This is a genomic window from Thiomicrorhabdus chilensis DSM 12352 (assembly GCF_000483485.1).
GTDB lineage: Bacteria > Pseudomonadota > Gammaproteobacteria > Thiomicrospirales > Thiomicrospiraceae > Thiomicrorhabdus > Thiomicrorhabdus chilensis.
Map to the genome: position 1 here is coordinate 2,392,588 of NZ_KI519609.1, position 49,410 is coordinate 2,441,997.

The following is a 49,410-nucleotide window of genomic DNA, read 5'->3' on the forward strand; positions in this document are numbered from 1 at the left end:
CGCACAGCCCGCCATACCGAACATCGATGTGAGCACTTGCACCGCAGATATTGGAACCGTCCCTTATGAAATGCTCGGCCTTAACGAAGCATCGGTTGAAGATAGCTGGGGGAACCTGATTGTTTATGCAATCGACCAAGGCGCTACCAACGCAGATTTAATGCTTGAGTGCCCTTTTGACAGTTCATGCTTTTTCAACCGTGATCCCATTCCTAGCCTTCCTGCTAATCGCACCTTTCCAGGCAGTGCACTGCCGGCATTTGATGCATCGACTTTACCGACAAAAACCCAACTTGGCGCCAATAATTTACGAATTTGTTCCGACAGCGCTTGCTCGGAAGTGGTTGCGAATGGCCAAGTCGTGATTCTCTTGGCAAAAAACAAGAACGGAAATCTGAACACCAATTTGGATGCAGACGAATCCGAAAATATTAATGGCGACAAAAACTATGTGGTGAGAAACTATTCACACTCCCCAAACTATGATGATTTGATTTTAGGGATTGGGGCCTACGAACTAAAACTGCAAAACGACATGGAAACCTATGAAGCCGTAAACACTGTCAATAATAACAATAACGTTACCTTGATAAGTGGGCAAAATGTTATAGGCGGAGGCGCGAACAAAAGTATCGGAAATGTGGGGGACAATAACTCCTATAGCGACAATGTCTTAACCGACATTTCCACAGAAACCATTCAGTTTGGTTCGGAAAATGCAGGTAAAACGGTTGTCATGAACTTGGACACACAAGCTCAAGGTTCATGGGACCAGCCAACGGCCAGTCACGACTATACCAGTGATCAGGCATTCATTGCGGCCAATGGTGATATCCAGAAAACCTTGGCTTACGATTATCGCGCCGATGGGACAACAAGCTGGAACGAGTCCCATGAAGTGACGTTTCAATTGGATGAAAACGGGGATGCCAATATTGAATTTGCCGTTGCCACCACCGGAACCGATGAAACGGTTGATTTCACAAACATTCAATTGATTCTTTACGACACCCCTCCTTTGATACCTAACTTCCCCGGCGTACAAGCAATTGCAGGCATCGATCAAACACAGGGCTTAGAGTGATGCGTAGATATCAAAACAAACAGGCCTGCTTTCATAAAGAATTTGGCTTCTCACTGGTAGAGCTCATGATCGTCACCGCCATTATTGGCATTGTCTTGATTGGCTTCTCAAACCAATCCGGTTCTCTGCGTCATGTCCAGAAAATTAAGGAATCGCAAAGTTCATTGCAGAAAATCAAACAAGAAATCCTAAATTACGGCCGGGTACACAAATACCTGCCTTGTCCGGATTCCGACAATGACGGCTTTGAAAACCGCAACGGTTCTGCTTGTTCAGCGAGTGTGGGGACGGTACCTTATTTAGATCTGGGGCTACAAAAACAAGAAACTCTGGATAATTGGAACAATGCGTTTCGATATGCGGTCAATACCGACTCCACCAATGGAGGTTTGATTTGCGACAAGCGCAGTTCAGCAAGCATCTTTTGTAACCAAGGTGCCAATGTAACCCCCTGGTTCACACTGACGGACACGCCACCAACTTCCACGGACAGAGGCAACGGCAACTACTATGTTTGCAATCAAAGCACAGCTACCTGTAATGCAACAGCGGTTGCCAACAATGCAAATGTCTCACTAAACACGGCCACCGTTGTTTTAGTGGCTTATAACCAAGATGGTGACGCCGCTTTAAACAATTGCGCAAACCAAAACACTGCCTCAAAAGAAAATTGTGATGTCGACATCTACTATCATCAGGCTGCAGGTTCCAATGACGACAACCAATTCTTCGATGACAGTATCTTGGCCATCAGCGGCTATGAAATAAAATCCCATATACTTTCACAAATGGTCACATGGGACAGCTTTGCCTCCAGCAGCTCATCATCAGGATTAACCCCCACCTATGAAGACTTTGACATTACCGCTGATGATACTGTGCCCGTCTCAAACAGCCCGGATACACCGGATGTAATTTTGGTTAACAGAAATGCAGATACCGATTTAAACCTCGGCGGTGGGGATGACTATTTAGCGATTGGTAACGATGTCAAAACGGGTGCCGAGATTGATACAGGACATGGCGATGACCGTCTCTATATAGTAGGCCAGGCACAGGCTAATATAGATTTGGGCAGAGGTGACGACACCTTTGTACTGGGTACAGATTTACGAGAAAACCTCAATGCAGATCGCGGCAACGATAAAGTATGGATTCAGGGCAATGTCCTTTCCGGATCAAACCTCGATATGGACCAAGATGACGATGTCTTGTGGATAGGGACTTCTGGGAATGACTCGACCGGGCAAATTGATGATGATATCAATGGAGGTTCCGGTTATGACATCCTGGTTCTGGAAAACACCAGCAAAGCTGAGTGGGACAGCAACTCCACTCTTCAAAACCACGTAGATAATTTTGAATTGGTGATTTTTGAAGCTGATGAATCCGGCGCCAGGGAATATGTCGCGCTATGACAACCAGCCAGATAACGACAAACGTCTTAAAAGACTAAATTGACGTCTTAGTGCTTTTATACTGCAACACCAAAACCTCTTTGTTTGACTTAGAGAGCTGCTTGATCGCATATTCCCGTTTGAGGGCTAATTGACGATTTTCAACCATCTCTTTATAGACTAATTCACAAGGACGTCGGGCTTGAGTATAACGAGCCCCGCCCTTAGTGTCGCCATTGTGCTGGCGCAGACGACTCTCAAGACGGTTGGTGATGCCACAATACAAACTGTTGTCTGCACAACGCAACAGATAAACCCACCAGGCCTGTCCATTTTGAGCTTGCTTGTCACTCATCGGCAAGCAGGGCTTAGACTTCGTTGCCTTGACGTTGCCAATGCCCGGATTTTCCACCTTTTTTCTCGAGCAACTGCACCTGATCGATGATCATGCCCTTGTCCACCGCTTTGCACATGTCATACAAAGTAAGAGCGGCAGCACTGGCGGCCGTCAAGGCTTCCATCTCAACTCCTGTCTGACCGACCAATTTGCATATAGCCGTAATTTCCACGCAACTTTGTTCGATATTGGGTGTCAGTTCGACCTTAACGGAAGTGAGCATCAAAGGATGACACATCGGAATGATATCCGGCGTTTTTTTAGCGGCCATAATGCCGGCAATGCGAGCGGTCGCCATGACATCACCCTTTTTATGCTTGCCTTCCACTATCATCGCCAGTGTTTCGGGCAGCATGCGTATGACGGCCATGGCACGCGCCTCTCTCTCGGTATGCTGCTTTTCACTGACATCGACCATGCGCGCCTGCCCTTTTGCATCAAGATGGGTTAACGTCTGTTCTGTCATAATCAATCGCCTATTCATTAATTGGGTTGAAAGGATAAAACGCGACCTTATCGCCACGTTTAACCACACTGTCTTCCGGAATGACCACAAACCCTTCCGCCCAGACGGCTGAAGTCAAGACACCGGAATTTTGGTTCGGAAAAATCTCGACATAGGTTTTCTGGTTCTTATTGACCAATTTGGCACGGGCAAATTCGCGTCTGAATCCAGCTTTAGGCCATTCAAACAGGGCTTCCAACCACAAAGGTTTGGCCTTAAGAACGGCCGCACCCTGCTTTTTAAGCAGGTAAGGACGTGCGAATAAGTTAAAGGTCGCAAAAGCGGACACGGGATTGCCCGGCAAACCGATAAACGGTGTGCCCTCAATGTCTCCGTAGGCAAGCGGCTTGCCGGGTTTCATCTTTACTTTCCACATATTCAAGGCTCCGAGCTGCTCGATGGCCGGCTTGATATGGTCCTCCTCACCCACAGAAACTCCACCGGTGGTGATGACCACGTCGCTTATTTGCGCCGCCTGCTTCATCGCGTCCACTGTCGCTTCCAAGGTATCTTCTACGTGCCCCAAATCAATCAACTCAAATCCAAGTGCCGGTACCAGGCCTGCCAGAACATAACGGTTTGCGTTATAGATCTTGCCGGGCTCTGCATTTTGCCCTGGCTCAAGCAATTCGTCTCCCGTAGTAAAGGTGGCGATTTTCAAAGGCTGGTACACCTCAACCTCAGCGATACCAATAGAGGTAATCAACCCCAAATCCTGCGGGCGAAGTTTGTGCCCCTGTCCCAGAATTTCATCCCCTTGAGCAATATCCTGCCCTAGGCGACGAATGTTTTGTCCCCGCTGGGTGGACTGCGCGGTGATTCTGACCTGATTTTCATCAACCGCTTGTGTTTCCTCCTGCATGATCACCATATTGGCACCCTCAGGGATTGGCGCTCCTGTGAAAATTCTAGCAGCGGTACCAGCTTTAAGTGCTTTTGGAACACTACCAGCAGTAATCCTCTGGCTGACTTCCAACACAGAATTGTGCTGAAGATCATAACTGTGCAGGGCATAACCATCCATCTGGCTATTGTCATGCGGAGGCACACTCACCTCGGATACTATGGCCTTCGCCAAAATTCGGCCAAGTGCATTGCAAACAGGAATTCTCTCAACCTGTTGTGTCGGGGTCACTTGGTTCAATAAATAATGTAGCGCTTCATCAAAGGTTTTCATATTCGTCCTCAAAAAAATCCCCGCGATTGCGGGGAAATGACAGAATTCAGTTTAATAAAAATAATTAGGATTGTTGGATTATTTCCAGCGCTTCTCGGCATCTTTATCACTTAGACGTGCATCTACCCAACGCTCTTCGCCGTTGGGCAGGGTTTCCTTTTTCCAGAAAGGCGCATTGGTTTTTAAATAATCCATAATAAAATGAGAGGCGTAAAACGCATTTTCACGGTGGCGACTGCTGACCGCCACCAATACAATCTGGTCGGTTGGGTACATTTTACCAATCCGATGAATGATCACACTGGACTCTAAAGCCCAACGCTCATGAGCTTCTAAGCGGATTTTCTCAAGAGCCTTCTCAGTCATACCGGGGTAATGCTCCAATTCAAGCACCGCCACATCGTCACCTTCATTGATATCACGCACCGTACCCACAAACGAGACCACCGCACCGATATCAGCATGCCCCTCTCTTAACCGAGCAATCTCGGTACTCAGATCAAAATCTTCCTGCTGGATTTTAATATGGGGGAAATGCGCCACCTCATCAACCTCCCGTCACGGGCGGAAAAAATGCCACTTCATCACCCGCCTGGATTCGGGTATCGCGACTGGCAACATCATGATTGACCGCGATTTGTAAATTTTGGTTGTCCAGCAAAGCCTGTTTCCAATTGTCACCGCGTGTCGCCAGTTCTGCAATCAAAGACTGAACATCACCATGAGTGGCTGGTAATTGTTCATCTGCCTTACCAAGCATCTCTCTAAAGCTTGCGAAATAAAGTACATTCACCATCATCGATTCCTCAAATACACTAACGATTCATTCGTTTAATTAAATAACCTTTACCCGCCCAGTTGGACCATTTGTCTAAATTCAATGTTATGCACATTCTCATTGAAGAAGTGTCTTTCCGGTTTCTTAAGCATGGCATCTGTAATCAATTGTTCAAGCTCTACATCCGTAATGCCTTCACGCAGTGGCGTTCTTAAGTCTACAGAATCTTCCTGCCCCAAACACAAGGCCAGAACCCCCCGTGCGGTTAATCGAACCCGGTTGCAGCTTTCGCAAAAATGTTGCGAAACGGCGGAAATCACCCCAACCCGAGTTTGCGTACCGGCAATCAAAAAATTCCGTGAAGGGCCGTCATGGGTCTTACCAGATGACGGCAACAGGTCAGAACCAACGTGCTTTTTGATACGCGCAAGAATCTTATCCGCGGGATAGTGCTGATCCATCATACTGACACCAGCCGGACCGATCGGCATGGTTTCGATGAAACGCACCTCTACCCCTTTTTCCAATCCGTAATCCACCATGGCTTCAATTTCGTCATCATTTGTGCCCTTCATGACCACCATATTGAACTTTACGGGAGTCATCCCCACTTCCAGCGCCTTATCCACACCCTGCAGGACTTTTTCCAAATCTCCGCCCCGCGTGATGTTATTGAATCGTTGCGGTCTTAGAGAATCGATACTGATATTACAGCGGTTAACACCCGCCTCTTTCAATGCCAAAGCTTCACGCCCAAGATGATGCGCATTGGTTGATAGGGCGATGTCTTCCAAACCCTCAAAGGCACTGATTTGCTTGACCAATGAAGCCAGGTTTTTACGCACCAAAGGTTCGCCCCCCGTGAGGCGAATTTTTGCCACACCCAGATTCACAAACGCTTTAATGATTCTGGCCAGCTCATCGTACGACAGGTACTCTTTGTGATTGCCTTCCGGGTGAACACCCTGCTCCGGCATACAGTAGCCACAGCGATAGTTACACAGGTCTGTAACGGATACGCGTACATACTCTATTTTTCGGTTAAATGGATCAATCAGCTCATTTCTCATCGTTCGATCTATCTCTCTCGTCGCTGCCAGCGTTATAGCCGGATGGGAATAACGAATTCTACACGAACAAAGCATTAGAATTCAATAATATATTGCAAATAAATGGCAAAAAACTGGTGGGATGAGTCAGTTCTATTAATAGAGCTTAAAAACAAAAAAAGCCCGCTAAAAAGCGGGCTTTTTCAGATCAAATGTAATCAGAGATTACATACCAGCGTGACCAACACCTGGTGGATCTTCGTGCATACGCTGAGGAACGTTGTACTGAGGAGTTCCATCAGGTAGTTTGCGTGCTTGACGGTAGTTATGGATGTCACCTTTACCATCACCCACTTGCGTGTCAGGACAGTTTGTCATGCAACGCTCGTTGTGAATAACCGGACGGTGATCACAGAAGAAGTTTCCTTGGTTCTTCATGTACTTATTCATTTTCATAAGTACTTCAGAGTTGAAGAAAGTATCATCTTCCAATTCCGTTCCTTCGTCATCCATCGGTACATAGTTAGACTGAAGGATATAACCAGTCATCCCCATGTAACCTGCGTCACCGATATGCGGAGCATTAGGTGTCCAGAAAGGCATTGTACGACGGATGTAATCGAACAAGGTCGTCGCATATGGCCAGTAGTTACCCACTGCTTTCATCGGAGCCGGAGCGTAGAAATCAGAAGTAACCAAGTTCTCTTCAACTGCAAGAGGAAGATATCCTTTAGCCCCTTCACCGAATTCACCGTGACACATACCACAGAACTGGACGTAAACTTTTGCCCCTTCTTCAACCGTCATACCGACTGAAGGATCAGGAAGACCTTTACCGTCACCGTCGACAGTGATGTTCCACTTAGCCATTGAAGCTTCGGAGATTGGCGTACCAAAACCACGTGCAACAAAGTCACCGTCGTTGTAGAAGTTTGCATTTACGCTGTCGTGAACTTCAACGAAAGCTGCAGGAACTTTACACTGAGCGTTACCGTGGTTACCACCATCGATACTGTCGTCCACTTCGAAAGAGTATGGGTTAGCAGGGTCTAACTTACCTTCCAAACCATCACGTCCGTGGGCGGCGTCTTTACCAAGAATGGCTTCGATTACCGCTTTGTCCAGGTATTTACCATCCGCTTCACGAATGATCTCTGCGTAGTTAGCAGCGTATTTACCATCGATTTTATCACCAGCGGCGCCATCAGAGCTTCCGCTCATTGCGCTTGCAGAGCCAGCAAATAGAGTTGCAACCGCAGCTACAACGAATGTTTTTTTAGTATTGAACATTTTCAATCATGCCTCCATTTTTGCCGTCTTCCCATGCATGTACGCGCCATGTAACCATCGCTGTACGGTGGTAAACGTTGTTTGTACCTTCTAAGCTACGCATTTGCGGCATAGGCGGCTGAACATAACCGGTTTCATCTGTAACACGGCTCATTAGGAAGGCTTCAGAACCGTCCCAATCCCATTCAACTTCGAAACGAGTCCAAGCTTTATCAAGAACCGGTGAAGTGAAGTGTGCTTCTTTCCAGTTTTTACCACCGTCAAAAGAAACATCAACGTGTGCAACCTTACCGCGACCAGACCAAGCCAAACCACGGATGTAGTATTTACCTGGACCTTGCATTTTAAAGTCCGGAGATGGATAGGTGATTACAGAGTTTGGTTCCATGTACCAAGAGAAACGCTGTGCCGTTCCATCAGGCATCAACTCAGTGTACTTAGAAGTCTCTTCACGGTGCTGTGCTGGCACATCATGAACTTGGATACGACGTAGGTACTTGACCCACATGTTCGCTTCACAACCAGGTACAACCAAACGGATTGGGTAACCCTGTTCGCGACGTAAAGCTTCACCGTTCTGCGCGTAAGCAACAAAACAGTCATCCATTGCGATTTCAAGAGGAATTGAACGAGTCAGACCAGCGGCGTCAGCACCTTCTGGAATGATCCATTTACCTTCAGGTTTGATACCCGCTTCTTTCAACAGGTCAGATAGACGTACACCGGTGTATTCCACACAAGACATCATACCGTGAGTCCACTGAACAGAGTTCAACTGAACCCCTTTCCACTCCATCGCACCGTTAGCAGGACACTCTACGAAGTGAATACGTGATACAGAAGGGAAACGTTTTAGATCATCCATAGTGAAAATCAATGGACGCTCAACCAAACCATGGATAACCAAACGGTGGTCATCAGGGTTGATAGTTGGTACACCACCGTGGAAACGCTCAAAGTGAAGACCGTTAGGGGTGATAATTCCGTGCAAGCTTTGCAGCGGAGTCATGGTGATAGAAGCCATTGAATCTGGAGTCAACCACTCTAATGTACGACGCTGAACTTCTTTTTCAAATGGCGAAGGCATACCGTATGGATACTTACGCACACCGAAACCTAAAGATTTACGAGCGGCACCATCCTGTAGCACATCAGTAATTTCTTTCTTACCTGCGTAAGGTGCTACCGCTTTTTTAGCGTCATAACCCGCACCGTCTGCAGCTGAAGCGGCCTTAGTGAAAAGCACACCCCCAGCTACGGCCGCACTACCTTTTAAAAAGGTACGACGACTCTGGCTACGGCTTTCTTCTGTTTGAACCGCAACCTTTTCTACGTTTTGATCTGTCATTTAATGCTCCTTGATTGATCTTGCTGCGAGGCAACAACATCCCAGATTCAAGAGTTTAATTTATTTTTATTTAGCTAAGCACAGCGATAACATGCACCGCCAATACCAAATTTGCTGACCCGTAATGATATGTTTTATAAATTAATACTTCAAGCGATTACCCAACAAAAATTAGAATTCACTTATATAATTTTTTTATGAGCGGTACGCCCTTTTTCTATCAGCCCTAAATACATATCCATTGTTTATTTTATTTTGAAACAATCCTACCCGTGAAAACGTCCGCGCCGGTCAAAGCTGAGGAAGGTCTTCTCGGCGGCAAATCGGGCCGTTTTTCGGGTTTTCGATGTCCTCTGCAACCTGACTCAAAAAACTCTGCAATTCATCCACCGTCAAAACGGACAATATTTTATTCATGATTTGAGGGTGAATCGCCACCGTCGTGAATTCACCGGATTGCAATTGAACCTGCACTCCACAGGCATCGGCCAAAGCACCATCGCCGTCATTTCCCTCAATCTGTGCGGCCTGCTCGCCAAAAAACAGGTCGTTGTAAGTCTCTTCGATGGACTCTACCACTTCTGCAGCCAGTCCCTCCTCTATCAACCGAACCGAATAGGAAACTTCACCCGGGTGCAGCTCTTCATTGACGATTGACCCATTGACCCCGTGCTTTTGACAAAAATCGGCAAACCGCTTAGCCAAGTCTTCATCAAAAAAAACATATTCCAACTGCTCCGTCACCGCCTTACTCCTTTCTTTTTTAAAGTTTGAATAGTATCATTCAAGTCGCTCTCGTTTAGCGTAATTCCGTTACTCCACAAAGGTTCTCACTATGATTGATCGTCAATTTCCCATCACTCGAATGCGTCGAATGCGTAAAGACACCTTTTCGCGTCGCTTAATGTGCGAAAACGTACTGACAACCAATGACCTGATCTTGCCGATGTTTGTCATTGAAGGCCATAACAGCCGCGAACCGGTGAAATCGATGCCTGGCGTAGAACGCCTGAGTATAGATCTTTTAGTGGAAGAAGCCAAAGAGATTTCCGCACTGGGCATTCCCATGGTCGCGCTGTTTCCAGTCACCCCCCTTGAAGCTAAATCCTTGGATGCGGCCGAAGCATATAATCCGCAGGGCTTGGCGCAAAGAGCGGTACGCGCGGTCAAACAGGCCTGTCCGGAATTGGGTGTTATGACAGATGTTGCACTGGATCCATTCACCACTCACGGCCAGGATGGAATCATTGATGAAAACGGTTATGTGCTCAATGACGACACCATTGATGTACTGATGAAACAGGCATTGTCGCATGCCGAAGCCGGAGCGGATGTGATTGGGCCTTCGGATATGATGGATGGCCGCATCATCGAAATTCGCGAACTGCTTGAGGACCATGGTTATATCAATACACGCATCATGGCCTATTCCGCCAAATATGCGTCGGCCTTTTACGGCCCGTTCCGAGACGCGGTGGGCTCTGCCGAAAACCTTGGCAAAGGCAACAAACACACCTACCAAATGGATCCAGCCAACAGCAACGAAGCTCTGCATGAAGTCTCGCTTGACCTGAATGAAGGTGCCGACATGGTCATGATCAAACCCGGCCTGCCCTATTTGGATATCGTGCGCCGCATTAAAGACGAATTCAAAGCGCCGACCTACGTTTATCATGTCAGTGGAGAATATGCGATGCTCAAAGCCGCCGCTCAAAACGAGTGGATTGATGAGAAACCAGTGGTACTGGAAACCCTTCTCAGCTGTAAACGCGCCGGTGCAGACGGCATTTTGACCTATTACGCCAAACTCGCGGCCATTTGGCTGAACGAGCAAAACAACTAAACAGGCTGCATTAATAATGACGGACTTCAAGAGACGCACACCCCCATTGTTTCGTCTCTTGCTAAACCCAATGTCACTCTATAAATTTCACAAAGCTTCAGGATGACTCATCCCATGACCGATCTTTACGCCGTTGTTGGCTACCCCATAGCCCACTCCAAATCTCCCACCATCCATCGCCTATTTGCCGAACAAACCGGACAAGACATGACGTATGAGGCGATTTTGATTGATGCTGAAGAGACCGACTTTTCATGGGCCATGGCCGACTTGAAAAATCGCGGCTACAAAGGCATTAACATTACTGTGCCTTATAAGCTCGACGCTTTTGAATATGCCGACAGCTTAAGTCAGCGCGCACAGACGGCGCACGCCGTCAACACCTTTATATTCAACGAGGATGGTTCCACACTGGGCGACAATACCGATGGAATCGGATTGGTAAACGACATTGAAGAAAACGGCAAACGTCCGCTAGCCAAGCAGAAGATATTGATTCTAGGCGCAGGTGGTGCGGTACAAGGCATTCTTGAACCGATTATTGACAAACAACCGGCGGCGATTCATATTGCCAACCGTACGGAAAAACGTGCACAGATTCTGGGAGAACGCTTTAAGGATAACTTTAGCATCAGTGCCAGTGGCTGGGAAAACATACCCGAAGGCTCTTATGACATCGTCATCAACGGCACCTCCGCCAGCCTGGATAACAAACTCCCACCCATTGCCGAAAGCACCATTGGAGCGAACACGCTGGTCTATGACATGATGTACGGCCAAAAACCGACGGTGTTCATGGAGTGGGCCAAACAGATTCAACCCCAGTGCCAAACCATGGATGGTCTGGGCATGCTGGTTGGACAAGCCGCCGAAGCATTTTACCTCTGGCGCGGTGTACGCCCACAAACGGCAGAAGTCATTGAAACCGTCAGAAAACTGATGGCAAATACTTAAGGCATCCAACAGAAAGCTGGGCAAAAATTGGCCCAAAAACCGACAGGCCTGCTCATTTCATGAAACCGAATTAGCATCGATCACTCTTCCTCGTCGATGCAGAACTCGTTCTGATAATCGTTTTTGAGCTTAACGTAATGCTCTGCTGAATACTTGAAGAAAGCGATCTCCTGCTCGGTTAAGGCGCGTGCTTTCTTGACTGGAGAGCCCACGTAAAGATATCCGCTCTCCAGCACTTTTCCAGGAGGCACCAAACTGTTTGCTCCTACCAGCACATGCTTCTGGACAACGGCATTGTCCAATATAACGGCTCCCATACCAATCAAACACTCATCCTCAATCACACAGCCGTGCAAAACCGCATTATGCCCTACGGTGACATCCTGACCGACAATGCATTTCGACCCTTTGGAAATCGCACTTTCATGTGTTGTATGAACCACTGAGCCATCTTGAATATTAGACCGATCACCAATGACAATATCATTCACGTCTCCGCGCAGGGTCGCATTTGGCCAGACACTGACATCGGCCCCAAAATGACACCTGCCGATCACCACGGCAGAGGCATCCACCCAACCGCTCGAATCCATAACCGGTACTGTTCCCTTATAGCTGCGAATCGCCATAACCTATCCTCTTATCCATTGAATTTTGACCTTATTATATCGTCCAGACAGACCGAAAGCGAACCCTAACAGAGACAGTAAGTAAGCAGAAATCCAATCTTAATAACCTTACTTTATGGCCGTGAAAAAACATTCTTTTCAATCAGCATGATTTCACTTAAGCGCTTTCACTATAATGAAGTCTACTTATATAACCCTATAAAAATCGAGCGAACTCATGAGCCAATCAGTCCAACAGGCAGTCGAACAGCGTTTAGCCAAACGCCTGCCCTCGAGCCGGCCGGTCACGATCATTTCAGGTAAACAAAGTCTGTATGCCATCATGACGGATTTCTCAAAGCATGGAATTGGCCTGATTGCCGACGTACCTTTGGATGTCAACCAACGCATCGAAATCCATTTTGACATTCCAGCCAATAAAACGCTGCAATGCTTTCAGTTCAAAGCCGAAGTCAAACACTGCATTGAACTGCATGAACAAAGACATATCGGACTGAAGCTGGACTTTCCAACCCAGGCTTACCTTTCTCTTTATGAATCGCTTGCAGCGGCATAAACCCGAAGTAAGAAACCCATGAGTACGTTTCTAACTCCATATTATTCAATCGGTTTTTTTGTTATAGTTAATCAATAATATATAGAAATAATATATAAAAACTTTTAATTTAAATGGTCCCACTATGATGCCAAGCCCTATCTTCACACCCTCAGACAAACGCCAGGCTGAACGCTACCCTTCACATAAGGCGTCAATTCTGATGATTGACGGTAGACAAATCTACACCACCATCATCAACTTTTCCGCGAGCGGGGTCGGCATCCTCAGCGCGGCTACGATTGAACCCGGAACACAGGTCGAACTGCAATTTGAGGTGGAGCTGGACTCCAGGATCACATCCATACAAATTCCTATTGAAATTGTGCGTTGCAGCGATGATGACGATGAACACCTAATTGGGGCAAAACTGCAGACCGTCACTTTTGAATATCGGGCTTTGCTTAAAAAGCTTGCGACCCTACACGCCCGAATTCCAACGCAATAAACGCGACCAGACCTTATAAAACATAACAAGTCTATAAATTACATACAAAAAAACCCGGCTAAGGCCGGGTTCATCCATTTGATTCAAAAGCATCAAAATCAGCGCATCGTAACCAGTTCTTCAGAGCTGGATGGGTGAATGGCAATGGTGGCATCCAAGTCAGCTTTAGTCGCGCCCATTTGCACGGCAACCGCAAACCCTTGCAACATCTCATCGGCGCCGTCACCAATGATGTGAATCCCCACCACTTTCTCCTCTTCACCAACCACAACCAGCTTCAATGCAGTCTTGATTTGGTGCTGGGTAAACGCATAGCGCATAGGGGTGAACTCTGACGTGTAGACTTTAACATTATCATGACCATACTGACTGCGTGCATCATGCTCGGCCAGACCTACCGTGCCAACCGGAGGATGGGAGAAAATCACCGTCGGCACCGAACTCAAATCCAACTTAAGGTTCGGTTTGTTATTGTAGAGTCTTTCCGCCAGATAGCGCCCGGCTCGGATCGCCACCGGGGTCAATTGTGGCTGTCCTGTCACATCGCCAATCGCAAAGACATTATCCACCGCAGTACGGTGCTCGTCATCGACTTCGATAAAGCCATAACCGTTGGTCTTCAGGCCGACGTTTTCGAGTTTAAGCGGCTCAACCAAAGTCTGTCGACCCACGGCCCAGACAACCTGATCAAATCCAGAGATTACCTGTCCATCGGTACTGTAGACAGTCAGAGTCCCATCAGCCTCACGTTCAAGTTTTTTCACCGCAAAGTGATACTCTTTCTTACAGCCGCTTTCAAGCATGGCATCAGTTAAGGTTTCACGAATCAGATCATCAAAGCCTCTCAACACTAAATCTTTGCGACTCACCAATGTCGTATCCGTGCCTAACGCTTGAAACACTCCGGCCAATTCAACCGCGATATAGCCACTACCGATCACCGCTACTTTCTTGGGCTGTTCGGTTAACTCAAAAAAACCGTCTGAGGAGATTCCTAAATTAGCATTTTCGGTTTCCTGTGGAATCAGCGGGGTTCCACCAGGGGCGATGACAATCGTCTCGGCGGTATAGTGCTTGCCATCGACTTCAACGGTATGTTCATCCACAAAACTTCCCCAGCCCTGCAGAACATCTACACCCTTATCGGCCATATATCCACCGTACCAGGTATTGATATTACTGATGTACTGTTCACGCTTTTCAACCAGCGTTTTCCAGTCAAACCCTTTTTGTTCCACGTGAAACCCAAAATCCGGAGCATCGCGCAGGGCTTCGGCTATGTGCGCGCCAAACCACATGACCTTTTTTGGCACACAGCCAATATTGACGCAGGTACCACCGATTTTTCTGGCCTCGACCACTGCACACTTTTTGCCGTATTCAGCGGCTCGCTCTACCACCGACAAGCCGCCACTTCCGGCACCAATGGCAATCAAATCGTAATCGTACTTCATTTCTCATTCCTCTGTGCATACAGCAATAAAACAAAAAGGGCCGTAAAAACAGCCCTTTTTTTAAATTTTTTCTGGTGGTGATTCAAATACCAGGCCTGCCGGTTTTTGAATCACTTCACACCACAATTATTTAGACAAATAGGTTTCTAGATCATCCGATCCGCCAATATATTCGCCCTCAATGAAAATCTGAGGAACCGTTGACGCATTGGCGATCGCACGCAGAGTCTTTGAAGAAGGACCGTGGTTTGAGATGGTAATTTCTTCATAAGCAATTCCCTTCTCATCCAACATCGCTTTGGCTTTTTTACAGAAAGGACAACCCGGCTTAGTGAAGATGGTCGCAACTCGTGGCGCTTTGGCCTGAGGATTGATGTAGTTCAGCATAGTATCGGCATCGGACACTTCAAACGGGTCACCCGGCACATCCGGCTCGATAAACATCTTCTCAATAACACCATCCTTAACCAGCATAGAATAACGCCATGAACGCATCCCAAATCCTAGATCGGTTTTGTCGACCAACATTCCCATGCCTTCAGAAAACTCACCGTTCCCGTCCGGAATCAACGTCACATTGTCAGACTCCTGATCTTCTGCCCATGCGTTCATGACAAAGGTATCGTTGACGGAAAGACACAAAATGTCATCCACGCCGTTTTCCTTGAACACACCAGCCAATTCGTTGTAACGAGGTAAGTGACTGGAAGAACAGGTCGGAGTAAAGGCTCCAGGCAAGGAGAAAACCACCACGGTTTTGCCTGCAAACAACTCATCGGTAGTCACATTGACCCACTCATCTTTTTGACGGGTACGGAACGTGACCGCTGGAACTTTCTGACCTTCTCTATTTTCTAATGCCATTTTCAAAATCCTCTTCTCAGACTAAATATATAATTGTCACTCTATTGAGTGGTTACCAGTGTATGAAATAACGGACAATTAGTAAAATCAATAATTACAATAAAAATGATAGCTATAGACTATCAATAATGACTTGCCCATTAGCTTTATTGCAAAGTCGAACCTTGTAGCGCACGCATAAAGGGTTCTAAAGCTTCTTTTTCCTGGGCGTATTTCATCAGCAGCCCCAAAATGGCCTGATCTTCATGCTGAGAGGCTATGCGGGCACACAACTGATAATCCCGGTCAGTAACCGATCCTGTAAACGCATTAAGCTCCAGCATTGCTGCCGTCACACCCACATTCTGCAATAAACAAGCCGCCTGCAAGGGTTTAACGGTTTCGCCGGCGGCATCAGTCCCCACTTCCATCTGCGGTGAAACAAAATGCTCCTGCACCAACACCATCGCCATCCAGTAATTCATTTCCGGCGCTTCCTGGCTTTCCAGTACGTTCAAAAAAATTTCTTGAGGGTCGATCTTGTGTTTCTGGATCAAGGTCTGAACCGTCTTGGAAAAGGCTTCACGTGCCGCAGGGTCTAAATTCAATAAGTTCATGAGACAGCATCTCTATTTAATACAAGTGTGCGCCATTATAACGCTTTAAGCACTCAACATCAGCCCTGCCTACAAGGATAGGCCACAGGCCACGCCAGAGGCCCACGCCCATTGAAAATTGTAGCCGCCGAGCTGACCGGTCACATCCAAAACCTCACCGATAAAGAACAGGCCTGGTTGTTTTTTGGCCTCAAAGGTTTTAGAGGAAACTTCATCAGTATCGATTCCACCCAAGGTTACTTCCGCCTTATCGTATCCGGCGGTATCATCCGGATACAGTTGCCAATTCATTATTTGCAACGCATAAGCCTGCAACTGTTCGTTCGGCTGGTTAGACAGCATCGAATCCATTGGGAAAATCTCCAACCAAAGCTGGGTAAAGCGTTTGGGCCAATATTGGTTGAGCCATTTTGACAAAGACTGCCCAGACTGCTTTAAAGCCAGCAACTGAGCATAGACATCCAAGCCGGGCAGCAGGTTAATGTGAATCGGCTTGCCGGGTTGCCAGTAATTGGAAGCCTGAAGAATGCCCGGACCACTGAGCCCATGATGGGTAAACAATAAAGCCTCGGAAAAATGTTTACCCTCAACCGTCACCACCACATCCATCGACAACCCGCTCAAGCTGGAAAAACGCTGCTGCCACTTGCCGGAAAAAGTCAAAGGCACCAAACCCGGCGATTGCGCACAAACCTCAAGACCAAACTGCCGGGCCAATTGGTATCCGAACCCACTTGCCTTGAGTTTGGGAAAAGACAAAGCGCCAGTGGCCACTACCAGCTTTTCACAAGCGAATACTCCCGCACTGGTTTTCAAGATGAAACCGCCTCCATGCTTCGCCTCTACCTTGCCTACTTCGGTTTTAAGCAAAAACTCGACTCCGGCCCAGTCGCACTCGGTACGCAATATCTGAATCAGGTCGGAGGCTCGCTCACAGCAAAACAGCTTGCCCAACTCCCGGGTTTCATAAGTCAAACCATGACGGTCTACCAGTTCGATAAAAGCACTCGACGGATAACGTGACAAGGCGCTTTTAACAAAATGAGGATTGCGGCAAATGTAATGTTCAGGAGACACATTCAAGTTGGTGAAATTACACTTCCCACCACCGGAAATACGAATTTTTGCCGCCGCTTTGGGCGCATGATCGATAACCAAGACCCGCTTGCCTCGGTAACCCGCCGTGGCAGCACACATCAACCCGGAGGCACCCGCTCCCAGAACAATCACATCCCATTCTGGACTTTGTGCACCTTGCGAGTCGGCATAACTCACCCCCTTATCACCTTCCATAAATACGCGTACCCTTATCACTGGTGTTGCTCATGGCGGTCATAACACAGGCCGTAAAGCCTTTATTGCAATCAGTCTTCATGACCTGTCCAAGAATCCAGCAGCTGCCACTCATGCGCCCGACGATTCGCTTCTTCAATAATCACGTCCAATCCGGCTTGTGCGTCTTCCATCAAACCTTCGACGCCCAACTCGATGGAACGTCGATCCTGCTCATCAATCTTAGGCAAGCTGAACAATCTCAGGGTTGGAAACTGCGATTCGAATTGTTGCATGAATTCGACCCACTCCGACTCCTGACCATCAATCAGGCGAATCGCACACTCCACCTTCGGCGGCGAATTTAGCTGGTCATAATAGGTCATCAAAACCCATTCCATCATCGGTTTCGCCATCATCGGAAAACCCGGCATAAAGTGATGATTGCGGATTGAAAAACCGGGTACACGGTTATAGAAATTAGGAATGATCTCGGCGCCCTGCGGATATTCCGCCATATGAATACGCTGCGGATAAGCCGCCTCGCCAAATTCGGCCTCAATCTCCTTGATCGCTTTCGGGTGTCGCTCAAGCGGAAGTTTAAGGGCTTTGGCGGCACACTGACGGGTTCGGTCATCCGGAGTCGCTCCAATGCCGCCAAAACAGAAGACAATGTCCTGGGAAGCAAAACTGCGCTCTAACGTTTGAGTCAATAACTCCGGCTCATCGCCGACAATCGTCACCCAACTGATCGCCAGCCCTCTGGGTCTAAGCAGAGAGGCCGCCTGTGCAAGGTGTTTATCTTGACGTTTTCCAGACAGGATTTCATCCCCCACAATGATCAGACCAATCTTTGCGCCCTCAAACATACGTCCCCCTTAAGGCATGAAACTCATTGCCCAATAATGATATTTAGAGCCATTATAACCAAAAAAAGCACCCGCAAAACGCCGTATTGAACCGCGCTCTGGGGTGCTTTTTTGTAAGCAAAAGTCGGTTTAGTTGATTTTGACCTCAACCCCGATATGCAGATTTTTATCGAATTCATAATCCGAGTCGACGTTCATATCCATCGTCAGGTAACGAAAGCCGACAAATCCGGTTACGTTCGGCAAAACCTGCAAGTCGGCACGCACCGCCATTTCGGTTGCCGCCTCCGCATCGCCCGAAGTTACAATCTCGGGCGCGTGCAAAAACTCAGCCGAAACCGAGGCAGGAGCCTGTGTCGGCAGCCAGTAACGACCGGTGACACCCAGCATCAATCCGTAACCGTCCAAGTCATAACTGTCTTGGGTCATGTAAAAGGCTTTCCCTTTTAGACCCAATTCCAGGTTCGGGGTGCCGCCCATGCCTTTCCGCTGTACGCCTGCTGACACCGAATACAGACGGTCTCCAGGTTCGTTGTAAAAATAATGCGCGGCATAGCGTGCCGAATCCACGGGGGTTTCGGTTTGTGAAAACACCCCAAAGTTCGCCGTCTCATCCGAGACCGCCAAATCCAGGCCCAACGAGTTCGCCTGCCCCATTGTCGCAAACAGAGTGCCCATGGCCAGAACGGCCGTTTTGATACGGATTGAAGGTCGCATTTATCGTTTTTCCTCTTCATTAATGGTTTCAATGGCCTGATTGACTTTATCGCCTGCCGATTCAATTTTTTCGACGGCGACCTGCGCGCCATCGACGCCCTTTTGAAACAGGTCGCGGCTACCAAACCAATCGAACATGATCGCCAAGACGATGAAAATCACAAGCAAAATAATAAAACTGATTTTTCCAAACATAGTCGTTATCTTTCGTTATTGAATCTTAGAAGCCAGCTGGTGCTCATTTGCATAAACCCATTCGAGCAAACGTTCACCGACAAGCTGATAGACTTCGCCGGCCAGTTTTTGCACGGCTTGTTTCAGATCTTCATCACTCCAGGCTGGCTGGCCGGAAATCTCGGTCGCGTAAGACAGGAAAACCTCTTTATCGGAATCCAGCAAAGTCATGTCGGCAAACAGTGTAGCTTGCCCGGAATCCTCATTATACTCACTGGGCTCAATGTAGTAATTCACATCCAAATCCGGCTGTTTGGCACTGACCCTCAGGCCTTCACGCCTGAGCGACTCGGTCAGAATATTTTCATAAGCGGCCGATTCAGGCAGGCTTTCATTGACTACCCATAAAAGTTCATTGAAGAGGATGCTGATTTTACGATCCAACAGGGCGACCACTCCGGCCTCTTCCACTTGAAAAGGAACTTCCTCATTTTGCAGGCGCTTTTGCAAAGCGCTTAAGCGTTGATGCTCTTCAATCCATGGCAGAGCTGGCAACAACACCTCCAACTGCCGCAAATGTGACCCCCTATCCCCAACATGGCGATACACCAGAAGGTGTGTTTCAATCTGCTGCATTCGCGCCTCTAGCTCATCCAAAAGCGACTGTTTGGACACTCTCAGGGTGACTCTCAAAGAGTCGGCTGTCGGTTCAACTTTCCATGTTTCAAACTCCGACTCCGGCCACTGCCAAGGTGACAGCTTGGCCGAAACGGCTTCACGCACGGTCTTTTCCAGCGCCGAGTGATAGCTTCTTGTATTCTTTGCAGACATCTCTGAGCGCATCAACTCCAAACGCGCGACTTGTTCCGCATTGGCGCGCGCTTGCGCCAAAGCCAGAGGACTTTGTCCTGAAATTGCGGCGCTTGCTTGCGCATACAGATAATTTTGACTGCGGTTTTCAGCTGACGCGACCTTCTGATTTCCCTGGACAGCAAGGTCACGGCGTTCTGATGTCAGCGGATCAAGCAGGCTGCAGGCGCTCAAAGCACCTAATACAAAACCTAAAACACTCATACGAGCCAGACAAACCGCAATCGACCTTGGCCAACGACTTGAGCACTCCCATAAATTCACAAACACACCTCAAATTTCACTCAAAACTCCCGGAAAACAACCGTAATCATCATACCCACATTTACGGAATTAATCATCTCTTAGTCAATAGCGGGCTTCTCATTCCTTCTCAACCCTTCCCGCTACGCCATTTGCGAATGGCAAAACGCGCCGGATGGCTTGCATGGTATAGCGACAAAGGCTGGCGCAGGGCATCGCCTTGCAGGTCGGCGACAATGCTTTCCGCCGCCAGAAACACCGACATCAAGCCACGCGGTCCATGTCCATTGGAAACAAACAGGCCCGGTAGATAACGCTGCGGAGGATAACGATACACCGCATGGGTCTGTGACTGTGACAGATAGGCCTGCTCAAGCCATTGGGGGTCGGCGACCGGCCCTACAATCGGCAAATGATCGGGCGTGGTCGGCCGGAAGGCCACCCTACCACCAACCGCCTCGGACGAGCCCTTCACCCAGCCTGGCAGGGCCTTCTCAACCTGATCAAGGTTTAATTGGTGGCTTTGCGTTGATAGGGTCGAACTCATATCCGGCGCTTCAAAGGTGGCGCCAGTGACCGCGCATCCTGATCCACAAGGTGCAGAGTAACCTTCATGCGTCACCGCACATCGCAATGACCAGGCCTGCTGATTTTCATTAAGGTGACTGACTTGACCTTTGACCGGGCGAATAGGCAAGCCAAGGAAGCGGTTTAATTCTGCATTCAAAGCACCGCTGGCGACCACCACGCAATCCGCCTGATAGGAAGCATTTTCAGTAGTAAGGACTTGCCAGCCTGAATCGTTATGCGTCAGTTCGGTTACTTCCTGTCCATACTTTACGTCTATGTCTGGATGCTGCAGACAGCGCCGCACCACCGATGGTGGGTTGACCCACCCGCCTTTCGGAAAAAACAATCCCGCTTCGCCAACCGGACCGCCGGCGCGGTCACTGGCCTGTTCACGACTCAATAACTCTGCAAACTCTTCGGGCAACCCCACACGCTCAAGCGCTTCACTGACACGTTTGGCGCCGACCTCGGTGACCGTCAACTGCAGCAGCCCAGTCAGATCGCCTTCTATTTCGTCATTTTCTAACCATGGCAACAAGGTACGCAAAGTCGCTTCAAAGCCTTGCAGGTACCATTGGCTACGCAGATTCCAATCAGCGGTCACCAAGGGATGAATCGCCCCCGCCAGATTACCGGAAGCCTGCTGAGACGGTTGTGACCCAGCCTCTAAAACGGTGACTTTCCAGCCCGCCAATGCCAGTTTATTTGCCACGCTAGCGCCCGCCAGACCGGCTCCCACCACGATAGCGCTCCCCTTTTCCCGCGGCTCTGGCCGGCTGAACCAAGGGGCTTTCAAACTGAAAGGCCGCAACTGGGACAACTGACCAAAACACATTTCACGTTTTTTGCCATAGCCCACCGCCTTTTTCACTTCAAAGCCGGCCTTCTCCAGTCCGCGACGCACCTCACCTGCTGAGGTAAAGGTGGCAAAGGTCGTGCCTGCGTGACTCAATCTGGCCATCTGCTGGTAAAGCGCGGGCTGCCACATATCCGGGTTTTTGGCTGGTGCAAAGCCGTCCAACAACCAAGCGTCCACGGTTCCTTTTCTGCTGGCCTCAATTTCCGGCAGGCCTGTCAAGGCCTCTCCAAACCATAAAGTTAGACGAATCCGGTTGTCAAGCAACCAGACATCGTGCCAGCCTGGTAGCAAAACCGGGTAATGCCGATAAAGCTCAGACGCCAAGTCCGCCAACTCGACATGGGGCTGTTGGGCACGTTGCAAATCCGCAACTCTCAACGGGTATTTTTCAAACGAAAAAAAATGCAATTGTGCCTGTGACGGAGCCAGCTTCAACCATAACTTGACCACACTCAAAAAATTCAAGCCGGTACCAAATCCGGTTTCGGCAATACAAAACTTCGAGTCTTCCGCCAATTCTGAGAACCGCTGCGCCAGCTTATTGTGGTGCACAAACACATATTCCGCTTCTTGCAAGCCATCATCGGTGGAGTAATAAAAATCGTCAAAAGACTCGGAAATGGGTACATTTTCAGGCGTCCAGAGTAGTTTTGCCACAGCGAGTTTATTGGGGGTCATAAAAAGCCATCATCATGCATCATTGTCAAAGGTTAATCGACACGGCCACATGGCCACGCCCAATCCAGAAAAACACAAATTATATGACGATTCGAGAGCAAAGTTGCTTAAAAGCAACAACAAGAATATTAAAACGATGGAATCGTAGGATAAAAAACAAGCCTTTGCCAACTGGACTGTGAGTAGGCTATGATTAGAACCCTAAAGGTCAAATGCACACCACCTTCCCGAAGGTGAAATAGGATTGACCAAAATAGATTCAGTGGAGAAACGCCCAGTGAGCATCTTCAACAGGCTTTATCACAAGTTATGGATTGTTGTCACTCTGCTGATAGCAAGCGGGGCGCTTTATGCATCGAACGACGTTCGTCTGTCTGCTTCCGAATTACACCAAAAACTGAATCAACCAGGCCTGCTGATTTTAGACAGCCGCTCCCCGCAAGAATACCAACTGGGACATCTCCCGGGCGCCCTCAACCTTCCCGAAACCTGGACTTACCATAATATTGAAACAGACGGTCGCATTGTGCAACCCGCCAAAATCCAAACAATACTGCGTTCTCTTGGCATCGATGTCGACACTCAAGTAGTGATCTACGACAATGGCGAAATGATAAAAGCCGCACGCGCATTCTGGACATTAGAGGTCTACGGTCTAAACCAGGTCAAGGTATTGAATCAAGGCTACCGCAGCTGGCTAAAAAATGAATTTACGGTTGCCAAACAGACGCCTCAAGCACAGCCCAGCAACTACATACCTGTCATCAACCATCAACGGTTAGCGACCAAACTGACGACCTTAATCGCTTCAAAAAATCCGAACCAAACTATTGTAGACGCGCGCGATGAAGAGGCTTATCTGGGCCACGTCTCTACAGCCAAACGCTTTGGTCATATCCCGAACGCGCTGAACATTCCCGCTTCACACAATTTAAACTCAACCGAGCAGATGAAGGGACTGGCGGCCAAAGCCAAATTGGACGGTCTGTATACCACCCTGCCTAAGCAGAATAAAATCATTTTATATTGTGACATTGGTCGTGCCTCTGCCACCAATTACCTTGCACTCAGAGAGCTGGGATACAATGTGTCAAACTACGATGGCTCCTGGAAAGAGTGGGGGAACGACTTGAAGCTACCAATTGAAAAATAATTTTCAGACTGACTAAAGGGCCTTTTGAATGTGGCAATCACTCAGCATCCGTACGCAACTGTTTATGTTGACCTCTCTAATGCTACTCGGCATTACCATCATAACCCTTTCCTTAGCCTATATACTCGACCAAAAAGAACGCCAGGAACTGGCCATTGAGTTATCACAGACCCTTAACAAAGCCATGAGCCACGATATGCTCAAAGCAGTCGTCAGCGACCAGACCGACGTATACTCCGACCTGTCTTTTCGCCTGTCGCAATTCGAATCCGTAGATCAAGTAGTGCTCTACAACGAGCAACAAAAAGCCATTTTTGAATATTCACGCAAACACAAAAACAAATACAACCATCTGATCGACAACGCCACAACCGAACCACGTTTTGAGGGCGAAGACCTCTACGTCAAACACGCGCTAAAAGTAGACGGGCACCGTTTTGGCGATGTGATTTACATTGTAGACATGCAAGACCTGACCACCCAGCTCAATCAACACTTGACCTATCTAATCATCGCTTTTCCACTGGAGCTGCTGATTGGCTTCTTTCTCACACTTTGGCTCAGTCGCCGCTATTCAAAGCCATTTGAAACGCTGGCTCAAGCGATGAAGGAGAGTCAACCTACCGAAAACCAATACCCGGTACTGGAAACCCAATCCAAAAATGAGGTTAAATCACTGTTCGACGGCTTCAATCAAATGATGTCGCAGATTTCTGAAACCACTCAAAAAATGCGTTATCAATCCGAGCACGACCAGTTAACCGGACTATACAATCGCTATTATCTGGAAAAGCAGCTCATTCAAGCACTAAAAGGTCCCAATAGCTCGACGCATGTTTTAGTACACATTGACCTTGACCAATTCAAACTAATCAACGAGACTGCCAGCTACGAAGCGGGAGACGAACTGCTCAAAATGATTGCTCACGAATGTGAAAGCACGCTCCCCGAGAACGCTGTAATGGCAAGAACCGACGGCGATGATTTTTTCATTCTGTTACGACAGGTCACGGAACAAGAAGGGCTCATATTTACCCAACAACGCTTGCAAGGCCTGAACGATTTTCGTTTTTCTTGGCAAGGTCAGGCCTTCTCAGTTTCCGCCTCAATCGGTCTGGTTGTGTTCACTCCCTTTACCTACACGCTTGAAGAGCTGATTAAAGCCTCAGGCACCGCCCTATATGCAGCCAAAGCCTCCGGACGTAATAAACTTCACATCTACCATCCAGATGACAATCTATCCTCGCGTCGCAATCAAGAAATCGTCACCGCGAATTACATAAAAGAAGCACTTTCAGAAGGTCCGGCACGCTTTGAACTTTATGCCCAGGCAATTGTACCGCTCCAAAAAGAGAGCAATCAGGTAAGTTATGAAATCTTGTTACGCTTGTGGGATGCGAAAAACAACCTGATTCCTCCTAACAACTTTCTCCCAACCGCCGAACGTTACCAGTTGATGGCCGAAATTGACGGCTATGTTCTATGGCACTACCTTACCCAAGTGGCCGAAAACCCGGAACATTTAAACCAACTGCAGTCGGTGCATATCAACTTGGCCGGTTCGTCACTCAATCACCCAGATTTTCAAGCTAAAATCAAAACGGCGGTGCAAACTTTTAGCTTCCCTTGGTATAAATTGGAACTGGAGTTGACAGAGACGTCTGCAGTAGGTAACTTCAATCAAGCCAAAACCTTCATTGAATGGCTGAAAAATATCGGTATCGGCTTGGCATTGGACGATTTCGGGACTGGCATGTCTTCTTTCGAATACCTCAAAAGTCTGCCGTTCGATGTCATTAAAATCGACGGCAGCTTTGTCAAAGACATGCACACAGATCCGTCGGATAAGGCTGTTATTCGTTACATTCAAGAGATCAGTGCGCTACGCAATCAAGAAACCGTTGCCGAATACGTCGAAACCGAACAGGACAAGCAGGAACTCACTCGCATTGGCATTACTTACGGACAAGGCTATCATTTAGGCAAACCCAAACCCTTAACTGACTGGTTACAAGATACATGACCCCAAGCGCCCTAACCGAATTACGCTCTCAACTCAAAACCCGCCGTCACCGCGCTTTAACGATACTATGCGGCGAGCCTAGCTGGCAAAACCAACAACTCGATCAACTTTGGCAAGCCGATGAACGGGTGTTAATGCTTGGCAACGCCAATGACTTCCCCGCCCTAAGCGATATGGAGGTGGAAAGCATTCCCGGCTCCAAAATCGTACACCTGCTCGGCCAGGAAGCCGATGGTGTAATTATTGATGTTCGCCAAGGGCTCAGCGCCAATTCCCTGGGCATCGCTTCCGGTTTATTGCGCGCGGGAGGCCTGCTGATTTTGCTGACGCCGGAGCTTGAGCAATGGCGAACCCTCCCCAACCCGGAAAACGCCCGTTTCCTTAACAGCCCTTACCAGATTGAACAAGCACGGCCCTATTTCACCGAACACCTGATTAACAGCTGGCAAACGCAAACACATCCTTTTATTGTCTGGCGCCATCAACACCAACCGCAGAATGACACCCTGACGAACGTCCTGCACCACCTTAGCCAACCACAGCAATCAACACCTCCTCAAACAGCAGATTCAGCCTTTTCAAGCAACCACACCCCCTTCGATGACCTAACCACCAGTGACCAGTTGAAAGCCATAAAAGCGATCGATACCGTGGCCTTTGGACACCGAAAACGGCCACTAGTGGTACATGCGGATAGGGGACGGGGCAAAAGCAGCCTCTTGGGAATGGCCGCCATCGACTGCCTAGTCAAAGGTAAGAAGTTCATTGCGGTCACCGCCAGTCGGCCAGATCAGGCCGCCATGGTTTTCAAACAGGCGTTAAATAGCCTGGAAAAGATTTCCAATATCGACATCCTGACCCAAAAGCCCAACTTGATACGCTTCACCCTGAACTCTGAAATTAAAACCTTGGAGTTCATTGCGCCGGATGAACTGGTGGTTGAACCCACTCACGCCGACCTGCTGATGGTCGATGAGGCCGCGCACCTGCCAACGCCGTTACTGCTTCAGCTATTGCACCGCCATCATCGCATGGTGTTCGCCACCACCCTGCATGGTTACGAAGGCTCGGGGCGCGGTTTCGAGCTGCGATTTAAAAAAAGTCTCGACAGGCTCACTCCCGATTGGAAGCAAGTACATCTCAAACAACCCATCCGCTGGGCCGAAGATGACCCACTTGAAGCCAGCATCAACCACGCCCTGTTGCTGGAGACCGATGCTAGCCAACCCGTTGATCGATCAGAACCCCTTCCATTCGATCCGGCGGCTATCACCATCGAACCCTTGACAACACAGCAATTGGCTCAGCAACCAGGCCTGCTCAAATCGGTGTTTGAGTTGCTGGTGCAAGCCCACTATCAGACCAGCCCCAATGATTTGCAACAGCTGCTCAGCGCGCCCAACCTTAAAGTCATCATAGCGAGGCAAGCACAAAACGTCATCGGGGTCTTGCTGGCCGTTGAGGAAGGCAAAATCATGCCCAACAGCCCCCGGGTTCACGGCCATCTGGTGCCACAATTACTGGAGAAGCATTACGCCCAACCGAATTTCCTGATGCTGGCTTCCTGGCGCGTCATGCGCATTACCGTCTATCCGCGCTATCAGCGTTACGGCATTGGCAAACAACTGTTAACCCAGCTCAAAACTCAAGCCAGGCAGTCACGCATCGACTACCTCAGCAGCAGCTTTGGCGCCAGCGAAGAATTGCTGCCATTTTGGTTTGATTTAGGTTATCGTCCGGTGCACGTGGGCGTGAAGCGTGACAAAGCCAGCGGCAGCTACAACCTGGTGGTCGGACAAGCGCTCTCCGCCATGGCTCAACAGGCGTTGGCGAAAATACAGTCCCGTTTTCAAGCGCAGTTCCCACACACCCTGATGGAATCCCTACCCTATCTGTCGGCGCCGATGATTCTGGCGATTCTGCAGACGTTTCGCTTTAAAACCCAAAAACCTCAACTGGAACAGGAGCTGATCGAATATCTGCATGGCAAACGTGTCTACGAGTCTTTGAGCGGACAACTTTGGGAGTGGAGCATCCGCACGCCCCAGGCGATTAAAAAAATGTCCTCGGCACAGCAATGCATCTGGTGTGACAAGGTACTTAAAAAACACAGCTGGCAAACGGTGGCCCACAACCATCACCTACCGGGTCGAAAAGGCGTCGAAAACGCCCTAAAAGATGCGTTGGAGCCTCACTTTTCTAATGCCATCAAAAAACCCGCCAGCTTAAAATCAGGTGGCGGGTTTTTATAAAACGCTTTGCTGGAAGAGTTTTCGGCGTTGATTCTAGCTTTCAAACACCACGGTTTTGTTGCCGTGAATCAACACGCGGTCCTCTAAATGAAAGCGCAAGCCGCGCGACAAGACCGTCTTCTCGACATCACGCCCCAGACGTTTCATGTCCTCTATGCTGTGCGCATGATTCACGCGAATCACGTCCTGCTCGATAATCGGACCGGCATCCAACACTTCGGTGACGTAGTGGCAGGTCGCGCCAATCAGTTTGACTCCGCGTTCATTCGCCTGATGATAAGGTTTGGCGCCTACAAATGACGGCAAGAAACTGTGGTGAATATTGATCACCCGGCCGGTATAGTCGGCACACATCTGCGGCGGCAGAATCTGCATGTAACGTGCCAATACGATGACGTCGGCCTGATACTGCTCAACCAACGCCTCGGTTTGCGCAAACGCCTGCGGTTTGCTGTCCGGAGTAACCGGAACATGATGGAACGGCACCTGATACCACTCTACCATCGAACGTAAATCGTCATGGTTGGCAATCACACACACCACCTCACCCGGCAGTTCGCTTTCATGCCAGCGATGCAGTAAATCGGCCAGACAGTGCGATTCCCTGGAAGCAAACAGGGCGATTTTTTTGGGTTTCTCCGAATCGGAAATGAACCACTCCATCTGAAACTGTTGCGCAATCTCGGCAAATCCGGCTTCAAAGGTCGCCAGATTCTCTTTCAGCGATGACGCCAGAATCTCGTGACGCATAAAGAACCAGCCGTTTACCGGATCGGTATGGTGATTGGCTTCCACGATGGTGGCGCCCTTATCAGCAATATACTGGGCCACACCCGCCACAATCCCAACCTGATCGGGACATGAAATCACCAAACGATAGACTCGACTCATAACCAATTACTTCCATTAAATAGAGTTTGAATAAGACGTTATCATAGCAAACTTGCCGACAATAGCGAGTCTCTAAATACCGATTACACCTTAAATTTGATTCCGCATCTCTTTCAGAATACCTACATTCATTTGACCCAGTTGAAAATGAGCAGGCCTGGTCAGACTGAGTCCATCGGACTACGCCATCGCCCGCTTTTCCAAGCGCCAAAATCAAGGTCCATTGCTTTTGCATGCAAACAATAGAAACCGGCCTTTCAATCCCGCGGAACCCAACGAAAGTTATGCAGGCCTGCCCATATAAAACACAGCCAAACTTGGTTATAATTCCGGGTAATTTAAACGTCTCTGGAACACCATATGAAAATCGTCTCTTTCAACGTCAACAGCGTGCGCCTCAGGCTGCACCAGCTACAAGCCCTAACCGACCATATCGACCCGGACATCATCGGCCTTCAGGAAACCAAAGTTCAAGACCATGAATTTCCGCTGGCCGATATTGAAGCCATGGGTTATAACGCCATTTTCATGGGACAAAAAACCCACTATGGCGTCGCCTTGCTCTATAAAAAGGAGTTGGAACTGGTCGATTTTCAAAAGGGTTGGAAAACCGATGGCGAAGACGCCCAAAAGCGCATGGTAATCGGTGACTTCAAACTGCCAAACGGCGAAAGCCTTCGCGTCATCAACGGCTACTTCCCGCAGGGAGAAAACCGCGAACATCCAATCAAGTTTCCGGCCAAGCAGAAATTCTATGCCGACCTAATGACCTATCTCAACGAAGAGTGCGATCCCAACCAATATCTGAGTGTCATCGGCGATTTCAACATCTCGCCTGAAGACAAAGACATCGGTATCGGCGAAGCCAACCGCAAACGCTGGTTGCGTGACGGCAAAACCAGCTTTTTGCCGGAAGAGCGCCAAATGTGGGCAGACCTGTTAAACTGGGGACTCAAAGATACCTTCCGCACCGTGCACCCGGATGAAGACAACCTGTTCAGCTGGTTTGATTACCGCTCCAAAGGGTTTGACCGGGAACCCAGACGCGGACTTCGTATCGATACCGTACTTGCCACCCAGCCACTTAACGACAAAGCCGTCGAAAGCTCGGTCAGCTACGGAGTGCGCGGTATGGAGAAGCCCTCCGACCACGCACCGGTATGGACCGAATTCAAACTCTAAGCGCTTTAACCAGGAATCCAAATGTCAGACTTTCACCCCCTTAAAGTGGTGCATCTAGAAAAATTCACCCCCGAAATCATCCAGCTTCTGATGAAACCGGATTTTCCGGTGACCTATGCCGCCGGCCAGTACATCCTGCTGGGTTTTGAGCGCGACGACTTGAAACCTTTTTCGATTGCTTCGGCTCCGCGTGAAGACGGCCTGATCGAATGTCATATCCGCAAACATGGCGACAATCCTTGGATGGAACGCCTGTTTAACGTTCAGGTCGGCGACACGCTGGTCATGCAAGGCCCAAAAGATCAAATGACTTTCAAGCCGGCTCATAATCCGGTGATTTTTGTTGCCGGCGGAACCGGCTTCGCTCCAATGAAAGCGCTGTTGGACGAATTTTTGCGCCAACATGCCGAAGTGCCGCTGCATTTTTACTGGGGAGCACGTCAGCCACAAGACCTCTACCAGCATGAAGAAATGCTGGAGCTGGAACAGAGACACGGCAATCTGATCTATGTCCCTGTGATATCTGAAGACAACCCGGACTGGAAAGGCTTGTCCGGTCTGGTTCACCGGCAGGTGCTCAAAGACTATCCAAGCCTGACGCATAAGACGGTCTATATGTGCGGTCCTTGGCCGATGATTGAAAGCGCCAAACAGGATTTTATCCAGGCCGGGCTGGATCCGATTGCCTGCATCCACTGAGACACTTAATGAGATAAAAAACATGAAAAAAGCACTGATTTTGGGTTTAAGCTTAGTGTCCATTGCGTCTCATGCGCAAACCACTGTCACACCCGAAAACGGTGCACAAAATCTCACCGAGGTCGTACCCGACGCTTATAACGTATGCATTCACAATATGCTTCTAAACGGCGCCGACACCCTCACGGTCGGAGAAATACGCCAACAATGTTCCGAAGCCAAAGCTCCCGAACAACCACTGACCAAACGTCGCCTAAGCGAAGTCCTGACCGAAAAAAATCCGTTTGTCATCACGCCGCACCGACTCAATTACGCATTGTTCGGCTATTACATGCCCTCAGTCAACCAGACTCCTTTTCAGGAACAAGATCCCGACACCCCGTTGCATTTTGAGAATACCGAGATGCAGTTCCAGCTGAGTTTCAAGTTCCCGCTCGCCAAAAACGTAATTTACGACACCTTCGATATCTATGCCGCCTACACCAACCGTTCGTTTTGGCAGTTTTTCGATGACAAGGACTCCATCCCTTTCCGGGAAACCAATCATGAACCGGAGATATGGGCGGAATTCCATGCCAATTTGGATTTTTTCGACTTCAACCTGCACAAAGTGCTGATTGGCTTGAATCACCAGTCCAACGGCCAGAGCGGCACCCTATCGCGAGGCTGGAACCGCCTGTTCGTGCAAGGCTTATTGCAACGCCCTGAAGGCTATTTAAGTTTCAAAACCTGGCAACGATTTGAAGAACAGGATGAGTTCGATAACAGCTTTGATTATGCCAAGTACCTAGGGGATTATGAGATTGAACTCGGTTACCAGTTTAAAAAACACACACTGGGCGTGACCTTGCGCAACCGTTATTTGCTGAACCAGTACGGCTCCGCGCAACTCGACTATACTTATCCGCTGACCAAAAAGATCAAAGGTTACGTGCAGTGGTTTCACGGTTATGGCGACAGCCTGATTGATTTAGACTACCATAGCAACAAAATCGGCATTGGCATTGTGCTGGCGGACCGGATATAAACCCTAAGAAACAGCATCCCTCACAAGGAATCAGGCTATGCAGCCCAGCTCGTTTAAAAAACTCATGCGCAAACAGATTTTGCTGGCGATTCTCATCAGCTTCATCATCGCTCTGCCGGTTAGTTTGATTCCGGGTTACTTCATTCTCAAAGCCAATATCGAAAACGACATCAAGACCCTAAAAAAGCACTCTGAACAGCAGGTAAACCAATATCTGGCAACCGGCTGGCAAACGCATAACATTGAAGCTTTGCTGAAAACCTTAAACCAAACCGAACCCATGGCCAACTTTTACCTAAGGAAAGGCCCGGCTTTTACTGATCCAAACACAGTGCAAACTCACGCCCTCCATGCCAACGATGAACCTCCCGTTATCGACGCCTTGATTGATGAAATTGAAGGAACTAAAAAGGCCACCTTTTCAACGGAATTAACCGATGGTTATCTCTACGCCGCCTATCCGGTGCAGTTCCAACAGAACTGTTTAAGCTGCCACGCCGAAGCCGTCAGAGCCGGCCAGATCTTTGTCGGCCAGCACGCCGGCACCATCGCCTTCAAGGCGCCCATTTCGCTTTCCAATGTGTCGTCACTGTCAACGCTGCTGTTTTTCGTCACCTTTTTTGCCGCTTTCATTTTAATCGGGCTGTTTTTGACCGAGCGTTTTCTGCAAGCCAAATTGATGCTCCCCCTGCAAAACCTTTCAGGCAGAATCAGCGACTTGAAGCTGGACACACACAATCAGAAAATTGACTGGCAAAGAACCCCGCAAGACGTTCTTGAGATTGATCAAATGGATGCCAAGATAAGCGAACACATTCACACCATCCAACGCATCTACAACAAACTCGATGCGCTGATCGTCACTGAACACGAAACCGGGCTGTTCCACCGTGAACGCTTCAATGAAGTGATGCAATACGAACTGCTTCGCAGCCGACGTTACCAACATCCGCTGTCATTGATTGTAATTAAACTTAATGGGGTCACCCCGGGTAAAAACACACCGAAAACCGATACGGAAAGCAGTCCAGAGCAGGAAAATGAGGTGCAAACCTTCGGTCGTCTAATCATTCAAGGCACTCGGGTCACCGACTTGGCATTTCGAATCAGCGACAACCTCTTCGTGGTGATTGCACCGGAAACGGATGCCCAGAATGTCCAGGTCATGCAACAGCACTTGCGCCAGTGTCTGATGCAGGGTTTCACCGAGTCGAATAGAGGTGAATCGGCACTAGATTATCAATTTGAGTTCAAGATGGGATGCGCCAGCTACGGCGAAGAAGACGGCACCTTTGCCAAGCAGATACTGCACAGCGCAACACAGCGCATGCAGCAGGATCGCCCGCAACAATAAACTTGCGTTTCACCGCGCTGGGAGATGGTCATATTCCTGAAAAGAAAAGCCAAGCTATCTGAGCAAAGCCAAAATCAACCCGGTTCGTCAGAGGCGGTGCCCGCAGGTTTTTTCTCCAATTGCAAAATGGCCTGCTTATAAATCAAAGCCGCTTGTCGCTCTTCGCCTTCGGATTCATAACATTGCGCCAGCGCATGAAAGGTCTCGATCTCCGCTCGCAAACCCAAACTCTTTTTCAAATAACTCTGGCCGCGACCCCATAGCTGGCTTCGACAAGCCAAACGCCCTAAACTCAACAGCAGAACCGGATTTTCCGGCTGCAATTTCAGCCAAGGTTCGGCCTTTTTAAGACGCTCAAACGCAGGCCCGATGCTCAAGCGTCCGTATTGATAAACCAAACGGTCATTCCACTGCTTCTTGAGACTTTTTTCAATCCATTCCGCCAGCCCCACTTCCTGTTGCCACCCCAGGCGTTGCTCGACATACTCGGCCAAAATCGGCGCGGTCAATTTCTGGCGGTTATCCAACTGCTGCCAAATCGATTCCAAACGCTCTTCAGTAGAGGCATTGGCAAGTTTGCCAGCCCATAACTCCACCTCAATCTCGGCATAGTCGTCACGTCCAACGGAACGACAACGTTTCAATTCCGGCATCAGTGTTTCCAGGCGTTCCCACAGGTGCAACTCACGCAACAGCCGCGCATATTCCACCAAAATAGTTTGCTGTTTGGGCTGCTGCTCATGCAAGGTTTCCAGAATGGTCAGGGCCACTTCAGGATTGTCGTCGCTGAGCAGACGCGCCTCCACTAAACCAATGGTGACATACTCATCCGGATATTCGGAACGAGCCTGCGCCAGATACTGATCACGCCGCGCCCAGGCCTGCTGATTATCAGCCATTTTGGCGGCGCTCAAGTAATGCACCAAACCGGCTTCACTGTGTTTTGCGCTTTTAATCAACTGCTTTTCGGCTTTTTGCCAATCGCCGTATTCCAGTGCGATCATGCCTTTCGCCATGGCATTTTCGGCCTTGGTATAACGTTTCATGCGGCTTCGGTTGCGCCAAAACGCCGGAAAATGCCAGAGATTAAGCAACAGGCGAATTAACAGATAAACCAATAAAAAACCAACCACCGCGCTGGCCAGCGCAAAGCTCAAGCTGGTTTCGATGACCCAATCTCCCCACACCATCGAAAGATGGCCGTTGTCATGCAACATCAAGCTCGCCAACAGGGTACTAACCCCAAACACAATCGCCCAAATAATGACCTGTTTCATATGCTTTTTATAAGCCCTTTATTAATTTATGGCTGAACGGCATCAAACCCTTCCTGCCGGCTGGCCACAATGATATTCAAGGTTTCTCTGTGCGATACAGACTGAACCGAAACCTCACTGAGCGCCGCTTCAAAAGCCGATATCTGCTGAGGGAAATGCTGGCTCACAAAGACCTTGATCTGCTCACTTGCCTGTTCTACCTGCTCTGCCGATTGAGTGGTGAAAGCCCAATCCAGACGGTCAATCAACAAACTCAAACGCTGTTTGAGCACATCAAAACGCAATAAAGATTCCACCGCTGACAAGGACTCACTGTCCTCACGTTTTTTAAGGCTGACGAGTCCGCTGAACTTATTCAACAGTTTGTCGACTGTTGATGCGGATTCCGCTCCAGGCTCCTGCACCGAGAGTTCGGAAGCCTGCAAGGAAGGTTCGGAAAGCTGCTCAACCAGTGCATGGAGTTTGTCGATAACGGCTACCTGCTGTGCCTGCTGACTCTGCTGACCGGCCGCAAACTGTTTGACATAACTCAAATCCTCACCGATACGACGCGCCACTTCGGTTTTGACGGCGATCTCACTCAAAGCCACAGCCTGCTCCAGTGCCAAAAGTTGCTGTTGGGTTTTCTGAGCATTGCCGTCCAGCAACCATTGCGTATTGATGGCGACCATCCACTGCTGGATCTGCAGGTTGCTTAGGGGCGCGGGTGTTGTGGACGGCTTTGCCTGCTGAGGCTGGTTTTCCTGCTTGGCCTTAAAATCCAACAGCTGCGCCAATTCTTCACCCACCTGGCTCAACTCAGACTGAACGTTCTCCTTAAACTGTTTGAGTGACTGCACATCCTGGTCAGACGGTTGCAAAGCCTGCTGTGCTTTATCGGCAAGTGTTTCCCACTTGCTTTCAGCCTGATCCCCAATGATTTTCAGCTGTTGCTGCAACTCTTGTTTCACCGTGCTGACCTGATCGGCGACTTCAGCCTTTAACGCATCCAGATCGCCCTGACTGACCAAAGGCTGGTTTTCAGGCCGGTTGAGCACCTCAGTGATCTTTTTATCAATCTCCTGTTGCTGCTGTTCGACCTTGCTCACCAATAGTTGATTGGTCTCATGCAGCTGCGCAACTTGAGATTGCAGTCGGTTAATATGTTCAATCTGCCAATCCTGGTCGGGACGCGTATAAAACAAGGTGGCCACCACCACCGCCAACATCAGCATCCACAACAGCGACTTTTTCAACCATACAGGCACCCCTCCAGCAGGCTTGGGCCCGTTTCCGGCCGATGCTTTTGTTTGCCCATCCTGACTGGCCCGCTTGTCCGAAAACGCTTTTTTTGAGGCCGACTGTGTCCGCTTGGAAGCGGAATCCTTTTTCGAATCTTGAGCACTCTTCTGGACAGAGTCTTGGGAGGAGTTATTAGGTTGATCCACCACTTCACCGTCAATCACACGACGTTCTGCTTTAGGGGTTACCGGTTCTGTCATTTTCGCTTTTCCTTAGCCTGTCGATTCTTTGCGTGCTAACGCTTACTTGCCATAATATCATTGATTATACAGTCTACAATGCCTGCATCGCTGTGCGTTTTCACCACCGCGATTTTACCGCGCCAACCTTGCGACTTGGCCCACTGCCGAATGCGTTCGCTGAACACCACCAGTGGCTGGAGTAACAACCAATCCGACCAGGCCTGTTCATTTTCAGACGACTCTTTTTGCACCCTTTGCAAAGCCTCCAGCAAATACGCCAGACTGGTCAAACTGGTGGCCAACACCACCGGATTGGAGGCGCTTTTGAATTGAGACCAAACCTCTTTACATAAAGGACACGGAATACGCCGGTAAAGTGTCCAGCTTTGCACCTGTGCGCCTCGTTGCAAAAAACGGCTTTCCAGCAAATCCCGTCCGTTTGCACCTTTGACGATTAAAATCCGCTGACCTTGCAACTGCTGCAAATCGTCGCGTTCCAGCAAGGATTCGCTGTCGTAAAACCCGCCTTCAGCGGTCTGCATCGGCAAACCATAGAGCGCGCCCGCCTTGAGCGTGGCTTGCCCGATGGCATAAAGCGCCACCTGTGGCGAAAAAGCGGACAGGGCATCGGAACCCAGCCGAGAGACAAACTCCTTGACCGCGTTGGCACTGATAAACAAGACCTTATCAAACTCGGTCAAATTGAAATCATCCTCCGCAATCGGCATGGATTCGATGGCGATGGTCGGGCATGCAAATGCCTCACCACCCGCCTGCTTCACCAAGTCCGCTAAAGCTACAGCCTGATGTTCGGGCCGCGTGTTAAGCAAGCTGAACCTTGCGCTCGTAGTTGACATCATGGTCACTTATCGCGATTTAGGACTCGCGCTCTGCGGAATAAACTTCGTCCAGAATCGCCTTGGCTCCCTGGCCCAGCAAATCTTCCGCCAAGGCCACACCCAAAGCATGCGCATCTTTTTGCGGACCTTCAATGTTCGCTCTCAGGATGGTTGAACCGTCCAGAGCCCCCACCAAACCGCGCATTTTGATCTGTTCGCCGTGCAGTTCGGCGAACACCCCGATCGGCACCTGACAGCCGCCTTCCAAACGGTGGTTCATGGCGCGCTCTGCGGTGGTACGAATTTCGGTATCGGTGTGGTTGAGCACCTTGATGATTTCCAAGGTTTCCTCATCTTTGGCGAAATACTCAATTCCCAAAGTTCCCTGTGTCACCGCAGGCAGGCACACCTCCGGCGTGAGTTCATGGCGGATACGCTCATCCAGCTTCAGGCGCTGTAATCCCGATGTGGCCAATACAATCGCATCGTATTCTCCGGCGTCCAGCTTGCCCAAACGGGTACCGACATTTCCGCGCAAATCGCGCACATCCAAATCCGGACGCTTCGCCATCAATTGCGCTTTACGGCGCAAGCTGGAAGTTCCCAAAATCGCGCCTTGCGGAAGATCTTCAAAAGAAGCGTGATTGTTGGAGACAAAAGCGTCGGTCGGTGCATGACGTTCCAGAATGGCACCCAAGGCAAACCCTTCAGGCAGCTCCATCGGCACATCCTTCATCGAATGCACGGCGATGTCCGCTTCACCATCCATCATACGGTCTTCAAGCTCTTTGGTGAACAAACCCTTACCGCCGATTTTCGCCAAGGGCACATCCAAAATCTTGTCGCCTTTGGTGCTCATCGGCAGAAGCTCAATTTGCAAACCCGGATGCGCTTTTTCAAGTTCCGCTTTGACAAATTCGGCCTGCCACATGGCTAAAGGGCTTTTTCGGGTGGCGATGCGTAAGGTTTTTTTCATAATGCTTTCCAATGTTTTCGACTTGCCGGGCAAAAATGCCGGATTATTTTGAGGGATTTATTTTAGATTTAATTTACTTTAGCCATTTTACTGAAAACAGTTGCAAAGTTTTAGTTAAAATAATGCCTTATTGAGCGTTTTTCACAAACCCATTAAGCGGAGTTCACCGACTTTGTTCGATCTCGTCAGGCTGTTTAGGCAATCTTACAAACAGGTAACGGTCCTGTTTATGACAGGTATGCTGCTAAGCTTTACGCTGGCTAGCTACGCTCAAAGGGCCGATGCTGGAAAAGCCGCTTCGTTTCAGGAGTTGCAAAATCTCCAACAACTGGCAGAAGAGGCCAAACAGACAGGCCTGCCGATTATGCTGATGTTCGGTGCCGAATGGTGCGAATTCTGTGAGCAACTGGTCGAAGAGGTGTTTAACCCGATGTCAATGCGCGGCAACTACGACGGCAAGGTGGTGCTGATGCGCCACGTAGGGGTGGATGAACAGCAGACCATTCCCGGCTTACGGGGTGAACCTATCAAAAAATCGGAATGGGCTTATGCATTGAATGCAGACCTGACCCCGACGGTGATTTTTTTGGATGGTGACGGCCGCGAAGTGGCGCCGCGCATCGTAGGCATATCCAACATTCACATGTACGCCGGGGTGATTCATCGGAATTTGAATATCGCCTACCGAAATATGGGGCTGACATTGCGCATTCCTGCTACGCCTGAGCTGTATGAAATACAGCTCCAGAAAAAGTCGCTTAACCCTTAAAATTTTGTAATTCTTTGAGAGAGTCATGACAACACAGAGCAATCAACACAATCAAGAAAAACTATCCAGCGCACGTTTCAGCGAATCGACCGATGCGTTTGTTGAGGAATTTACCGCATCGATCCAGTTTGATAACCGCATGTACAAGCAGGATATCCAAGGCTCCAAAGCGCACGCCAAGATGCTCACCAAAGTCGGCATTCTCAATGAGCAGGAACTCGAAGACATCCTCAACGGCTTGACCCAGATTCAAGCAGACATCGAAGCCGGCAAGGTGGAATGGTCCATCAAGCAGGAAGATATTCACATGAATATCGAATCGCGCCTGACCAACCTGATTGGCATCACCGGCAAAAAACTGCATACCGGGCGTTCGCGCAACGACCAGGTGGCGACCGACATCCGCCTGTATCTTCGTGACGAAATCGATGCCATCCTGCCGGAAATGAAACGACTGCTGACAGGCCTGGTTGAATTGGCGGAACGTGAAGCCGATACCATCATGCCCGGTTTCACCCATCTGCAAACCGCCCAGCCGGTGACCTTTGGCCATCACATGCTGGCCTGGTTCGAAATGATCAAACGCGACATCGAACGTCTTGAGGACTGCCGCAAACGTGTCAATACGCTTCCTTTAGGCTCCGCGGCTTTGGCCGGCACCACCTACCCGATTGATCGCGCCTACACGGCTGAACTGCTTGGCTTTGAGCGCATCAGTGAAAACTCATTGGACGGCGTATCCGACCGCGATTTCGCCATCGAGTTCACCGCCTTTGCCGCCACTCTGATGATGCATCTATCGCGTTTTTCCGAAGAACTGGTTTTATGGTCTTCGGCGCAGTTCCAGTTCATCGACCTGCCGGATCGTTTCTGTACCGGCTCATCGATTATGCCACAAAAGAAAAACCCGGATGTGCCGGAACTGGTGCGCGGCAAAAGCGGACGTGTTTACGGTCACCTGATGAGCCTTTTGACGCTGATGAAGTCGCAGCCTTTGGCCTACAATAAAGACAACCAGGAAGACAAGGAGCCGTTGTTTGATACGGTGGATACGGTACGCGGAAGCTTGCGTGCCTTTGCCGATATGGTTCCGGCCATCATCGTCAAACGTGAAATGACTTATGAGGCCGCCAAACGCGGTTTCTCGACCGCCACCGACCTGGCCGATTATCTGGTAGGCAAAGGCTTGGCGTTCCGCGATTCCCATGAAGTGGTCGGTCTGGCCGTGGCGCACGGCATTCAAAGCGGGCAGGACTTGTCGGAAATGTCACTGGAAACTCTGCAGGGCTTCTGCGACAAAATCGAAAACGATGTGTTTGACGTACTGACTCTGGAAGGGTCGGTTGCTGCACGCGACCACCTTGGCGGCACCGCACCCAATCAAGTGCGCGCGGCAGCAGCACGCGCCAAAACCTGGTTGAAATGACCGGGAAATCCGATCATCTGACCAGGCCTGTTCACTTTGGGCAGGCCTGGTCAAAAAAGCCAAATCGACAATAATATTCCCTGGGCATTTGCCTTTTATTAAGACTTAAGTGTGAGACTTAAGCGCTTTGGCTATTGGGCTCATCAATCAAATCCGAATAAGGGACCACCTTGTTTCGCCCGCTTTCCTTGGCTTGATACAACGCCTGATCCGCATGGTGTAACATCTCCATCTCATCCCCAACCTGGTTCTGAGGGAAGGACACATAACCCAAACTGACGGTGAACTGAATTTCCTGATCGTTGATTTTAAGACGCGAATCTTCCACCAAACGGCGGATACGTTCTGCGGTATTCCAACAGTTCTGTTCGGAAGCACCCGGTAGAATCACCAAAAACTCCTCGCCGCCATAACGCGCCAAGACATCGCCTTCTCTCAGGGTTCCCAAAATGGTCTTGGTGACCAGAACGATGGCCTTATCGCCCAGCAAATGTCCGTAAGTGTCGTTGATCTTTTTGAAGTGGTCGATATCAATCATTAACACGCCCAATGGTGAATCATTGCGCTGGGTACGCTTGAACTCTTCCTTAAGGCGCTTAAGACCAAATCGGCGGTTGTAGATATTGGTCAAACCGTCCAAGGCCGCCAGACGCTGCAGGCTTTCGTGGGCGATGGCGTTATTCAGCGCCAATCCCATGCCCTGACGGAACATGTTGATCATACTCAGCGAAGGTTCGTCGATGTGTACCGGCGAGGCCAGCACAAACACACCCAGATTGCGCTGCTTGAACAGAATCGGCACAATCACCACCTCTTGTGGACGGAAACGGGTTAGAAGCCCATCCACCTGAATGTTTTCCGGCAAGGTGATGCGCTCAATGCGCGAATCGTCCATCGCCTGATGAATATAAGCGTGTTGCGCCAATTGCTCGGAATCGACAATGCCTTGCGCATACACCATCTTCATCTCGCCTTCGTATTCGACGTACAAACCGCCGGCGCTGCACATGGTGTGCTCAATCAGCAGATGCAAGGCATCCTTGGCCAAGCCGTCCAATTCCAGATTCGAGGAGAGTGCTTTGGAAAAATTGGTGTACACATATTCGACTTCATGCGCGCTTTGCAGCGCCTGCACCATCTCGTTGAAGGCCCGGGCGCTGTCACCAAACTCGTCATCCGACACGGCTTCGATGAAACAGGAATCGCCCATGCAATGCGCATCCGACTCTTGATAGGTTTTGTCGTTGACCGTTTCCTTGATGAGTTTCATACGGTCCGCCAACTCTTTCAAATGCGGGCGTACCACAAAATGCACCAGGCCAAAATTCATGATGCCCATGAAGAAGCCAGCCATCAAAGAGGCGGTATAAAACAGTGGCGTCATCACATTGCTTTCCGGTACTCCGAGCAAAATCATAAACGGTGGGAAAATGAAACCAACCACCAACCCCAAAGTGACCATCCACAAAAACTGATCGGTAAAAATCTTACTGGTGATTCTGGGCATGTGCATAGGTTATTTTGTCCTGTCGTTTATAGTAAGAGCGCTTTGCAAGAGTGAAAGGCAAAGGCTCAATAAGTCGTTAGTCCGGCAACTGAATCACGGAACGCACGGTCTTGCCTTGATAACGGAAACTGTTCAAAGCCGCCAGATCAATCAGGCAAGCCATTCCGACCACCTGATAGCCGACTTTTTCACACAGTTCGGCGGCCGCACCCATGGAACCGCCCGTGGCGATCAGGTCATCCAGCAATACGATTCGGCTGCCGTCACCCTGTTGCATTTCCAAGGTATCGGAGCCGTATTCCAGCCCGTAATCCACCGAAGCGCACACATTTGGCAATTTGCCCGGCTTTCGCACTTTAATGAAACCTTTATTGTGCTTGTAGGCCAAGGCGGAAGCGAAAATGAATCCTCGTGATTCAATGCCCGCCAAACAGTCAATTTCCGCCCATTCCTGCTCACTGAACAATTGACTCATGGCATCAATGGTTTCCACAAAATGGGTTTTCAACAATGGCGAAATATCGCTGAAGACAATGCCCGGCTTCGGGAAATCGGGAACGGCATCTAAATATTGGGCAAGCGGATGTAAAGACATGTCAGTTTCCTAATAACAAAAAAACAATCTTATCCAAATTGCCTCTATTAAAAAACATTATTCTCATATTCAGCGAAAATGATAATGAAATTTACTAATTAAGTTATAAGAAAAAACTCACCCGAACGGGTTAGGAATTTTAAAAGCAGGAAATTAGAACTCCGCTGGCTCATGAAAACTACCTTCAAAACCGAATGGACGCCTTATCATACGGAACAAGAAGCCGGTTACAATTTCAGTTCAACCAGTCTCGAAGAGGCTGCTTGATGGCCAGACTGAGCGGCCATTCGCAACCACGAAACCGCTCGCTCTTCATGCGCCTGCGTGCCCTGACCGTGCATTAACATGTCACCGATCTTATGCTGCGCATGCAAATTGCCCCTTAAAGCGGCAAACTCGTAAAGCCGGAACGCTTTTTGAAGGTTTTTCTGCAACCCCTCACCGCACTCAAACATTTCAGCCAGACAATAAGCGGCTTCGGGATGGCCCTTTTGATAGGCCTGCTGAAACAGATGCGCCGCCATGGGCAACGAGATCTCAATGCGAATGCCTTTTTGATACATCTTTGCAAGGGCCACTTCCGCGAGCGAATAAGACCTGAAAGCACAACTTTCATAGAGGTTAAAAGCGCTGTCCAGGTCACCCTGTTCTTCTAACTGTTGAGCTTGTTGGTAAATCGCATAAAGATAATGTGCATCGGCCAGCGCCAACATCGTGTCTTGAGGGTAGCTTTTGTAAGATTCAAACGTCTTCTTGCGCACCCATTCGGGCACCGTCCGTGTTTTGATCCAGGCCTTGAGTTCAGTCAGGCTCGGACGGTTTTGCGGATTTTTATCCGTCATCCAAACAATCAAATAACGCCAGAAAACCGGAAGCCGGTTGATTTTATGGATGGAGTGGCGAGCTTGCGCCCACATCTGATCCATTGGATTTTTAACTTTTTTTAGACGATAAATATGCTTGCCGGTCAGCGCAAAATATAACGTGCATCCCAGCTGGTAGATGTCACCTTTCTCATCATGCTGGCCATTGAGTCGCTCCGGCGGCGTATAACGATTGTCTTTCGGCAAGATTTCGCTTTCATAAGCGCTTAACGCCGGCATCGCCTGACGCCAATCCATCAAATAAAAACGCTTTTTACCCGCAAAAATCGTGTCCGGAGAGATGGCACTGTGCACAAAACCGACTCGGTGTACTTTATCCAGAACCGATACCATGTTCGCCAACAGTTTTTCGACCCGCTCAACCGCAAGCGGCTCTTTTTTGTGAACATAGGTCTGCAAGGTTTGTTTGCCCGGATCATTAAAAAACAGCAAATACTGCTTGCCGACTTTACGGATTTCATTGAAGTGAGTAAAACTCTTGAACTGGTTAAAGTAATGCAACAAGTCCTTTTGGCGCTTGATCGTATAATGATTCTGCAAATTATCCAATACCTGAACCAACTGTTTTTTGTCGCCTTTATCTCCACACTGAGTGACTCGATAAAAACAGACAGGCCTGTCGGTTTCCAGTGATTTGACTTTAGTCAAATCAGACTGCTGTTCCAACACTTCACCCAGATTATCAAGGTTTTTTGCCATTCACCGCTCCATTAATCATCGAACTTGCCAAACTGCCAAACCGGACAGGCCTGCTTATTTTTGATTTAAACTTTGAATTAAACCACAATCGGCTTTCATTCAACCATAAAAAAAGGCACCGTAAAAGGTGCCTTAAAATCAAAACGCTCGATTAATCGTTTTGATAATCGATGTTGTTGTCATCAATTTGAATGTTGAGTGTATCGTCATTATCCATAACGGTATCGATGACCACTTCGGTTTGAGTGCCAGCGCTCTCATCACCATTCGAATCAATCGTCACTTTTGTACTGTCATCATTCCCATCATTGTCGGTATCGATAGATTCAAACTGAAGATACTTTGAAAGGTCATTATCATCAATATTTGAACCATCCATCTCAATCACTTCACTGAGATCCAAGGTGTCTTGCTCTAGACCAAAGTTCTCAATCACGGTATCTGCAGTGATGGCAAATTGCTCAGCTTCATTATCATCGCCGTATAGGAAATGATCACCCTCTTCATTCACTTCCGTGACAGCCGTATCGCCATTACTGGCTTCGGTTGATGTCACTGCAGCATGAATCTCGGCTAACTGATCTTCATTCAAAGCGCCAGCGGTCGAGACCAGCTTGACATCGTCCGCTTCAAGGCTGACGCGGAAGGTTCCATCACCATTAGCAGTTACACCCGTTCCGGTAACAGAAACCGCACCCGATTCCGGCAATCCGCTAATGGTCACATCCGACAGTGATTCGCTGCCATCGGTATCGACCAGATTTGCGGACAAGTCCAATGAGTAGGTCAGGCTTTCAACGCCTGTACTTTGCTCTATTGTTTGTCCCAAACAAACTTGGCTCAGATCAACAGTTAAACCATCAAGCTCAATACTTTTTGGATCAACAAAATAACCATTATCACTCGCACCGCTTCCAGGTGAGTGAGCTTCGAACGCGACGTACATAAACGACGTGCTACTGGTAATATTGACAGTGCCATCTTTGTTCAACGTAAAGTCTGTGGGCGCTTCAATTTGGTCGCCATTTTCATCAAAAATTGACCAGCTACCATCAATGCTGGAAGATCCTTGAACCGTGTTTAAATCAAACGAAGCATTGCTAGTAGTTTCACCTAAGTTAATAACCAGCGTTTCATTATCGTCAATACCTTGCTCGCTTTCATTCGAGTTCCACTGAACACCAATGCCATATTGAGTATCAATGGCGGTCTCATTAACTGAATTGAACTTCAGCGATGCATTGCCATTGGACAAATTTCCACTATAAAAGTTATTGCCATTATAGGCATCAGCCGTGTAGCCGCTGTAAACTTCTTCTGTGGTGGTATTGATCTCTGGATCACCAACGGAAAGCGTCACATCAGGCGCATCCGCCACCGCGACCACCTTAACCGGCACTTCCAAAACATTGGAAACCGCACCATGCTCATCCTTGACCGATATATTCAGTTTCGGCTGAATATCACCCTGCAGACTGTAATCCGAATCGGTATTCGGCGTAAACGTCCAAGTGCCATCCTGGTTATTTGTCAGGCTGCCGGTTGACGCATCGGCCAATTCAACGCTGTTCACCGAAACCGTGTCACTATCCGCATCGGAAGCGTGTGCCAGAATCTGGGCTTCGGTCAATGTAATGGAGACGTCTTCCAGAGTTTGCAATTCACAAATAGTGGCCGCATATTCCGCTTCAATATACTGAACACTGAAGTTTGAATTGATGTTGTTTTCGACCACAGTGGTGAACTCAACCGTATCGAATTCAACACCGGAAACCGTGAATTCGTTGGTGGTGGCTAAGCCATCTCCATCGTTTCCTGCTCCGCTTTCCGAATCACGCTGAACATCACCTTCTGCCACTTTCACGCCGTCTTTATAGGCTTCCCAATGGGCTTTAGCATTGGCGTTATGAGATTCACTAAAGTTCCCCCCTAACGAAGCCAGACCAAACGTCATAGACGCGACCGAATCTGCAAATTCGAATACCAACTTCTCATCCACATTCGATTCAATTTGGTTGTCATCATTCGAACCAATTACGCCAATACCGGTGCCGTCGTGTGAGGCATTGTTATTGTTTCCAAACGCGACTCCTTTAACGGTGTCGCCTGCATAACCGGTTACGGTCACCTTACCGTCGTTAGAAGTTAAGACATTATTGGCGTCTAACGTCCCCCACTGAGCCAGAGTTCCATCATTGGCGTCAGACTTGGTTCCCATCAATACTGTTTCACCAGAACCTTGTGCAATGTCACACTCTAAAACAGGCGGTGTATTATCATCTGTTCCGTTTACCGTAATGGTTAAGGTCGCCTGATCGGTTTCACCGTGCTCATCTTCAATCGTATATACAAACGCATCGGTTGGGTGATCAGATGAAGTCAGATCGTTCACCGTATCGTTATCATGCAAGGTGTAGGTGTACTGACCGTCTGCAGCCAGGGTAAGCGTACCGTAAGTGCCGGTAAAGCTGCCCACCGTTGTGACTGCAAACTGGTCGCCTTGGGCATCCACGTCATTGTCTTTTACGTTGCCAGAGACCGAATTATCAGTATCTTCAGTGACTTCAGCGGCATCGTCAAATGCATCCAATGTGTTAGTAAACTCCGGAACAGGCGTATCGGTAGCAACATCAATCTGCACCTTAACCGTTTCACTGCTCAGGTCACTTTCACCAATGACTTTATACTCAAACTCAACACCACTGACTTCGTGGTAAGAAATGCCACCGATAAAGTAATCGCTGGAATCGGAAGTCTGACTACCTTGATTAACATAGGATTCACTACTGAAGATCAACTGGTCAAAAACCAAATTTTCTAGCGTGAAAGTCCCTGCATTAGAACCGGCACTGTTACTACCAAGTTTCTCAGGAGTCAGGGTAATATCTGCAACATCCTCAACATTGGAGAAACTGAAACTTCCTACTTCTTTACCGTCTAAATAGGCGTTGACATGACCAACTTCACCTTCACCTTTAATTAAATGGGTGATTGCAATTTCTGCATTGGTAACCGGATTCTTAAAGTCCATAATAAGAGATTCAGACAGCCCAGTTCTCGCATCATAACCTAACTGGCTTGACGGCCCGCCAGTTGCCTGGTTAACCCCAATACCATCTGCAGATACATAAGTGATGTCGGATTGTTCACCATTGGTATTTCTAGCAAACAAACTAACGTCCTCGCTTTCCCAACTGGCCTGCATTCCTTGATTGAACACATTACCCAATACTTGCTCTACTCCGCTTACTTCGACTTGGTCATGCGTCGCCACCCAGTAGACCTTGTCTGCTGTGGTCAATAAGGTGCTTACTTCGGCCAAGTTACTACTATCAAGTGCGACAAAGTCGGAACTTGTTTCAATGTAAACCGTGCCGTATGCTGGCAAGGAAGTAATGTCAAATTTAAGGTCACCTTCAGCCGTCTGCAAGTCTTCTCCACCTAAGTCAGCCGGATCACTGTTATCATTTTCGACAATACTCAAATCACCATCCAAGCCGCCGCCAATATCAATTTTCTTGAAGAAAGCGATTTGACTTTCATCTGGCGTGTTTGAATCTGACGCAAATGCAGCAAGGGCAACGGCATCAGAATCAAGGTTAGATGTTGTGCGAACCTCATCCGCAACCGGTGGAGACATCGGTTCAGCAGGGTTCAACTCACAACCTCCGATATCAACCATTACCGACATCGTATTACTGGTTTTATCGCCATCGGTTACGGTGAACTCAAATTCGCGAGGCGTTCTATCATCACTGCTGGATTCAAAAGTCAACGACTCCAGCGCCATTTCATAGGTTGCCACACTGGCACCGCCCGACAGGGTTACCACACCACCGTTAATGGAAGCGCTAATACCACTTGGCAGATTGTTGGCCGAAATGACATCACCAGCCATGAAGTTGGTCAATGTTAGCGTGGCACCTTCAAGATTGGCATCGTCAACATCGCTCAACTGAACATCTTGCAGAATGGTGTTGGCCGTACTGTGATCCACGCCGACCAGCTTGATGTTATCGATATAAGCCCCTAGGGTATCGCCATCATTTGCCCCTGCAAAGGTCAACTGTGCCGGAGAAACCACACTATCAAAGGTTGCGGTGATGGTCGTCCAACCATTTGCCGTAGAGGTGGCAACGACGTTATCAGCAGGATTAAACGACAAGTTACCGCTTGAATCCACATTGACCTCAACCGTATTACCACCGAAGCTGAAAGTCATGTCGCTGCTGTCTTTTGCATCAGGTCTTGGAATCATGTCAAACGTCAGAGTGAAGGAATCATTGGTTCCTAGATTCACACTGGTTGACAGCTCTGTGTCTGTTCCACTAGCATTATGCGGATCCAGCTCAACATAATGGTCACTGTCATTTGCAGTATCCAGACCATGCACACCATCGTTGTCTCTGACTTCGATGCCGGCATCATTCATCGTCCATGAAATACCACTATCGCTGACTAATACATTATCACCATTATCACCATGATCGATATACCAACCACTGGCTCCAGCACGATCACCTTCTCCTCGATTAATGCCTTCGAAATCCTCCGCCAGCAACACTGTTTCTGTCGGTACGCCTTGAGTTACACAAGGCTGAATTGTGATCACAACATCATCAAAATCACGGTCACCCAAAGACAGGTCTTCAAAGCCAATTACGATTCCATCGTTGGTTTCCGACATAGCCGCAACAGCATGGTCATGTCCATCGTTATTCAAATCATTGTCTGTGAAGTAAGCGGTTTTCTTTACGCCATCGACCAATAAGTCGCCGTTGCTATCAAACGTGATTTGTGAAGACAATGACACTCCCTTATCACCACCATCTGGGATAATAAAGAATCCAACATTACCTGACAGGTTGTTCAAAGTACCCAACATTTCAGATTGCGAGCCCACCATGCTTTCATCTTCAATGTAAATAATTTGAGCGCTAAGTGGCTGGCCGTTTTCATCTGCCGTATAGAAACCGATTGCATTGTGATAACCCGCTTGACCACCGTTGTAGGTCACCGCCATACTGGAATTGCCATCCCCCATATTGATATTCAAATCACCGTTTTCGGCATTGAAAATCAAGCCTTTATCTCTGACGGTCAAATCATCTGCGCTGACTTGATCCAATACGCCATCTTCATTCGAATCCAGCAACCCATCCACCACATGCAACGGCTGATCGTTAGCGGTCACGGATTCAATCACAGGCGCATCGTCACGCCCTTCAATATTAATCGTCAAGGCTGCAGGATCAGAAGCCGGATTAACTCCGTCGCTGATTACGTAAGAAAACTCCACCGGCAAGCTATCGCCAGCATTAAGCGCCTGAACAGTCTCATTGGTTTCATTGACATCAAACGTAAAGGCACCCATGTTATTAATGGTTAAGGTACCGTAGTCAGTGACAATCGTTTCATCCGCACCGTTCACAGGCAAGGTATAAGTCGAGCCTGCAACCGAAACGGTCGCAACCACCGCCGATCCATTATTAGTGGTGTCGTTAGCCAATACATTACCGGAAGCCGACTGACCGTCATCTTTACCGGCAATGGTATCTACCGAATCTTCTGAGGCAACAAATTCATGTCCGCTTTCCGTTGCGCTGAATTCATCATCTTCGGCATCTGGAAGAACATCCTCGTCTGTGATCGTCGTGGTTACACTGTCGCTGCCAGTTTGGACGGCCGCTCCTTCGAACGCCGCACTGCTCGCACCGCTGATCGCAACGTTGTA

The 49,410-nt window shown here is 48.8% G+C and carries 43 protein-coding genes (1 of these 43 only partly in view); 15 read left to right on the forward strand and 28 right to left on the reverse strand.

The features are described 5' to 3' along the window. A protein-coding gene (locus B076_RS12840; protein ID WP_038150555.1) for a type II secretion system protein crosses the window boundary here: on the forward strand, positions 1–1,084 show its 3' portion. 350 nt of this gene lie to the left of the window's left edge; only the last 1,084 of its 1,434 coding nucleotides appear in the window; its start codon lies off the left edge, out of view; its stop codon occupies positions 1,082–1,084. Next, positions 1,084–2,502, forward strand: coding sequence for a type II secretion system protein (locus B076_RS0111360; RefSeq protein WP_028487424.1), 1,419 nt, complete (start codon positions 1,084–1,086; stop codon positions 2,500–2,502). Before B076_RS12840 ends, B076_RS0111360 begins: the two co-directional genes overlap by 1 nt. A 34-nt stretch (positions 2,503–2,536) precedes the next feature. Here the strand turns inward: B076_RS0111360 and B076_RS0111365 are convergent, their stop codons facing one another. The 9 genes from B076_RS0111365 to B076_RS0111405 all read right to left on the reverse strand — a co-directional run bounded on the left by B076_RS0111365 (position 2,537) and on the right by B076_RS0111405 (position 9,769). Continuing rightward, on the reverse strand, positions 2,537–2,836 hold the full coding sequence (locus B076_RS0111365; protein WP_028487425.1) for a GIY-YIG nuclease family protein: 300 nt from the start codon (positions 2,834–2,836) through the stop codon (positions 2,537–2,539). A gap of 13 nt (positions 2,837–2,849) precedes the next feature. After that, complete coding sequence (gene moaC / locus B076_RS0111370) at positions 2,850–3,344, reverse strand: cyclic pyranopterin monophosphate synthase MoaC (RefSeq protein ID WP_028487426.1); 495 nt, start codon at positions 3,342–3,344, stop codon at positions 2,850–2,852. 10 nt (positions 3,345–3,354) lie between these two features. Then, positions 3,355–4,560 (reverse strand): molybdopterin molybdotransferase MoeA, encoded by a 1,206-nt coding sequence (locus tag B076_RS0111375; protein ID WP_028487427.1) that lies wholly within the window; start codon positions 4,558–4,560, stop codon positions 3,355–3,357. Between the two features lie 78 nt (positions 4,561–4,638). Continuing rightward, complete coding sequence (moaE, locus tag B076_RS0111380; RefSeq protein ID WP_028487428.1) at positions 4,639–5,103, reverse strand: molybdopterin synthase catalytic subunit MoaE; 465 nt, start codon at positions 5,101–5,103, stop codon at positions 4,639–4,641. A gap of 4 nt (positions 5,104–5,107) precedes the next feature. After that, entirely contained in the window at positions 5,108–5,356 is a 249-nt protein-coding gene (gene moaD / locus B076_RS0111385; RefSeq protein WP_028487429.1) for a molybdopterin converting factor subunit 1, read from the reverse strand. 50 nt (positions 5,357–5,406) lie between these two features. Further along, positions 5,407–6,408, reverse strand: coding sequence for a GTP 3',8-cyclase MoaA (gene moaA, locus B076_RS0111390; RefSeq protein WP_028487430.1), 1,002 nt, complete (start codon positions 6,406–6,408; stop codon positions 5,407–5,409). Positions 6,409–6,612: 204 nt separating this feature from the next. After that, complete coding sequence (locus tag B076_RS0111395) at positions 6,613–7,677, reverse strand: c-type cytochrome (RefSeq protein WP_028487431.1); 1,065 nt, start codon at positions 7,675–7,677, stop codon at positions 6,613–6,615. Further along, a complete protein-coding gene (gene soxC, locus B076_RS0111400; RefSeq protein WP_028487432.1) occupies positions 7,664–9,025 on the reverse strand; it encodes a sulfite dehydrogenase in 1,362 nt (453 codons plus the stop codon). The genes B076_RS0111395 and soxC overlap by 14 nt, the downstream gene beginning before the upstream one ends. Before the next feature lie 291 nt (positions 9,026–9,316). Continuing rightward, positions 9,317–9,769 (reverse strand): hypothetical protein, encoded by a 453-nt coding sequence (locus B076_RS0111405; RefSeq protein ID WP_028487433.1) that lies wholly within the window; start codon positions 9,767–9,769, stop codon positions 9,317–9,319. Between the two features lie 91 nt (positions 9,770–9,860). On the opposite strand from B076_RS0111405, the gene hemB reads away from it, so the two are divergent. Both hemB and aroE read left to right on the forward strand, forming a co-directional pair. Next, positions 9,861–10,868, forward strand: coding sequence for a porphobilinogen synthase (gene hemB, locus B076_RS0111410; protein WP_028487434.1), 1,008 nt, complete (start codon positions 9,861–9,863; stop codon positions 10,866–10,868). 114 nt (positions 10,869–10,982) lie between these two features. Next, a complete protein-coding gene (aroE, locus tag B076_RS0111415; RefSeq protein ID WP_028487435.1) occupies positions 10,983–11,822 on the forward strand; it encodes a shikimate dehydrogenase in 840 nt (279 codons plus the stop codon). Positions 11,823–11,902: 80 nt separating this feature from the next. Here aroE and B076_RS0111420 read toward each other — a convergent pair whose 3' ends face one another. Then, positions 11,903–12,451: a gamma carbonic anhydrase family protein gene (locus tag B076_RS0111420; protein WP_028487436.1), complete on the reverse strand. Its 549-nt coding sequence runs from the start codon at positions 12,449–12,451 to the stop codon at positions 11,903–11,905. A gap of 217 nt (positions 12,452–12,668) precedes the next feature. On the opposite strand from B076_RS0111420, the gene B076_RS0111425 reads away from it, so the two are divergent. Both B076_RS0111425 and B076_RS0111430 read left to right on the forward strand, forming a co-directional pair. Next, complete coding sequence (locus B076_RS0111425; protein WP_028487437.1) at positions 12,669–13,007, forward strand: PilZ domain-containing protein; 339 nt, start codon at positions 12,669–12,671, stop codon at positions 13,005–13,007. A 124-nt stretch (positions 13,008–13,131) separates the two neighbouring features. Then, entirely contained in the window at positions 13,132–13,494 is a 363-nt protein-coding gene (locus B076_RS0111430; RefSeq protein WP_028487438.1) for a PilZ domain-containing protein, read from the forward strand. Positions 13,495–13,592: 98 nt separating this feature from the next. Here B076_RS0111430 and gorA read toward each other — a convergent pair whose 3' ends face one another. The 9 genes from gorA to mnmC form a co-directional block, all read right to left on the reverse strand. Then, on the reverse strand, positions 13,593–14,948 hold the full coding sequence (gorA, locus tag B076_RS0111435) for a glutathione-disulfide reductase (RefSeq protein ID WP_028487439.1): 1,356 nt from the start codon (positions 14,946–14,948) through the stop codon (positions 13,593–13,595). 126 nt (positions 14,949–15,074) lie between these two features. Next, on the reverse strand, positions 15,075–15,812 hold the full coding sequence (locus B076_RS0111440) for a glutathione peroxidase (RefSeq protein WP_028487440.1): 738 nt from the start codon (positions 15,810–15,812) through the stop codon (positions 15,075–15,077). A gap of 146 nt (positions 15,813–15,958) precedes the next feature. Then, a complete protein-coding gene (locus tag B076_RS0111445) occupies positions 15,959–16,408 on the reverse strand; it encodes a hypothetical protein (RefSeq protein WP_028487441.1) in 450 nt (149 codons plus the stop codon). Positions 16,409–16,477: 69 nt separating this feature from the next. Continuing rightward, complete coding sequence (locus B076_RS0111450) at positions 16,478–17,701, reverse strand: BaiN/RdsA family NAD(P)/FAD-dependent oxidoreductase (RefSeq protein ID WP_051347328.1); 1,224 nt, start codon at positions 17,699–17,701, stop codon at positions 16,478–16,480. 71 nt (positions 17,702–17,772) lie between these two features. Beyond that, positions 17,773–18,549: a competence/damage-inducible protein A gene (locus tag B076_RS0111455; protein WP_028487443.1), complete on the reverse strand. Its 777-nt coding sequence runs from the start codon at positions 18,547–18,549 to the stop codon at positions 17,773–17,775. 129 nt (positions 18,550–18,678) lie between these two features. Further along, complete coding sequence (locus tag B076_RS0111460) at positions 18,679–19,266, reverse strand: YfaZ family outer membrane protein (RefSeq protein ID WP_028487444.1); 588 nt, start codon at positions 19,264–19,266, stop codon at positions 18,679–18,681. Then, positions 19,267–19,461, reverse strand: coding sequence for a hypothetical protein (locus B076_RS0111465; protein ID WP_028487445.1), 195 nt, complete (start codon positions 19,459–19,461; stop codon positions 19,267–19,269). Positions 19,462–19,476: 15 nt separating this feature from the next. Next, positions 19,477–20,574 (reverse strand): DUF4136 domain-containing protein, encoded by a 1,098-nt coding sequence (locus B076_RS0111470; protein WP_157753560.1) that lies wholly within the window; start codon positions 20,572–20,574, stop codon positions 19,477–19,479. Positions 20,575–20,683: 109 nt separating this feature from the next. Next, positions 20,684–22,660, reverse strand: coding sequence for a bifunctional tRNA (5-methylaminomethyl-2-thiouridine)(34)-methyltransferase MnmD/FAD-dependent 5-carboxymethylaminomethyl-2-thiouridine(34) oxidoreductase MnmC (mnmC, locus tag B076_RS0111475; protein WP_028487447.1), 1,977 nt, complete (start codon positions 22,658–22,660; stop codon positions 20,684–20,686). 244 nt (positions 22,661–22,904) lie between these two features. Between mnmC and B076_RS0111480 the strand changes: the two genes are divergently transcribed. The 3 genes from B076_RS0111480 to B076_RS0111490 are packed head-to-tail and all read left to right on the forward strand — an operon-like array spanning position 22,905 to position 28,088. Next, a complete protein-coding gene (locus tag B076_RS0111480) occupies positions 22,905–23,813 on the forward strand; it encodes a rhodanese-like domain-containing protein (protein ID WP_245566359.1) in 909 nt (302 codons plus the stop codon). A gap of 28 nt (positions 23,814–23,841) precedes the next feature. Next, positions 23,842–25,836, forward strand: coding sequence for a putative bifunctional diguanylate cyclase/phosphodiesterase (locus tag B076_RS0111485; protein WP_028487449.1), 1,995 nt, complete (start codon positions 23,842–23,844; stop codon positions 25,834–25,836). Beyond that, the gene (locus B076_RS0111490) at positions 25,833–28,088 is read left to right on the forward strand and encodes a tRNA(Met) cytidine acetyltransferase TmcA (protein WP_028487450.1); all 2,256 of its coding nucleotides are present in this window, start codon (positions 25,833–25,835) and stop codon (positions 28,086–28,088) included. The genes B076_RS0111485 and B076_RS0111490 overlap by 4 nt, the downstream gene beginning before the upstream one ends. Before the next feature lie 33 nt (positions 28,089–28,121). Here B076_RS0111490 and purU read toward each other — a convergent pair whose 3' ends face one another. Beyond that, entirely contained in the window at positions 28,122–28,979 is an 858-nt protein-coding gene (gene purU, locus B076_RS0111495) for a formyltetrahydrofolate deformylase (RefSeq protein ID WP_028487451.1), read from the reverse strand. A 360-nt stretch (positions 28,980–29,339) separates the two neighbouring features. Here purU and xthA point away from each other — a divergent pair, with 360 nt between their 5' ends. From xthA to B076_RS0111515, 4 genes are read left to right on the forward strand one after another with little or no spacing between them, the layout of a single operon-like run. After that, positions 29,340–30,161 (forward strand): exodeoxyribonuclease III, encoded by an 822-nt coding sequence (gene xthA / locus B076_RS0111500; protein ID WP_028487452.1) that lies wholly within the window; start codon positions 29,340–29,342, stop codon positions 30,159–30,161. A gap of 21 nt (positions 30,162–30,182) precedes the next feature. Continuing rightward, positions 30,183–30,860, forward strand: coding sequence for an FAD-binding oxidoreductase (locus B076_RS0111505; protein WP_051347330.1), 678 nt, complete (start codon positions 30,183–30,185; stop codon positions 30,858–30,860). A 22-nt stretch (positions 30,861–30,882) separates the two neighbouring features. Next, entirely contained in the window at positions 30,883–31,887 is a 1,005-nt protein-coding gene (locus B076_RS0111510; protein WP_051347331.1) for a phospholipase A, read from the forward strand. 37 nt (positions 31,888–31,924) lie between these two features. Beyond that, the gene (locus tag B076_RS0111515) at positions 31,925–33,241 is read left to right on the forward strand and encodes a GGDEF domain-containing protein (protein WP_028487455.1); all 1,317 of its coding nucleotides are present in this window, start codon (positions 31,925–31,927) and stop codon (positions 33,239–33,241) included. Between the two features lie 74 nt (positions 33,242–33,315). On the opposite strand, the gene B076_RS0111520 is transcribed toward B076_RS0111515, so the two are convergent. The 4 genes from B076_RS0111520 to hemC are packed head-to-tail and all read right to left on the reverse strand — an operon-like array spanning position 33,316 to position 37,796. Further along, a complete protein-coding gene (locus B076_RS0111520) occupies positions 33,316–34,518 on the reverse strand; it encodes a heme biosynthesis HemY N-terminal domain-containing protein (protein WP_028487456.1) in 1,203 nt (400 codons plus the stop codon). A gap of 26 nt (positions 34,519–34,544) precedes the next feature. After that, positions 34,545–35,999, reverse strand: coding sequence for a hypothetical protein (locus B076_RS0111525; RefSeq protein ID WP_028487457.1), 1,455 nt, complete (start codon positions 35,997–35,999; stop codon positions 34,545–34,547). 35 nt (positions 36,000–36,034) lie between these two features. Further along, positions 36,035–36,841, reverse strand: a complete 807-nt coding sequence (locus B076_RS0111530) for a uroporphyrinogen-III synthase (RefSeq protein WP_084205774.1) — start codon at positions 36,839–36,841, stop codon at positions 36,035–36,037. A 16-nt stretch (positions 36,842–36,857) separates the two neighbouring features. Further along, positions 36,858–37,796, reverse strand: a complete 939-nt coding sequence (hemC, locus tag B076_RS0111535) for a hydroxymethylbilane synthase (protein ID WP_028487459.1) — start codon at positions 37,794–37,796, stop codon at positions 36,858–36,860. Positions 37,797–38,025: 229 nt separating this feature from the next. On the opposite strand from hemC, the gene B076_RS0111540 reads away from it, so the two are divergent. Together B076_RS0111540 and argH are read left to right on the forward strand one after the other, a co-directional pair. Continuing rightward, complete coding sequence (locus B076_RS0111540; protein ID WP_038150559.1) at positions 38,026–38,565, forward strand: thioredoxin family protein; 540 nt, start codon at positions 38,026–38,028, stop codon at positions 38,563–38,565. 25 nt (positions 38,566–38,590) lie between these two features. Beyond that, the gene (argH, locus tag B076_RS0111545) at positions 38,591–39,991 is read left to right on the forward strand and encodes an argininosuccinate lyase (RefSeq protein WP_028487461.1); all 1,401 of its coding nucleotides are present in this window, start codon (positions 38,591–38,593) and stop codon (positions 39,989–39,991) included. Between the two features lie 118 nt (positions 39,992–40,109). Here argH and B076_RS0111550 read toward each other — a convergent pair whose 3' ends face one another. From B076_RS0111550 to B076_RS0111565, 4 genes are all read right to left on the reverse strand, one after another. Beyond that, complete coding sequence (locus B076_RS0111550; RefSeq protein ID WP_028487462.1) at positions 40,110–41,504, reverse strand: GGDEF domain-containing protein; 1,395 nt, start codon at positions 41,502–41,504, stop codon at positions 40,110–40,112. 70 nt (positions 41,505–41,574) lie between these two features. Beyond that, positions 41,575–42,093, reverse strand: a complete 519-nt coding sequence (locus B076_RS0111555) for an adenine phosphoribosyltransferase (protein ID WP_028487463.1) — start codon at positions 42,091–42,093, stop codon at positions 41,575–41,577. Between the two features lie 227 nt (positions 42,094–42,320). Further along, positions 42,321–43,676 (reverse strand): Sel1-like repeat-containing protein kinase family protein, encoded by a 1,356-nt coding sequence (locus B076_RS0111560; RefSeq protein WP_028487464.1) that lies wholly within the window; start codon positions 43,674–43,676, stop codon positions 42,321–42,323. Between the two features lie 151 nt (positions 43,677–43,827). Beyond that, a partial coding sequence (locus B076_RS0111565; RefSeq protein WP_028487465.1) for a VCBS domain-containing protein occupies positions 43,828–49,410 on the reverse strand: 5,583 nt, incomplete at its 5' end.

Coding starts and splice junctions, on each gene's coding strand:
- B076_RS0111360 (WP_028487424.1), top strand. CDS start 1,084: ATGCGTAGATATCAAAACAAACAGGCCTGCTTTCATAAAGAATTTGGC.
- B076_RS0111365 (WP_028487425.1), bottom strand. CDS start 2,836: ATGAGTGACAAGCAAGCTCAAAATGGACAGGCCTGGTGGGTTTATCTG.
- moaC (WP_028487426.1), bottom strand. CDS start 3,344: ATGACAGAACAGACGTTAACCCATCTTGATGCAAAAGGGCAGGCGCGC.
- B076_RS0111375 (WP_028487427.1), bottom strand. CDS start 4,560: ATGAAAACCTTTGATGAAGCGCTACATTATTTATTGAACCAAGTGACC.
- moaD (WP_028487429.1), bottom strand. CDS start 5,356: ATGGTGAATGTACTTTATTTCGCAAGCTTTAGAGAGATGCTTGGTAAG.
- moaA (WP_028487430.1), bottom strand. CDS start 6,408: ATGAGAAATGAGCTGATTGATCCATTTAACCGAAAAATAGAGTATGTA.
- B076_RS0111395 (WP_028487431.1), bottom strand. CDS start 7,677: ATGTTCAATACTAAAAAAACATTCGTTGTAGCTGCGGTTGCAACTCTA.
- soxC (WP_028487432.1), bottom strand. CDS start 9,025: ATGACAGATCAAAACGTAGAAAAGGTTGCGGTTCAAACAGAAGAAAGC.
- hemB (WP_028487434.1), top strand. CDS start 9,861: ATGATTGATCGTCAATTTCCCATCACTCGAATGCGTCGAATGCGTAAA.
- aroE (WP_028487435.1), top strand. CDS start 10,983: ATGACCGATCTTTACGCCGTTGTTGGCTACCCCATAGCCCACTCCAAA.
- B076_RS0111420 (WP_028487436.1), bottom strand. CDS start 12,451: ATGGCGATTCGCAGCTATAAGGGAACAGTACCGGTTATGGATTCGAGC.
- B076_RS0111425 (WP_028487437.1), top strand. CDS start 12,669: ATGAGCCAATCAGTCCAACAGGCAGTCGAACAGCGTTTAGCCAAACGC.
- B076_RS0111430 (WP_028487438.1), top strand. CDS start 13,132: ATGATGCCAAGCCCTATCTTCACACCCTCAGACAAACGCCAGGCTGAA.
- gorA (WP_028487439.1), bottom strand. CDS start 14,948: ATGAAGTACGATTACGATTTGATTGCCATTGGTGCCGGAAGTGGCGGC.
- B076_RS0111440 (WP_028487440.1), bottom strand. CDS start 15,812: ATGGCATTAGAAAATAGAGAAGGTCAGAAAGTTCCAGCGGTCACGTTC.
- B076_RS0111445 (WP_028487441.1), bottom strand. CDS start 16,408: ATGAACTTATTGAATTTAGACCCTGCGGCACGTGAAGCCTTTTCCAAG.
- B076_RS0111450 (WP_051347328.1), bottom strand. CDS start 17,701: ATGGAAGGTGATAAGGGGGTGAGTTATGCCGACTCGCAAGGTGCACAA.
- B076_RS0111455 (WP_028487443.1), bottom strand. CDS start 18,549: ATGTTTGAGGGCGCAAAGATTGGTCTGATCATTGTGGGGGATGAAATC.
- B076_RS0111460 (WP_028487444.1), bottom strand. CDS start 19,266: ATGCGACCTTCAATCCGTATCAAAACGGCCGTTCTGGCCATGGGCACT.
- B076_RS0111465 (WP_028487445.1), bottom strand. CDS start 19,461: ATGTTTGGAAAAATCAGTTTTATTATTTTGCTTGTGATTTTCATCGTC.
- mnmC (WP_028487447.1), bottom strand. CDS start 22,660: ATGACCCCCAATAAACTCGCTGTGGCAAAACTACTCTGGACGCCTGAA.
- B076_RS0111485 (WP_028487449.1), top strand. CDS start 23,842: ATGTGGCAATCACTCAGCATCCGTACGCAACTGTTTATGTTGACCTCT.
- B076_RS0111490 (WP_028487450.1), top strand. CDS start 25,833: ATGACCCCAAGCGCCCTAACCGAATTACGCTCTCAACTCAAAACCCGC.
- purU (WP_028487451.1), bottom strand. CDS start 28,979: ATGAGTCGAGTCTATCGTTTGGTGATTTCATGTCCCGATCAGGTTGGG.
- xthA (WP_028487452.1), top strand. CDS start 29,340: ATGAAAATCGTCTCTTTCAACGTCAACAGCGTGCGCCTCAGGCTGCAC.
- B076_RS0111505 (WP_051347330.1), top strand. CDS start 30,183: ATGTCAGACTTTCACCCCCTTAAAGTGGTGCATCTAGAAAAATTCACC.
- B076_RS0111510 (WP_051347331.1), top strand. CDS start 30,883: ATGAAAAAAGCACTGATTTTGGGTTTAAGCTTAGTGTCCATTGCGTCT.
- B076_RS0111515 (WP_028487455.1), top strand. CDS start 31,925: ATGCAGCCCAGCTCGTTTAAAAAACTCATGCGCAAACAGATTTTGCTG.
- B076_RS0111520 (WP_028487456.1), bottom strand. CDS start 34,518: ATGAAACAGGTCATTATTTGGGCGATTGTGTTTGGGGTTAGTACCCTG.
- B076_RS0111525 (WP_028487457.1), bottom strand. CDS start 35,999: ATGACAGAACCGGTAACCCCTAAAGCAGAACGTCGTGTGATTGACGGT.
- B076_RS0111530 (WP_084205774.1), bottom strand. CDS start 36,841: ATGATGTCAACTACGAGCGCAAGGTTCAGCTTGCTTAACACGCGGCCC.
- hemC (WP_028487459.1), bottom strand. CDS start 37,796: ATGAAAAAAACCTTACGCATCGCCACCCGAAAAAGCCCTTTAGCCATG.
- B076_RS0111540 (WP_038150559.1), top strand. CDS start 38,026: ATGACAGGTATGCTGCTAAGCTTTACGCTGGCTAGCTACGCTCAAAGG.
- argH (WP_028487461.1), top strand. CDS start 38,591: ATGACAACACAGAGCAATCAACACAATCAAGAAAAACTATCCAGCGCA.
- B076_RS0111550 (WP_028487462.1), bottom strand. CDS start 41,504: ATGCACATGCCCAGAATCACCAGTAAGATTTTTACCGATCAGTTTTTG.
- B076_RS0111555 (WP_028487463.1), bottom strand. CDS start 42,093: ATGTCTTTACATCCGCTTGCCCAATATTTAGATGCCGTTCCCGATTTC.
- B076_RS0111560 (WP_028487464.1), bottom strand. CDS start 43,676: ATGGCAAAAAACCTTGATAATCTGGGTGAAGTGTTGGAACAGCAGTCT.